General features: G+C 48.8%; 45 protein-coding genes and 1 riboswitch (2 of these 46 running past the window's edge). Of the genes, 31 read left to right on the top strand and 14 right to left on the bottom strand.

Annotated features, from left to right (window positions below):
- From MHB80_RS20980 to MHB80_RS20920, 13 genes are all read left to right on the top strand, one after another.
- Positions 1–131, top strand: the 3' portion of a protein-coding gene (locus MHB80_RS20980; protein ID WP_341278794.1) for a hypothetical protein. It extends 145 nt beyond the left edge of the window; 131 of the gene's 276 nt are visible here — the last part of the coding sequence; its start codon lies off the left edge, out of view; the stop codon is at positions 129–131.
- Between the two features lie 14 nt (positions 132–145).
- On the top strand, positions 146–1315 hold the full coding sequence (locus MHB80_RS20975; protein ID WP_341278793.1) for a beta-ketoacyl-[acyl-carrier-protein] synthase family protein: 1170 nt from the start codon (positions 146–148) through the stop codon (positions 1313–1315).
- A gap of 3 nt (positions 1316–1318) precedes the next feature.
- Positions 1319–2143 (top strand): hypothetical protein, encoded by an 825-nt coding sequence (locus MHB80_RS20970; RefSeq protein ID WP_341278792.1) that lies wholly within the window; start codon positions 1319–1321, stop codon positions 2141–2143.
- Positions 2121–4895 carry an AMP-binding protein gene (locus tag MHB80_RS20965; protein ID WP_341278791.1) on the top strand — a complete coding sequence of 925 codons (2775 nt, stop codon included), beginning with the start codon at positions 2121–2123 and terminating at the stop codon, positions 4893–4895. Before MHB80_RS20970 ends, MHB80_RS20965 begins: the two co-directional genes overlap by 23 nt.
- A 20-nt stretch (positions 4896–4915) precedes the next feature.
- Complete coding sequence (locus MHB80_RS20960) at positions 4916–7252, top strand: PEP/pyruvate-binding domain-containing protein (protein ID WP_341278790.1); 2337 nt, start codon at positions 4916–4918, stop codon at positions 7250–7252.
- On the top strand, positions 7249–7851 hold the full coding sequence (locus MHB80_RS20955; protein ID WP_341278789.1) for a gamma-glutamyl-gamma-aminobutyrate hydrolase family protein: 603 nt from the start codon (positions 7249–7251) through the stop codon (positions 7849–7851). Before MHB80_RS20960 ends, MHB80_RS20955 begins: the two co-directional genes overlap by 4 nt.
- A 2-nt stretch (positions 7852–7853) precedes the next feature.
- Complete coding sequence (locus MHB80_RS20950; protein ID WP_341278788.1) at positions 7854–8627, top strand: class I SAM-dependent methyltransferase; 774 nt, start codon at positions 7854–7856, stop codon at positions 8625–8627.
- Positions 8628–8644: 17 nt separating this feature from the next.
- Complete coding sequence (locus MHB80_RS20945; RefSeq protein ID WP_341278787.1) at positions 8645–9382, top strand: phosphocholine cytidylyltransferase family protein; 738 nt, start codon at positions 8645–8647, stop codon at positions 9380–9382.
- A gap of 20 nt (positions 9383–9402) precedes the next feature.
- Positions 9403–10458, top strand: coding sequence for a hypothetical protein (locus MHB80_RS20940; protein WP_341278786.1), 1056 nt, complete (start codon positions 9403–9405; stop codon positions 10456–10458).
- Positions 10455–10970 (top strand): adenylyl-sulfate kinase, encoded by a 516-nt coding sequence (locus MHB80_RS20935; protein ID WP_341278785.1) that lies wholly within the window; start codon positions 10455–10457, stop codon positions 10968–10970. Before MHB80_RS20940 ends, MHB80_RS20935 begins: the two co-directional genes overlap by 4 nt.
- Positions 10971–11004: 34 nt before the next feature.
- Positions 11005–11814, top strand: a complete 810-nt coding sequence (locus MHB80_RS20930; RefSeq protein ID WP_341278784.1) for an AraC family transcriptional regulator — start codon at positions 11005–11007, stop codon at positions 11812–11814.
- Between the two features lie 237 nt (positions 11815–12051).
- Positions 12052–13869 (top strand): AraC family transcriptional regulator, encoded by a 1818-nt coding sequence (locus MHB80_RS20925; RefSeq protein ID WP_341278783.1) that lies wholly within the window; start codon positions 12052–12054, stop codon positions 13867–13869.
- Between the two features lie 131 nt (positions 13870–14000).
- Positions 14001–15410: a phosphodiester glycosidase family protein gene (locus MHB80_RS20920; RefSeq protein WP_341278782.1), complete on the top strand. Its 1410-nt coding sequence runs from the start codon at positions 14001–14003 to the stop codon at positions 15408–15410.
- A gap of 198 nt (positions 15411–15608) precedes the next feature.
- Here the strand turns inward: MHB80_RS20920 and MHB80_RS20915 are convergent, their stop codons facing one another.
- Positions 15609–15893, bottom strand: coding sequence for a hypothetical protein (locus MHB80_RS20915; protein ID WP_341278781.1), 285 nt, complete (start codon positions 15891–15893; stop codon positions 15609–15611).
- 264 nt (positions 15894–16157) lie between these two features.
- Between MHB80_RS20915 and MHB80_RS20910 the strand changes: the two genes are divergently transcribed.
- Together MHB80_RS20910 and MHB80_RS20905 are read left to right on the top strand one after the other, a co-directional pair.
- Positions 16158–17159 (top strand): HRDC domain-containing protein, encoded by a 1002-nt coding sequence (locus MHB80_RS20910; protein ID WP_341278780.1) that lies wholly within the window; start codon positions 16158–16160, stop codon positions 17157–17159.
- A 235-nt stretch (positions 17160–17394) separates the two neighbouring features.
- The gene (locus tag MHB80_RS20905; protein ID WP_341278779.1) at positions 17395–17856 is read left to right on the top strand and encodes a chemotaxis protein CheX; all 462 of its coding nucleotides are present in this window, start codon (positions 17395–17397) and stop codon (positions 17854–17856) included.
- Between the two features lie 99 nt (positions 17857–17955).
- Here MHB80_RS20905 and MHB80_RS20900 read toward each other — a convergent pair whose 3' ends face one another.
- The gene (locus MHB80_RS20900) at positions 17956–18594 is read right to left on the bottom strand and encodes a DUF2625 family protein (protein WP_341278778.1); all 639 of its coding nucleotides are present in this window, start codon (positions 18592–18594) and stop codon (positions 17956–17958) included.
- 140 nt (positions 18595–18734) lie between these two features.
- On the opposite strand from MHB80_RS20900, the gene MHB80_RS20895 reads away from it, so the two are divergent.
- The 4 genes from MHB80_RS20895 (at position 18735) to MHB80_RS20880 (ending at position 23462) form a co-directional block, all read left to right on the top strand.
- Positions 18735–19508 (top strand): SDR family oxidoreductase, encoded by a 774-nt coding sequence (locus tag MHB80_RS20895; RefSeq protein ID WP_341278777.1) that lies wholly within the window; start codon positions 18735–18737, stop codon positions 19506–19508.
- Positions 19509–19534: 26 nt separating this feature from the next.
- Positions 19535–21076: a DEAD/DEAH box helicase gene (locus MHB80_RS20890; RefSeq protein ID WP_341278776.1), complete on the top strand. Its 1542-nt coding sequence runs from the start codon at positions 19535–19537 to the stop codon at positions 21074–21076.
- A 344-nt stretch (positions 21077–21420) separates the two neighbouring features.
- Positions 21421–22176: an ABC transporter ATP-binding protein gene (locus MHB80_RS20885; RefSeq protein WP_341283042.1), complete on the top strand. Its 756-nt coding sequence runs from the start codon at positions 21421–21423 to the stop codon at positions 22174–22176.
- Complete coding sequence (locus MHB80_RS20880; RefSeq protein WP_341278775.1) at positions 22173–23462, top strand: ABC transporter permease; 1290 nt, start codon at positions 22173–22175, stop codon at positions 23460–23462. Before MHB80_RS20885 ends, MHB80_RS20880 begins: the two co-directional genes overlap by 4 nt.
- A 153-nt stretch (positions 23463–23615) precedes the next feature.
- On the opposite strand, the gene MHB80_RS20875 is transcribed toward MHB80_RS20880, so the two are convergent.
- The 4 genes from MHB80_RS20875 to MHB80_RS20860 all read right to left on the bottom strand — a co-directional run bounded on the left by MHB80_RS20875 (position 23616) and on the right by MHB80_RS20860 (position 27643).
- Complete coding sequence (locus MHB80_RS20875; RefSeq protein WP_341278774.1) at positions 23616–23792, bottom strand: hypothetical protein; 177 nt, start codon at positions 23790–23792, stop codon at positions 23616–23618.
- A gap of 94 nt (positions 23793–23886) precedes the next feature.
- Positions 23887–24822: an AEC family transporter gene (locus MHB80_RS20870; protein ID WP_341278773.1), complete on the bottom strand. Its 936-nt coding sequence runs from the start codon at positions 24820–24822 to the stop codon at positions 23887–23889.
- 135 nt (positions 24823–24957) lie between these two features.
- Positions 24958–26898, bottom strand: a complete 1941-nt coding sequence (locus MHB80_RS20865) for an ABC transporter permease (protein ID WP_341278772.1) — start codon at positions 26896–26898, stop codon at positions 24958–24960.
- Complete coding sequence (locus tag MHB80_RS20860; protein WP_341283041.1) at positions 26873–27643, bottom strand: ABC transporter ATP-binding protein; 771 nt, start codon at positions 27641–27643, stop codon at positions 26873–26875. Before MHB80_RS20860 ends, MHB80_RS20865 begins: the two co-directional genes overlap by 26 nt.
- Before the next feature lie 222 nt (positions 27644–27865).
- Here MHB80_RS20860 and MHB80_RS20855 point away from each other — a divergent pair, with 222 nt between their 5' ends.
- A complete protein-coding gene (locus tag MHB80_RS20855; RefSeq protein ID WP_341278771.1) occupies positions 27866–28153 on the top strand; it encodes a DUF1330 domain-containing protein in 288 nt (95 codons plus the stop codon).
- A 78-nt stretch (positions 28154–28231) separates the two neighbouring features.
- On the opposite strand, the gene MHB80_RS20850 is transcribed toward MHB80_RS20855, so the two are convergent.
- The 3 genes from MHB80_RS20850 to MHB80_RS20840 form a co-directional block, all read right to left on the bottom strand.
- Positions 28232–29248 (bottom strand): sensor histidine kinase, encoded by a 1017-nt coding sequence (locus tag MHB80_RS20850; protein WP_341278770.1) that lies wholly within the window; start codon positions 29246–29248, stop codon positions 28232–28234.
- Entirely contained in the window at positions 29245–29964 is a 720-nt protein-coding gene (locus MHB80_RS20845) for a response regulator transcription factor (protein ID WP_341278769.1), read from the bottom strand. Before MHB80_RS20845 ends, MHB80_RS20850 begins: the two co-directional genes overlap by 4 nt.
- 137 nt (positions 29965–30101) lie before the next feature.
- Positions 30102–31397 (bottom strand): aminotransferase class I/II-fold pyridoxal phosphate-dependent enzyme, encoded by a 1296-nt coding sequence (locus tag MHB80_RS20840; RefSeq protein WP_341278768.1) that lies wholly within the window; start codon positions 31395–31397, stop codon positions 30102–30104.
- 199 nt (positions 31398–31596) lie between these two features.
- On the opposite strand from MHB80_RS20840, the gene MHB80_RS20835 reads away from it, so the two are divergent.
- On the top strand, positions 31597–32391 hold the full coding sequence (locus MHB80_RS20835; RefSeq protein ID WP_338552302.1) for an AraC family transcriptional regulator: 795 nt from the start codon (positions 31597–31599) through the stop codon (positions 32389–32391).
- Between the two features lie 193 nt (positions 32392–32584).
- Here the strand turns inward: MHB80_RS20835 and MHB80_RS20830 are convergent, their stop codons facing one another.
- A complete protein-coding gene (locus MHB80_RS20830; RefSeq protein WP_341278767.1) occupies positions 32585–33226 on the bottom strand; it encodes a pyridoxamine 5'-phosphate oxidase family protein in 642 nt (213 codons plus the stop codon).
- A gap of 195 nt (positions 33227–33421) precedes the next feature.
- Here MHB80_RS20830 and MHB80_RS20825 point away from each other — a divergent pair, with 195 nt between their 5' ends.
- Positions 33422–34912, top strand: a complete 1491-nt coding sequence (locus MHB80_RS20825; protein WP_341278766.1) for a PLP-dependent aminotransferase family protein — start codon at positions 33422–33424, stop codon at positions 34910–34912.
- 168 nt (positions 34913–35080) lie between these two features.
- On the opposite strand, the gene asd is transcribed toward MHB80_RS20825, so the two are convergent.
- Positions 35081–35869 (bottom strand): archaetidylserine decarboxylase, encoded by a 789-nt coding sequence (gene asd / locus MHB80_RS20820; RefSeq protein WP_341278765.1) that lies wholly within the window; start codon positions 35867–35869, stop codon positions 35081–35083.
- A gap of 965 nt (positions 35870–36834) precedes the next feature.
- Here asd and MHB80_RS20815 point away from each other — a divergent pair.
- The 3 genes from MHB80_RS20815 (at position 36835) to MHB80_RS20805 (ending at position 42745) form a co-directional block, all read left to right on the top strand.
- The gene (locus MHB80_RS20815) at positions 36835–41475 is read left to right on the top strand and encodes a hypothetical protein (RefSeq protein WP_341278764.1); all 4641 of its coding nucleotides are present in this window, start codon (positions 36835–36837) and stop codon (positions 41473–41475) included.
- Between the two features lie 18 nt (positions 41476–41493).
- A complete protein-coding gene (locus tag MHB80_RS20810) occupies positions 41494–42000 on the top strand; it encodes a hypothetical protein (RefSeq protein ID WP_341278763.1) in 507 nt (168 codons plus the stop codon).
- A gap of 145 nt (positions 42001–42145) precedes the next feature.
- Positions 42146–42745 (top strand): ATP-grasp domain-containing protein, encoded by a 600-nt coding sequence (locus MHB80_RS20805; RefSeq protein ID WP_341278762.1) that lies wholly within the window; start codon positions 42146–42148, stop codon positions 42743–42745.
- 237 nt (positions 42746–42982) lie between these two features.
- Here the strand turns inward: MHB80_RS20805 and MHB80_RS20800 are convergent, their stop codons facing one another.
- Positions 42983–43744 carry a tryptophan-rich sensory protein gene (locus tag MHB80_RS20800; RefSeq protein ID WP_341278761.1) on the bottom strand — a complete coding sequence of 254 codons (762 nt, stop codon included), beginning with the start codon at positions 43742–43744 and terminating at the stop codon, positions 42983–42985.
- A gap of 143 nt (positions 43745–43887) precedes the next feature.
- On the opposite strand from MHB80_RS20800, the gene MHB80_RS20795 reads away from it, so the two are divergent.
- From MHB80_RS20795 to thiC, 3 genes are all read left to right on the top strand, one after another.
- Entirely contained in the window at positions 43888–44184 is a 297-nt protein-coding gene (locus MHB80_RS20795; RefSeq protein WP_341278760.1) for a hypothetical protein, read from the top strand.
- An 88-nt stretch (positions 44185–44272) separates the two neighbouring features.
- Complete coding sequence (locus MHB80_RS20790; protein WP_341278759.1) at positions 44273–45442, top strand: glycosyltransferase family 4 protein; 1170 nt, start codon at positions 44273–44275, stop codon at positions 45440–45442.
- 34 nt (positions 45443–45476) lie between these two features.
- Positions 45477–45582, top strand: a riboswitch (TPP riboswitch).
- A 283-nt stretch (positions 45583–45865) separates the two neighbouring features.
- On the top strand, positions 45866–47635 hold the full coding sequence (gene thiC / locus MHB80_RS20785) for a phosphomethylpyrimidine synthase ThiC (protein WP_341278758.1): 1770 nt from the start codon (positions 45866–45868) through the stop codon (positions 47633–47635).
- Between the two features lie 12 nt (positions 47636–47647).
- Here thiC and MHB80_RS20780 read toward each other — a convergent pair whose 3' ends face one another.
- On the bottom strand, positions 47648–48220 hold the full coding sequence (locus MHB80_RS20780) for an NAD(P)H-dependent oxidoreductase (RefSeq protein ID WP_341278757.1): 573 nt from the start codon (positions 48218–48220) through the stop codon (positions 47648–47650).
- Between the two features lie 63 nt (positions 48221–48283).
- Positions 48284–48865 (bottom strand): TetR/AcrR family transcriptional regulator, encoded by a 582-nt coding sequence (locus MHB80_RS20775; protein ID WP_341278756.1) that lies wholly within the window; start codon positions 48863–48865, stop codon positions 48284–48286.
- Between the two features lie 227 nt (positions 48866–49092).
- Here MHB80_RS20775 and MHB80_RS20770 point away from each other — a divergent pair, with 227 nt between their 5' ends.
- From MHB80_RS20770 to MHB80_RS20760, 3 genes are all read left to right on the top strand, one after another.
- Positions 49093–50139: an iron ABC transporter permease gene (locus MHB80_RS20770; RefSeq protein WP_341278755.1), complete on the top strand. Its 1047-nt coding sequence runs from the start codon at positions 49093–49095 to the stop codon at positions 50137–50139.
- Between the two features lie 2 nt (positions 50140–50141).
- A complete protein-coding gene (locus tag MHB80_RS20765) occupies positions 50142–51176 on the top strand; it encodes an iron ABC transporter permease (RefSeq protein WP_341278754.1) in 1035 nt (344 codons plus the stop codon).
- 272 nt (positions 51177–51448) lie between these two features.
- Positions 51449–57671, top strand: the 5' portion of a protein-coding gene (locus MHB80_RS20760) for a WIAG-tail domain (protein WP_341278753.1). The gene runs 293 nt beyond the window's last position; the window shows 6223 of its 6516 coding nt (coding positions 1–6223); the start codon lies at positions 51449–51451; the stop codon falls past the right edge of the window.

The following is a 57671-nucleotide window of genomic DNA, read 5'->3' as shown; positions in this document are numbered from 1 at the left end:
TTGAGCATCGCAATCAAATCTGTTTGCAGCTTGAAGACGAGGACTACGAGCGCTTCGACTCTATCACATCCATTTACCGGCTCATTCAGGAGAAGGGAGTAATGATTGAGAGGCATACAAACATGATGTGAGAAAGGGGTGCGCGATGAGAAATCGGGTAGTGGTAACGGGAATCGGTATAATGGTTCCAAACGGATTTGGAGAAGAAGCTGTTAAGAGGAGCGTACTGGCGGGAGAGCATCTTTTTAGGCCGGTTACACGCTTCGATAGCACACCTTTCCGGTCTGCTTTCGCAGCCGAATCCGATTTCAAGGGAAGCCTGCTCGAACTGGGGTTACGCTTGGCCGAGGAGGCCGTTGCTTCCTCCGGCATAAATGATTTATCGGAATCGTCCATCGTACTCGGCCTGCAAGGCGATTACAATGCGCTTCAACAGTACTGGAGGTTGAAGTCCTCCGGTCAACAATCAGTTATACCGATATCGGAATTTCTGCCATCCTACCATTTGAAGGTATTAGCTGACCTGTACCGAGTTAAGGGCCACAGAAAAAAAATAAGTTTAAACAATGCTTGTATTGCATCCAGCAACGCAATAGGCGTCGCTTACGAGATTATTAATAGAGGACAATCGGAAACAGCACTTTGCGGCGGATATTCTCTTGTAACGGAGGAGATGTTTGCGAAGTTTAATTCAGGCCGCACCTTTGCTTCGGACGGTCGCGTAAGGGCATTTTCGTCCAATCGATCAGGCATGCTGCTCGGGGATGGCGGCGCTATGCTTCTGCTCGAAAGTCTGGAGCATGCCCAGAAGCGCGGAGCTACGATTTTGGCCGAAATACTTGGCTGGGGGTTATCCTGCGATGCCTTCCATGTGTGCCAGCCTCACCCTGATGGAACCGGCATGGCACTTGCCATTGAGAGGGCATTGGCCGCAGCCTCTATTCAAAAGGAAGAAATAGATTATATTCATGCTCATGGAACGGGGACTCCTCTTAATGACCGTGCAGAAACGGCGGCGATCAAGCAAGCATTTGGTGCAAAGGCTTATGATACACCGATCTCATCGACGAAGACGATGACGGGACATATTCTGGAAGGCACTGGAGCGGTTGAGACGGCTCTTTCTATCTTGGCGATGAAGCACAATACGATTCCGCCCACAGTGGGCTATGAACAGCAGGATCCCCATTGTGACTTGGACTATGTACCGAATTCTCCAAGGAAGAATCAACTGAACAAGATTATTAATTTAAATGCATCCTTCGGAGGCAACAATACGGCGATTGTTCTACAAAAATGGGTGGAGGGGGGATAATTTATGCTGAAGGTGACAGCGACTGAATGCTTAGGTCCATGGGGGCATTCCATCGAAGGTCTTGCTGATTACTCGGATATGCTTAGAGCGGCGGAAGAACCAAGCCGGTCGATTGACATAGAACCCGTCCCCGGATTTATTGAATCCGCCTTCAATCCCATGGTGTATCAGATTTTGAAAAAACATGTGGATTCGGGGATGATTCGCTCGCATCAGAAGCTGGCGATTCTACTCGGCAGTGCATTTGGCGATACGGCTACTGCAGATCGGGCAAGTCAGAATTTGCTGCAAGGCAAAGTCCATAATCCTTTATTGTTCTATCAATCTGTTCCTAATTCTATTCTTGGCTACGCTTCCAAACCATTTGGCTTTACCGGTATGATATCAGCGATCAGCCACTTCGGGAATGGACTTGTCTCCTTGCTCGATCTAGCTGCTATCTACATGGATCAACCAGATGTTGAGCAGGTACTGGTCATTGGTGTGGAGCTGCAAAGCAGCCGCTCTGACGAACTGCTTGCGGAGCTTGCTCCTTCAGAGCCGTCTTTGCGATCATGCGATCATGCCATCTCTCTCTTACTAGAGAGCGTCGAGGGAGATGTTTTTTCAGATACTGACGAGGAGCCTTATATCTATATTGAAGCAGTCGAAAGCTTGACTGAGCCTTTAGGTACCGAGCTGCCTGTACGACCGTTTGCCGGCAATCAAGGGCTAGTGGATTTGGTTATAGCCGTCGATCAATTGAAAAAAAGAGAAGTAGCCACCCCGGTTATTATCTACGATTATGAATTCGGAGGAGGCTGCCATGCTATTAAGCTCAGTCAATAAGCAAGCATTCTATCAGGCGTTGATTTCAAACACAGCAGAGCCCTCTCGATTGGCCATGAAATTTTCTTCTTCCGTAACGTATGGACAGCTTTTCGAGGAAATCGAAAGTGGACGGCTGCGGCTGTCGGAAGCAGGCGTTAAGGAAGGGGATCTCATTGCACTGCAAGTCAAAAGCTCCCTGACCTTTGTTTATTTATTATTTGCCATATGGAAGCAAGGGGCTCAGGCGATGCTGCTGGACAGCCGTTTGAAACGGACGGAAACCGAGGCGCTGCTCCAGGAATATGGTCCACACTATCATATTTGCTCAGCCGATCAGAGTCATCCGCTAGCAAGCTTTACTGAAGAAGTTTCCTTCGAAATCGTGAAGCTCCAGCATAGTAAGGACTGCGAGCCCGAAAACGTGCTTCAATTGTTCACATCAGGCTCTACGGGCAAGCCGAAAGCAATCGGTAGAACAGCAGAAGCGATTCTTGGCGATTTGCATAAATTGACAGCTGAACCTTTACTATCACGCGATGATCGTGTGTTGGCCTTGTCTCCGCTTACGCATACATTTGGTTTGCTTAATGGATTGCTGCTGACGTTATTCACAGGGGCTTGCTTATATTTTCCGCGAAGTCACCAAAGCCAATCCATCCTTCAGACACTTCGGGAGGAAAAAATTTCGGTGATGTATGGCGTGCCATTCCACTATAAATTATTAGGACAGGTGCCCGGGACGGAGTCGCTCCCTGAGCTTAAGCATGCTATTTCCGCAGGGGAAGCGCTCTCTCTAGAGGTGTATCAAGCTTTTCACGATAGATTTGGAGTCAGGATCGGCCAGCAATACGGGACGAGCGAGACTGGCGTGCTAACCATGGACTGGGATGGCAAAAATCCGGAGAGTGTTGGTCGCCTACTGCCGGGAGTAAGCTTGCGGATTAAGAACAATGAAGTGCTGGCGGCATTGCCGGAATCTCCCTATCTGCCTCGCATCGTGAACGAAAGATGGAGCGAGGGATGGTTCAATACATCGGATACGGGCTCCATAAACGAGGAGCAGCTTTTATATTTAGCTGGGCGAACTGACAGTATTAAGATTATCGGCGGACTTAAAGTGAACCTCCAGGAGATCGAGCTTAAGCTGAAGCATCACCCCAAAATCCGAGATGCGCTGGTCTGTTTGTCAGAGGACAACGAGATTATTGAAGCTCATGTCGAGCTGCAGGAGTCATTACAGGAATCCAGCTTGCTGGAATGGTGCCGAGAGCAGATGGCCGATTATAAAGTGCCGAGAAGGTTTTTTTGGACAAGCAAGCTTCCAAGAACTTCGACGGGCAAGTTGATTCGGATAAACCCCCATTTGCTTAAGCATGAGGAGGAGCGGCTGCAAAAGCAGCTGTACCAGGAGCCTCAGAAGGTATCCCTACTGCTGGAGCTTGGAGCTTTATACGAAAAACAAGGCCGTCTGCTGGAAGCGGGTGATCTCTATAGGAGAGCGAAACGTTCTACAGTCTCTAGTGAAACTAGGCTGAGGATTGAGGAAGATCTTACGCGTATTCACATCCTCATGGAGCGCGCTGCATTCACGAAGAGAGACTATGCGGCTTCATTAAACAAAGTGGTCAGTATTTATTGCTATGGCAGAAGCGGCACGCATTTGATGAAAAGTCTATTGGACGGTCATCCGAATATTATTTTAACGATGTTGAACGGTATGGAAATTTTTAAGCTGTGGCAATCAACGATCAAACCGAGTGAAGGGAGCATGGACAAGGAGGAAATCGTTGAGGCGATATTCCAGACGTTCCCTGACGAATTCAACGAGGGCTGCATTCTTGAAGAACCGAAGCAGAACGGGATGTGCGCCTTAGGGGAAGGCAGAGATCAGATTTTCACGATTGAACGAATTCGATTTAAGAAGGAATTTTTGGAAATCACGGAGACGTCTGATCTGATGGATAGAACCTTTTTCTACCAAGCCGTACAGCTTGCGGCATCCTGCGCGCTGGGAAGAGCCTATGACTTCACCTCGGAGCTTCCGGTCATTATTGAAGGGGGCATTCACTTCGCAACGAGTGTCGCGGAGACGGAGCAGCTTATTGAGCTTTTTCCCTATGCTAAATTATTTCATATGATTCGCAATCCCGTTATAGCGTTTGCATCTGCGTTGAACTACCAATTGCATGCCGGCAAAGCGAGTATCTACAACCTATGCTTTCAGCTGCAAGCGCTGTTCCACGGCATCCCTGTAGCAGCACGCTGGGCAGATCGGACGTATTTGGTGAAGCTAGAGGATTTGCATGTAAAGCCGGAGGCTACTCTTGAGCTGATATGCAAGCATCTGGGCATTGAATGGAACGAAAGCTTGCTTCACAGCACGTTTGGCGGCATGAAATGGTGGAACTCCTTATCATCGGAGGTTGTTTCCGGATTTAATACTCGTACCATCTCGAAATCTTATGATGAGCTATTGTCTTCATTCGACAAATTCAGGCTTGAGAGCATGCTTCGGATTAAATACCAGGCATGGGGATATTCCGGACACGACTATTACAACTACGATAATCTGAGGGAGCTCTTGGCATTCCCGTTTAAGTTCGAGAAGCAATATGGAGAGTTCTTAGAGAACCCTGCCATTATTCGTACGATGGTGCATCGTCTATGCATGAAATTACTCGCAGAAGAGCATGAGCTTGGCGACACCGACAGATTGGAATATCAAGTCCAATTATTGTCTGAGCGTCAAGTGGAAAATGCCGTGCGCTAGGGGAGCTGGGTGAGAGTGGATTGATCCTATTTGGTACAAAATCAGAAACGTTGGAGAGGCTTGAGAGACTAGTCAAGTGTGCAATCGTTCTACCCCAGCTTCAATTTACTGCATATGAGTGGCGTTATCAGCAATCTGAGGTTTTAGAAAGTCTGAAGCAGCTTTCATGGTCGGGGGCGCCACTAATTGTACGAAGCAGTGCGGCCTGGGAGGATGGGACTACCGCTTCCTATGCAGGATGCTATGATTCGGTTCTTAACGTAAATGGAGAGAGCGAAGTCATACAGGCAGTTAACAGGGTGCTGGCATCCTATCAAGATGAAGATCCGGTCCATCATGTATTCATACAACCGATGCTTCCAGATGTCGCAATCAGCGGGGTTGCTTTTGGAGTAAATCCTAATAATGGCGGCAATTATATCGTGATCAACTATGATGACGTGAGCGGTGCGACCGATGCTGTCACCTCGGGTACGACCAATCATCTCAAAACCTATCATTATTTCAGAGGGTCGCCGCTGCCTGCGGGGAGGACACTGGGTCAAGTTATAGATTTGATGGATGAACTAGAGCAAATATTCGGGACACCTAGGCTCGATATTGAGTTTGCAGTGGACAAGGCAGGCAAGCTGTATCTCTTTCAGGTTCGGCCTTTGTTATTAACCTGCGAATTAGCAAGCCTTGATCAACAATTTGCGATACTAAAACGGATCTATGACAAAGTAGGACAAGGTCAAGCGAGGCAGCCCTACCTTTATGGACACAAAACGGTCTATGGTGTCATGCCGGACTGGAATCCAGCCGAAATAATCGGCATTCGTCCCCGGCCGCTCGCGCTATCGCTGTACAAAGAATTAGTGACTGACAGCATCTGGGCCTATCAGCGGAGTCAATATGGCTATAAGAATGTCAGGAGCTTTCCTTTACTCATTGATCTTGGTGGTTTTCCATATATCGATGTAAGAGTCAGCTTCAACTCCTTTTTGCCAAAGGAGCTAGATGCCGAATTAAGCGAGAAGCTCTTGAATTATTATATGCAAAGCTTAATTGATAACCCGCAAAATCATGACAAGGTCGAGTTTGAGATCATATTTTCTTGTTTTACCTTCGATCTGGACACGAGACTAGAAATTCTTTATGAGCACGGATTCACTAAGCCGGAATTGAAGCAGCTTAGTCTTTGTCTGAAGGATCTTACGAACCATATCGTATGTACTGAAAATGGTTTATTGCAAAATGATCTGAGTAAAATCAACGAGCTGGAAGCAAGGCGTTCGGAGCTTCTCGCCAGTTCAATCGACAAGGTGTCGAAAATTTATTGGCTGCTAGAGGATTGCAAGCGCTATGGTACGCTGCCATTCGCCGGGCTGGCAAGAGGGGGCTTCGTAGCCGTACAAATGCTTCGATCCCTCGTCTCCATCGGGATATTATCGGAAAGCGACTACCATCGTTATATGAGCAGTCTAGAGACAGTCAGTACTCAAATTAGTATTGATTACGCTCAGCTAGCTATGGACGATTTTCTAGCTAAATATGGTCATTTACGACCTGGAACCTACGAGATCTGTTCACTTCGTTATGATGAAGCACCGGAGCAGTATTTTGAATTTTCCTCGTCGCGTGAGCTTGACCGTGATCGTGTCATAGAGAAGCCTTCCTTCACTCTTTCGCTTGCTCAATATAAACGAATTCAAGCTTTGCTGATAGAGCACGGTCTCTTAGATGGAAATGTGCTTGGACTATTCGACTTTTTTAAGACTGCGATTGAGGGAAGGGAATATTCCAAGTTTGTATTTACAAAAAGCTTGAGCGAGGCGATTCGGCTATTCGGCCAATTGGCGGAGGAATACGGCATTTCGAAGGAGGAGGCTTCCTTTGCCAATATCGAGGTAATCAAGCGGGCTTATGAGTCAGATTGCGATATACAGGGCTTGCTGCTGGATAGTGTTAGGGCTGGCAGACAAAGATATGAGGCAACCTTGCAGTTGGAGCTGCCGCCATTGATCACCGAGCCCTCTAATGTATGGTTATTCAGTCAACCGGAGCTTGAGCCGAATTTTATTACAATGAATCAGGTCACCAGCAAGATTGCATTCTCAAATGAGGATCATGAAAGCTTGCGGGGAAGCATTTTATTTCTTCCGAGTGCCGATCCCGGTTATGACTGGATTTTTTCCAAAGGAATTGCTGGCCTAGTAACCATGTACGGAGGCGTCAATTCACATATGGCGATTCGTGCTGGAGAGCTTTCGATTCCCGCCGTAATCGGAGTAGGAGAAAATTTGTATAACCACTACGGCAATGCCAAGGTGCTTGCCATCGATTGCGCGGGGAAAAACATGAGGATCATTCAATGATTATGATTGGCATTACGATGCGTGTCGAAGAGGTAGCGAGCCGCGGTGAGCGAAGAGACGCTATTGACCAAAGCTGGATCAACCTTTTAGCCAACTGCGGCTATATGCCGATTCTGTTGCCCAATCATTTGCCAACGGTGCAGGAGATGATACGAAGTCTGCCGATCCGAGGCGTGATTATGACGGGAGGCAACGATCTGCTAACGTATGGCGGGAGTTCACCGGAGAGGGATGAGGTAGAGCGATTTCTCATTCAATATGCATGTGACAGCGGCAAACCCTTGCTGGGCGTATGTAGAGGTATGCAAATGCTTCAGGATTTTTGGGGCATCGAACTGGAGAGGATCGAGGGCCATGTTGCGGTGCATCATGCTGTGCACACAAATGAAGGCAGCTTGAGCAAGAACAGCTATCACTGCTACGGATCTCGAAAGACTGTGGAGAAGCTCGTTGTAACCGCAAGGGCTGCCGACGGGATCATTGAGGCGGTCATGCACAAGCATGCCAGCATCAAAGGAATTATGTGGCATCCAGAACGGGAAATGCCGTTTGAACCAAGCGATATGAGCATGATAAAACATTTATTTGGAGGAGAATGAATATGAATAAGATGATGCACGGTGATTTTACTTTGCTGGCCAAACAATATGTCAACAGACCAGGTTATTCGGAAGATATTCTACATGCGCTGATGTCGCATACGGGAGCAGCTAGCGAGGGTTTTGTGACTGCAGACGTAGGTGCGGGAACGGGGAAGCTAACCGAAATACTGGCCAAGCTCGGGATGAGGGGGGTAGCTGTCGAGCCTAACGATGCAATGCGGGAAGAAGGTATTCGTCTGGATACTTGCAATAAGCAGTTTGCTTGGCAAAAAGGTTTTGCGGAGGAAACGGGCTTGGCGAATGATTCGGTAAACTGGGTGTTTATGGCATCTTCCTTTCATTGGACAGATCAAAAGCAAGCGTTAAGCGAGTTTCATCGTATCCTGAAAGAAGGGGGGCATTTTACTGCTTTATGGAATCCGCGGGATATTGAGCGAAATGAACTGCAGCAGCAGATTGAAAGCATAGTAAGACACTATGTCCCTGATTTAAAACGTGTTTCATCAGGCTCGCAGAGCCACATGAGCGGCGTCGAGGAGGCGCTTTTATCTACGGGGCATTTCGGACGCTTAATATTTATGGAGGCTCCGCATACCGTTGTTATGACAAAGGAACGTTATTTGAACGCTTGGCGTTCGGTAAATGATATTCAAGTGCAAGCGGGGCAGATTCTGTTCGAGAAGATTATGGACGAGATCAGCCTATGCTTAAGCCAGATTGATGAAATTGAGGTGCCTTACAAGACAAGAGCTTGGACAGTCCAAGCGATATAGGAAGCGGGTTGCATGAGATGAAAGCTATTCTATTGGCGGCAGGACGTGGAAGCAGGTTAGGCTCCCATACCCTGCATGAGCCGAAATGCCGCACTATGCTGCTAGGCAAACGATTAATTGATCGACAGCTTGAAGCGCTTCGCGAGGCTTCCATCCGCGATATCGCGATCGTCCGCGGATATATGGCTGGTAGGATACAAGTGGCTGGAGCAACATACTTCGAGAATAGGGAATGGGAACAAACGAATATGCTTACCAGTCTGTGCTGTGCTTCCGATTGGCTGGAGCGAGAGCCTTGCATCGTTAGCTATACCGATATCGTCTATACGTCTGATGTTATTGAGCTTATGCTGCGCGCAGATGAAGATGACGATATTGTCATTCCTTACAATATTAACTGGCTTCCCTTGTGGGAAGACCGATTCCTTAATCCGTTAAGCGATGCCGAAACGTTCAGACTGGGAAGCGACAGCCGAGTTATTGAAATCGGCGGCAGGCCAACATCTCTTCAGGAGGTGGAAGGGCAATTCATGGGGTTGCTCCGTATTTCGCCAAAGGGGTGGCTGATGATTCAACAATTTCTCTCCTTGCAGGATCAAAGTCTAGTGGAGCGCATGGATTTGACGGCTTTGCTAGCCGGATTAATCGAACAGGGGATTGCCATTAAGGCAATTCCTTATCGCGGACTATGGTTAGAAGTTGATCACGAATCAGACCTGTTGCTCTATGAGAACAAGTATGGAGACAGGCTATAAACCGGAAGGAGGGAATGACGGTGTTCAAACTGGATTTAGAACCCTATAACACGAACCGAATTGATTGCTACTGGAATAATGTTATCGCCATTCTAATGACGAGGGATTCGGCATTCGAAAGCTTGGTCCCTCTCATTACATCGCAATACGAAATAGAGATTCCGAGGCGTGAAGTAATTACCGACGTAGTTTACAAGTATAAACAAGAGAATGGCATACTGCTCCCATATGTTACAAGGAACTTGTCAAACGCGCTATTAGATGAATATATTCAGCAGGTTGATTTGCCACTCTACAGAGATACCGATGCTGTCGAGCTCGTCAAAGGTTATTTGAATGAGGGGACGTATTGTATTCTGCGATTGAATCGTTTCCATTTTCCCTTCTGCCCCGAATGCCGTAAAGCCGAATTGATTCATCCCGTTTTGGTCTATGGGTATAGCGACGAGTTATCCACTTTCTATATGGTGGAGGACTGCGTTCCGCCAGGAAAGATCGTTAAGCATGAATTAAGCTACCAGGATTTCCGGCTTTCCTATGACTCCATTCCCACAGATCAGTTGTTTGGATTGGGGTTGCGCATCATTAAGGAACAACTGGATACGCAGTCGCCTTACAGGATCATCCAGTCGAATATTGGTAAACAGCTCTACGGTGAATCTGTAGCTTCGGAGGAAACGACAACAATGAGAGGTCTAGGTGTATTGGAGTACTTTCGCGATCATTTTAGCGAGATTACCCTCTCTGCCAATGATCTGCACTCCAATATGAGTCACCGACTGTCATACTCGTTATTTTACCAGAAGCGCAATCTGATGCTTGTTGACTATTTGCAAAATCAAGGTGTATTTGGTCGTAATGATTATGAGGAATTGCAAAAGGGTTTTACTGATCTGTATGATAATTGGGCGTTAATTCGATCGAAAGTCATTCAATACTATATCAAGCCGGATCGGCCGGATGCACAAGCCTATGCATTGACTATGCGGCCATATTTGGATGCTTGCTTGAAAGAAAGTGAGCTTCTAATGCAGCTGCTAGATTGCTTGAATAGAGCCGTGGGGGAAACAAGTTGAACGAATCAGGCCGTGTTTTTTGGATTACAGGACTGGCGGGATCAGGAAAAACCACAATAGGTAAACAGGTATATACTCGGTTGAAGGCACAAAGCGATGCGGTTGTTTTTCTTGACGGCGATATGTTAAGAGAGGCTTTCGGCCATGATCTTGGCTACTCTATTGCTGACCGACATGCAAGTGCCATGCGTAATGCAAGGATGTGCAGGATGCTGGCTTTGCAAGGATTGGATGTGGTGTGCGCGACGATCTCTATGTTCCATTCCTGCCGGGCATGGAATAAGGAAAATATTTCACATTACTATGAAATCTACCTGCAAGTATCCAAAGATACGCTAATAGCTCGTAATCAGAAGGAGCTGTATACGGGGGCTTTGAACGGACAGGTACAGGAGGTTGTTGGTATGGATATGGATTTTGAAGAACCATCGCAACCTGATCTAATTGTCGTTAATGAGGCATCTGCTTCTTTAGATGCAATTGTTACACAAATCTTGAAGCTGCCTGAATAATCGGGATTTGGCGGAGAGACGGGGGAATGAGGTTATGTTAAAGATTCAATTCTATTCCTTAATATCTCAGCAGTCGATTACGATGAACAGAAAGTCGCAACGACCCTTACAGCTGATCCATGGGGATCAAATCATGCTGCTGCTTGCGCTCAATCCAATGGAGCTTATGCAGGAGCAGCAATCCATTTCTTTAGGTAAGGAGGAGCTTCTGCTTGCCTCAGGGCCACTGTGCATTGTGCCGCAGCACGAACCTACGATTAGCTATAAAGGGATTGTCTGCAATATTGAAGGTGAACGCACAGACGAGGAAGCCGAGTGGACCATATCAATCATTAAACCCGCTGATCGGGAATTAGCACAGCAGCTATTGAAAAATCCTGTTCAGACTGAACAGGATATCCATGTATTAGAGCGGTATCTACAATTATTCATCCAGTCGAATCCGAAAAGAAAAGTATGCGCAATGGAATCAGCCCGAAGGTCTTCTGAACAGATCGACAAACGAATAAGTTTCGTATATCGCTATATGCTGCTTCATTATGAGAAGCCGCTTACGCTTCACGACCTTTCGAAATTAGTAGGCTGCCATCCCGTTTATTTGAGCAGCGTATATACGAGAGTGTATCAAGTATCCCCGATGCAGCATTTGCAGCAGATTCGTATGAGAAAGGCTAGTGTGTTTGTTCGAAGCACGAATATGAAAATGAAAGAAATCGCTCACTCCATAGGCTATGTATCCAGTTCCCAATTCGGCTCCATTTATAAACGTTATTATGGCGTTTCACCAAATCGGGATCGCGCAGCTACCATGATGAATACAAGTTGGATAGAACCCTATTATTGAGCCTTGCCTAACGTCCCATTTTATGGGGCGTTTTTTGTTGGCACCTTATCCGTTATCCGACACATGCGAACGACAATACTCTTCATAGGAACGCCATTATGTTACATCTAATAACTGAAAATCATCTATAGTTTACTAAGCGTAAACTATAGATGCCCATCTTATCTTTTTTTTTCATATTATGTATAATTGGTAAAGAGATTATATTAGACGGTCCGCATAATGGAGGTGTTTGCTATGATGAGGATAAATGATTATTACCAATTGATATTATTATATATTTTCATTGTATCTATAGTGATTATTTCCTTTTTATTCATGTTTATCGGAGTGTCACATCAAAATTCCAATAATAAAAATATTGAGATTAATCAAGCCATTGAAGCTGAACAACGAATGATTCCCGATTTAGGCGCATACTCCCTTCAATCATCCAAAGATAGCGATTCAAACTCATTGGGATTAATAGGTAATATAAATTTTGATCATGCAAATTCGAATAATGCTGACTCTATGACTATCGTTAATTCCAAGTATACAAACTGGAAGCTCTATTCAAGTAGGGCGGTTGACATAAATGACACAACGCTTTCTGTATTTTCAGGCAGATGGATGTTAATAGTGTTCATTAGTATCTTAATGATTCTTGTTGGATTTACTCTTGTAAAACATATTCGCTATAAACCGACTCAATCCATCCTTAATAAGCTGGGGCAATACTCCATCAGACAAAGTGAGGAAGTAGGCATTAAAAATACGAATAATGAATTTACGTTCATTGAGATGGCATTGGATCAGCTTCTTAAGAAGTCCCTAGATTATGAAAGCTTGTTTAAGGAATACAGTCTGCTTCGCCAGCAACGTCTATTTTATGATTTGCTGTCAGGGCAGCAGGTCTTGACTGACAAGCAGTTCGAGACCCAAATGAAAGCTCTTAATATGCCGTATCTATTCGATCGCCTCAGTGTCATCATAGTTGAAATAGATTACTACACACGTTTCACGGAAAAGTATAATCCCAAAGATCAGCATCTACTCAAATTTATAATAGAAAACGCATTTCACGATTTAGGAGAGCAGTGTAAGATTTTTGTTTGGCATGCTTGGATGGAGCCAAATCGTATCGCGTTTGTTGTTCATCAATGCAAATCAGAATTATCAGTTGCGAAACCAGCAATAGAGCTTGCGAGTGAATTTCAATCCTGGATTTTGCACAATCTGGAGTTGACGGTAACGATAGGGATTGGAGCTGATTCAGATAGCATTGAGACAATCGCGGAATCGTATCGCAATGCGAAGGAGAATGTTTCTTTAAAGCCTGTTTTTGGAACGAATACGTTGATAGATAATCGGGTAAGCTCAGGAAAAATCAGTCTGGACAATTATGCCTATTTGCAAGCTATAGAAAATATTGTACACTCGTTCCGCAAAAATGAATGCGATTGTAATAAAAAACTGACACAACTGTTCAAGCAGCTAAGAGAGATGAGATTTGATAAACATGAGATGTTGGCGTTCGTTAAAAGCTTTGTGATGCAGATGGAGAAAGAAATCAACGTATTGAATCCGGGAATTCAACAGCTATGGAGGAATGAATTCCTTTATAAGTTTACAGAGCTTTGGGCTCAGTCAGAAACTTTGGATGAGCTTGAGAAAGAGCTTATGAGTACGATGCTGGCATTCGAAGCTAGTGCAGATCAAGATCGTCAGGCTAGAAGACATCATGTTATCGCTTTCCAAGCCAAAAGCTACATCGATATGAATTTCGCCGATCCCCTTCTTTCTCTTACGGGTGTTAGCGCCTATCTTAAACTTCAGCCCAGTTCATTAAGCCAGCTTTTTAAGGAAGAACTGGGCGAAAAATTCATTGATTACGTTCTGAGAGTCAGGCTTGAATATGCGAAACGATTATTATCGGAGACGGATGAACCGATTCAATCCATTGCGGAGCAAATTGGTTATCAGAACGTCATTTCATTCTACAGAGCATTCAAAAAGATACAAGAAATTCCTCCCGGAGAATATCGGAACATACATCGAGTCCATTCGAAATGATGAGGAAAGCGATCTATTTTAAAAAAAGGCATAAACAAAGTTGGACCAAATGGTTCAATTGTTCCCTAGTTCTGCCGATATAGGTATAAGAGCCTAATTTTGGACATAGCTAGGGAGGACTAGAAACAACAATGAAATCATTAAACCAGTCATCATGGAAAAAAAGTATGCATCGCACAGTCTTAGTCGGAGGCGCGTCGCTTCTGCTGCTAAGCTCAGCAGGCGGAGAAATGGCCTACAATTTTGGAGGTTCGGCGTATGCAGCTGAAGCACAATCAACTGTCAAAAATGTGACGATTACGTACCCAGCATCAGCCGTAACGGTTGCTCTTAATGAAAGGCTGCCGCTGCTCGCAAAGCTGAAGCTGTCAGAGCAGGTGACGCTGCGATATGAATCAGGCAATGGCGCGGTAGCGCGCGTGAACAGCGATGGCGTTATTATCCCTGTCTCCGCAGGGAAAACTAAAATTCGCGTTCATGTGACCTCCGCTTCCTATAAGGGCAAGCTTGAGCTGCCAGTAACGATCCGTGCAGCATCAACTTCTTACAAGGCTGTGGCGGCTTCGAAGCGCGTGTCCGCAGGGGGACGTTCCTTCACCGTTCAAACCGTGGCGATTCCTAAAGGGATGCCCGTTACAGCAGGCCTGCCTAGCAGGACAGTCGGGTTGACGCAGGGCTTATCTGGAATTGCTTCCCTGTACAATGCAGCAGCAGCCATTAATGGCACGTATTTTGAATCGTATGGCGGAATTCCTGAGCCTTATGGCAACATCATTAGCGATGGCGTTGTCGAGCATATTGGAAATACAGGAACGAGTATTGGCTTTCAATGGGACGGCTCGGCTCTTATGGATACGCTGCAGGTGAAGATGAGCGGCAAAGTAAGCAGCCCCGGGAAATCCTCACAAAGCTGGTATGTGTATTTCGTTAATCGGACACCTACTCCAGGCAGAACAGCTGCCATTATGTATACGCCGAAACGCGGCAGCAAAATCGGAATGACCACAGGCTCAGCCGTAACGGTCAGCAAGGGTATCGTAACGAAGGTTAGCAAAAATACGAATGTCGATATTCCAAAGGACGGGTATGTTCTCTTCTTTACAGGGGAGGAGGAGCATTTGGCGAGCCGTTTCCAAAAAGGCAGCTACGTTGACTATACCGTCAGCTATAACGATGTTTCCGGCAAAGCGATTGACTGGAGCGAGGTGCATACCGCAATTGGTGCGGGCCCGCGCCTAGTGAAGGATGGCAAGCTGGCCGTTGATCCAGCGAACGAAGGTTTTGTCAGCCCGAAAATTTTAACTGACTCTGGCGCACGAAGCGGAATTGCGATAATGAACGATGGCTCGATTTTGCTGGTTACGGTTCCGGCTGCGACCATAAAGCAATGGGGACAAATTATGGTCAGCCTGGGTGCTAAGCAGGCAATGAATTTGGATGGCGGCGCATCTTCCGGCTTGTATGCGAATGGCAAGCAAATTACGCCTGCCGGACGCGAGCTCAGCAATGCGCTTGTATTCAGCTCCTTGCCGAAATGGTAAAGGTTGCTTGAAAGCTGTTTAATTGACAGAAAGAGAGCACAACATGGCAGCATGACATAAAAAATACGGCCTGCCTTGAAGCGGCAACAGCCAAAAAGGTTCAGCGAGACGAGGTCTCGCTGAACCTTTTTTTCATACCTGGCGAGCAGGCGTTTGTGCGGCAAATTCGTTGAATGGGCTTGAGCAAAATTTGCCTTTCTAGTTCTGTTCCTCTTCTTCTGTCTCAGTGGAGAGCACAAATTCGTCATCTGCTCCAGGATAGTCGCGTTTCAAATCTGCATGCAGAGCGCGGTTTTCATAGCTGAAACGGTTGTTAGGGCGCTGATCTTTGCGCCATGGCGAGCTTTTACCAAGCGGCAGACCGGGTCTCTCCGCTGCGTAAGGCCCTTCTGGAAACTCCTCCGGCACCAGGTCATTTCGCTGTGATTCTACGGTTGAGACATCGGTTGAGCGCTTGCGGTCCTCTTCGGTAAAACCGTCCATGTGGATCATCCTTTCTCCTTCCATTTTGCATTTGCAATACCTGCGCTTTCATTGTTCCCTGTTCGAAGGGCATCATGCAGTTTATAAAGCAACTGCTGTATCCGTATATAAAAGCTTGTCAGATTGAAAAGCATATGATAATATACTGCTAATCGAATATTTGAACGTGAGGAAGCACCTCTCTATGGCTCTGGATGAGCTATGGGGAGGTGCTTTTTTTATGTCCTTTTATTTGAAATTGGAGCAGCCAGGGAGAGATGAAAGATGCAAATTTTCTTTTTGAACACATTTGAAAAATCCTCGATGGAGGAGGGCGTACATACCGCCCAATTGTCGATTTGCGAACAGGAGGGCATTTGGTCAGTACTATGGGTCGATGGCGAGCATACGGCAGCTGCGCCTGATGTCTGGTATGAAGGCGTTTCCTGGGAGGACATGCTGCTCGCCTTTCGCCATGGCGTGGCGGTACGAATGGGAGAGGGCTTTACGCCGGTCGTTGAATCTATGCTGGAAGGCCGGCGCCATTCGGGAATGGGCAGCTTGCAGGCAATGGTGCAGTGTTATGGCGAACTGAACGCGGATCAAGACTTGTTTGAACAATTAAGAGATTGGCGCAGGGTGAAAGCAGGAGGAGAGAAGAGGTCGGCTTACCTCATTGCAACGAATCGGATGCTGTGGATGTTCAGCACGTTTGTACCGCATACGGCCGAAGAACTGCTGCAAATTCCCGGGTGGGGAGAGAGCAAGCAAAATCGATATGGAGCTGAAATTTTGGCGATTACAGATAAGCATGCCCGTGAAACAAGCTTTCCGCTTGACTGGGTAGAGCAGCTGCTGGACAAGTCTGATTTTACAAGGTGGCTGTATAAGCAGAAGGAAGTAAAATTCAAAAACGAGATGGACAAGCAGCTGCAGAAAAAGCGGATTCTCAGCTGTTTGAACAGCGAGGAGACGCTGGAGCAGCTAGGCGCCAGCCTCGAGCTGTCACGCAGGGAAATAATGGACAGAATCGAGCAGCTTGAAGCTGAAGGATATGATGTTGAGCCGCTTGTTGCACGCGAGCTGCTGCATATGCCGGAATCCGAGCAGCAGCTTGTCTGGGAAACGTTCGAGCAGTCGGGCGACCGCTACTTGAAGCCCGTGCTTCAGCAAGTATATGGAGCAGAGGGCTTGAAGCATGAACAGGTGGATATGCTGTATGAACGGCTGCGGCTGCTTAGAATCCGTTACCGCAAGGCTCATGCAAATCAGGCACAAGCTATATAAGCCTTGATTGTGTATCGCTGTGTTCATCTAGTACTTTATATCCGAAAATTAACTAGGTCCATAAATTTGGTGCGAAAATCCTCGAAATTCCCTTATAAAGCATTTGAAAATGAACACAAACTCATAGGTCTTAAGGTTCAAAAATGATAAAAATAGTATACTTGTCCTATTTTTAAAAGTATAATGAGGAATATAAAAAATCGCGATCTTTGTCGAAAAGGAGCGTATTCCCGTTATGAAGGCTGAGTATATTAATCCGTTTCTTGAAGCGGCAAAAAGTGTAATTGAGCAGGTCATCCAGATAAAGCCGTCGACAGGGCAATTAGGCTTGAAAGATGTAAAATTTGTTGAAAATTACATTTGGATACAAATCGGCCTGAACGGACAAATGAACGCTGATATCGTTTTTGGACTAAGCGAATCGGTAGCGATGAAGATGATATCGGCTATGATGGGCGGCTTCTCGATTTCTGAAATTGACGAAATGGGCAGAAGCGCCATTTCTGAGCTTGGCAACATGATTAGCGGGAATGCGAGCACGATGTTATCGAATCAGGGCGTCCATGTAGATATTACACCGCCGAAGGTCATTCAGTCTGCAACTGCTGCTGGCTTTAAAGCGCAGCAAGCATTAACCATTCCGCTCATTATGGAGGGAATTGGTGAACTGGATATTCAGGTTCTGGTAGCATCGTAATCGTAACGGCGAAAAACTCCTTAGGGAGTTTTTTTGCATTTATAAGAGCTGATATTATATTTCCATCTTTTTGGAGGAAAAGGCTTTCTACGGCTGGGATTAAGTGTTTAATGATTTGCCCATTTCCTGATGCAGCTCATACAGCTCAAGTACGCTTACGGGCCTTTTGGATGCTTGCTCAATATTTTGCCCTTCGGCAGTCCATAGGTAGGGGACAATGGAAAAGGCTTGATCTCCTTTTAGCGTTTGGGAGTCCGCCATCCAGCTTTCCCAGCGCATTGTCTTATAAAATAATTGCAGATCGCCATTCAGCGCCCAGCCTATAAACTCGGAATAGGTACACTCGGTATCCTCCCATTCAAGCGTGTCAGGCGCCAAATAAAATACGGTTTTATTATTGGAATGAATGGCAAAGAAGCCGCCAATTATATCATAAGCTACGACCAAAATGTTTTGGATGGGACTGTTCCAAGTTGCTAAAGAGCCTGAAAGCCGCTCATTTCCTGCCCCTAATATTTTTAACCAGCCATAATCGACAAGCAGTCCTCCGCATTCCAAGGCAATAGCCCCCAAATAGGAGCGATTCGTAACTTGCAAATGCTCCAGCGTTTTCCTGCCAGCCTCAATGGAACAGCTGACAATGGTAACGGGATTGGCAGCTTCGGATACAAGGCTTTGAATTTCTTCCCATGCATCCTCAGGCACCATTAATTCCTTATAGGATTTCATTTTGCTCATCCTTCCTTTCCTTAATATTGTACTGAGACAGAAGCGTATTGTCCAAAATCATAAAGTGGCGGAAGCCTAAGCAATGTTTTACAAAGGTTTCTTTGCTTAAAATGCCCTGATCAAGTAGAATTAGCTTTAGGTGATGACGGATGTTAAATGGCAAAGTTGTGCTTATTTCCGGCGCTTCCAGCGGGATAGGAGCACTTGCTGCAAAGCAGCTTGCGATGCGCGGCGCCATTGTGGTGCTGACCGGACGAAATGTGGAGAAGCTGAAGGCGCATGTGGCAGAAATCGGCAGCAATAGCTCCTATTTTCAGATGGATGTAACGAGCATGGAAGATGTTCAGCAGGTCATTCAGGCAGTGCTGCAAAAGCATGGGCGTCTCGATATATTGATTAATAATGCTGGTTACGGGCAGTTTGAATATTTTGAGACGATGCCGGTCGAAGAATTTGACCAGATGATGGATACGAATTATATGGGTATCGTTCGCTGCACGAAGGCTGTGCTGCCATATATGCTTTCCCAAGGCAGCGGTCATATCGTAAATATTGCCTCACTCGCAGGCAAGATCGGCTCAGCCAAGTCAACGGCCTACACGGCAACGAAGCATGCGGTGCTCGGCTTTACCAATTCGCTGCGGATGGAGCTGCGGGGCAAAGGGATTGTCGTATCGGCGGTAAATCCCGGACCGATTGACACGCCGTTTTTTTCGCTGGCAGATCCGTCAGGCAATTATGTGAAAAATGTCAGCTTCTTTATGATGAAGCCTGACTATGTAGTCAAGGCCATTGTGCGGCTTATTGAGCGCAGGAAGGCAGAAATTAATTTGCCGAGATCGGCGGCGTTCGGCATTAAGCTTTATCAGCTTTTTCCGCGTCTGATTGACCGATTGTTCGGCGGCATGCTGGATCGAAAATAGTGTTTTGAACAAGAGAGGACTCGAACATGAGTAAGCAAAATTGGTTGGATTTAGGTTTAAATGAACAGCTGGCGGAAGCGCTGGTTGAAGAGGGTATTCAGGAGCCTACTGCGGTGCAAGCAGAGGCCATTCCGGTACTGCTCGGAGGGCAGGACGTTTCCGCACGTTCGCAGACGGGAACAGGCAAGACGCTGGCCTATTTGCTGCCTTTGCTGCAAAAGCTGAATGCATCGTCGAAAGAAATTCAGGGTGTCGTCATTGCTCCTACGCAGGAGCTGGCTATGCAGATTGTACGGGTAGCTGAATTTTATGCGAAGCCGCTGGGCCTCCGTGTGCAGCAGCTAATTGGCGGCGCAGCGCTCAAGCGCCAAGTAGAGAAGCTTAAGCTGCATCCGCAAATTGTCATCGGTACGCCGGGACGTATTCACGAGCTGCTTAAGCTGCGCAAAATCAAGCTGCATGCCGTCAATCAGGTCGTCGTTGATGAAGTGGACCAAGTGTTCCAGCTGAGCTCGACTCGCGAAGTGGAGACGATTCTTTTTGCTATGGGACAAAATCGCCAAATCGCTTTTTTCTCGGCGACTTATCCAGAGCAGATGGCACGCTTTGAAAGCCGCTGGATGAATGAGCCGCATCGAATTCAGGTTGCCCCTGAGCATCGCGTGTCGGAGACAATTACGAATTATTATTTCGTATGCGACAAACGGGACAAGCCGGATATCGCCCGTCGCATCATTCGCATGCTGAAGCCAAAATCGGCGTTGCTGTTTTTGAATGAGACGGACACGATTTCAAACTGGGAAGCGAAGCTCAGCTATGAGGGCTTTACGGTAGAGGCGCTATATGGCGATGCTGACAAGCAGCGTCGTGCTGCTACGCTTGCACGCTTTCGCGAAGGTGCGTGCCAGCTACTGCTTGCGACTGACGTTGCCGCGAGGGGACTCGATATTGAAGGCTTGCCGCTCGTTATCAATCTGGAGCCAGCGCTTGATGCCGATCATTATGTGCATCGGGCGGGCCGGACGGGCCGCATGGGCCGCACGGGAACCGTTATTTCCATTGTTACGCCGCAGGAGCATTTTATTATGGACAAGTTCCGCAAGCAGCTCGGCATTGATCTTCCGGAGAAGGCGATGCTTAGAGGCAAGCTGGTTACACCGGAGGAAGCGCGGAACGATAAATCCTCGTTCAAACGTCCGGATTATACGGGAGCGCCGAAGAGTCGTCAGGCGTCAGGCGGCGACTTAGCGCAAGGTGATGGAGCGCGAGGCGAGAGGCAGCGCGGAGAGTTCAGACAAGGTGCAGGTGGGCAAGCTCCGCAAGGCGAGAGGCGCCGGGGCGAAGTTCAGCCGGGCAGCCGCAGGAATGATGCACAAGCAGATGGGGCAGTGCGGGCGAGAACAGCGGGAATCGCTGCCTCCGCAGCTAATGAGCCACAGAAAGCGGCTGTTCCAGCGAAACCGAAGGCGAAGGTGCTCTCCAAGCAGGAGCGCCAGAAGAAGAGCAAGGATAAAGGCGCTCCGAAATGGCTGAAAGCAAAGCGCGAGTCGGGCGATACGAAGGAGTAAGCTTTTAAGCAAGAACAAGATTATAATTCAAGCCCCTTTTCCAGCAAATTGGTATGAAGAGGCAAGCTGGCGCCCAGCTATTTTTCCTTGGCGCCACGCTAGCCGTTTTAGCTTCATCCATTGCGGAACGGGGGCTTTTTGAAATATAGGAAAGTAAATCATTTCGTTATCCTTTCTCTATATTTCTCGGAATGAAACGCGCCGCCAATGGATGGCAACAGCCGTTTCGCCTGGATTACAAGCAAGGGTCTGAATAGATACTAAGGATGGGAAATTTTGAACTTTGCTCTCGAATTCGGTATGCTGAAGAAGCGATATTAATTTTATAGTATGAAGGTGAATGGATAATGATAGAGCCTGTATTGGAAGTTGCCGATTTGACAGGAGGATATAGTCCGCGCCGTCCTGTCCTGCATCATGTATCGTTTCAGCTGCGTCCGGGCGAAATGGTCGGCTTAATTGGCCTCAATGGGGCAGGCAAAAGTACGACAATTAAGCATATTCTCGGCTTGATGAAGCCGCAGCAGGGTGAGGTTAAGGTTGGGGGCGTCAAGCTGGAGGAAGATCCGGATCGCTACCGCTCCGCTTTTGCCTATGTGCCCGAAACCCCGGTGCTATTCGACGAGCTTACGGTTGAGGAGCATTTGCGTCTGACGGGAATGGCCTACGGGGTTTCTGTTCAGGAATATGAAAAGAAGCGAATGGATTTGTTGAACGAGTTCCAGATGAATGCGAAAAAAGGAGCTTTTGCCGCCCATCTATCTAAAGGGATGAAGCAGAAGGTCATGATAATGAACGCGCTGCTGTCAGAGCCGCCATTATACATCATTGACGAGCCGTTTCTTGGGCTGGACCCGCTGGGCATTCGCTCCTTGCTGGAACGGCTTGTGGAAGTTAAGCAGAACGGCTCGGCTATTTTGATGAGCTCGCATATTTTAGCTACGGTAGAAGCTTATTGCGACAAGTTTATTGTGATGCATCATGGACGCATCGTTGCCAGCGGAACGCTTGCGGATGTATGCGAAGCGGCGGGCATGGCGATGCGCGGCGGAACGCTGGAGGATGCGTTCTATAAGCTCGTTGCTGGAGACAAGCCATGATGGCTAAATCGCAAGAAGCTAATCAAGAGCAGAAGCAATTGAAGGAACAGGCGATGCAAAAGCTATGGAAAAAGCGTGCCCGAAGCTTCCGCGAGGAAACGCTGCCGTATTTGCGCTATATGGGACAAAGTGGATTCCCGCTGTTTCTTTCGCTTTTTGTCATTACCGGGGTGTTTAGTTATATTAAGCTGATTCGTGACGTGCCGGCTGATTTTCCGACCGCGCTGGTTGGCATAGTGGCACTGGTTCCCGTGCTTTGCTGGAGCCCGTTTCGCACCTTTCTGCAGGCGGCAGATGTCGTCTTCCATATGCCGCAGGAATCAGCGATGCGCCGTTATTGGGGATCTTCCTTTAAGCGAAGCATTATAGCTCTGGTCGCTTTATGCGCCTTCCTGCTGCTTGCTTATTGGCCTATTTACACGCAGGGCACCGGCCCAGCGGATATGTGGCTGCTGGTTTTGGCTGCGGCTGTGCTTCGTATAGCAAATACAGCTGCTGCATGGCGGGAACGGCAGCTGGCCTGGGGCGGCATGAGAATGCTGTTTCGAGTGGCTCGCTGGGCAGCGACGGCGCTTGCTTGGGCGGGTATGCTGACCCGTGCACCGCTGTATGCGGGAGGCTTTATAATATTGCTCCTCCTGCTATTCGCCCTGCTGTACAGGCTCCCTAGCCGATTCGTCATCCCATGGGAGCGGCTAATTGAAGAAGAGGCAGCGACGAGAAGAAGGTATTATGTCTTTTTCGGTTTGTTTATCGATGTGCCTACGATGCCATCACGAACAGCTGGCCGCAAATATCTTTCCTGGGTCATGAACTTTATACCCTATCGCCGCCTTCTGACTTACGATTATTTATATGCGGCTTCCATGCTGCGAATGGAAATGGGAGGCATTTTGCTAAGGCTGCTCGCCTTGTTCGCGTTTATTGCCTATTGGATGGCGGATGCGGTCTGGTTGTCCGGCTGGGGTGCTGCCTGTGCTTATGCAGTATTTATGCTCATTGTTGGGGCCCAGCTTGGCGGGCTTCGCCATACGCATCGTTATACGGTATGGCGGCATGTTTATCCGCTTCCTGATGCGCAAAGGATGGAAAGCCTCATCCGGCTGGACCGATGGACGATGCTCATTATTGCCCTGCTTATGTGGCTTCCTGCGTGCATTATGCTGCTGCGTGCCAACTGCCTGCTTGCTGCAGCAGCAGCACCGATTGCAGCGATCGTCTATTTGCTTACAATTCGCCCGCTCAGACTGCGCCGCGCTTTTGCTGCTGATGCGGAAGAAGATTAGATCGCCTCACCTGCCAGGGTGGCAGCCTATTATAGATAAGGGCCCGGGTATTGCGGTGAAAAAACTGAAAAAACGTTCAAATCCACTGAAACAGGTGGGTTTGGACGTTTTTTTATTAAGACGGTTAATTAAACTAACGTCTCCCGAGGAAGCTCAAACATATCGCAGAATCCACTCTTTTATTTGTGATGCAACGATGCTTACATCCGTTTCCGTTGTATCAATAGTAGACATTGGTGGATTATACTCTTTATCGGCAATTTCAAGCAATTTCTCTGCAAAGTTTATGTGTTCTTGAATCATTTCATCTGACCAATTTCTTTCACGCAAACGTTTCTCACGAGTTTCTTCATTATAATTGGTAGAGACACCATTAGTTTTCCGTCAGACTTTGAATTAAAGCACATTAGAGCTGGAAAATTAGTCAAGTCGGCTGCACCAGGACAATCAGCAGAGGCAGCACGATAAAGGAGGCGAGCGTCGTCCATAAAATACAGCGGGAAACGAGCTTCGGCGATGCTTCAAATTGCTCCGCCATAATAACGGCGTTGACTGCCGTCGGCATCGAGGCGAGTATAAGCAGGACGGCGAATAGCATCCCTTTTACCTGCAGCAGCCAGAGCAGAAGGGCTGCGATGACTGGAGAAAGCAGCAGCCGGATCGCGATAGCCGTCCAGAGCGGCTTGCTCAGGACCGAATCGGTCGCTTTATTGCTGCTGCGCGCTCCGGCCATCTGTGCGCCTAGCAAAATCAGCACGACAGGCGCATAGGCGTAGGACAGCATTGATAGGCCTTCCTCTACAGCCGCGGGCATAACCATACCTGTGTACCGGATAATGACCGCGAGCACAACGGCGTATAAAGCGGGAAGCTTGCATACCGATTGGACCGCTTTTTTTACTGAGAAATGGGAGCGGGCTGCGAAATACACGCCAACGGTATTGACAAGAATCATTTGCGAGATGACGTAGACCGATGCTTTGGCAAGCCCAAGCTGGCCGAAGGCGAGCAGCACGAGCGGCAGTCCATAGTTGACACAGTTCGTAAATACAGATACAAGCGTGAGGCCAGCTTGGTCTGCTGGAGAAAGCCGCAGCAGCCGGGAGGCGAGAACGGCGACGAGCCAGAGAGCGACCAAATTAATAATGCTGAATGCGCTCGTCTGAATAATATCTGTCATCGACAGCTTGGCGCTGATCAGCGTCTCCAGAATAAGAGCCGGGCTGAGCAAATAAAGGGCAATGGTTGATAGGGGCTTCGTCTCCAGTCCCCGCCAGCGCTTCAAGGCAGCTCCTCCAAGGACAGGCAGCGAAATCGGCAGAAACACGCCATATACGATAAGCAAAAATGAATGCAGCATACGAATCAGTCCTTTGCCTAAATCAATATGCCTTATTTTTGCATAAAGCGTCTGTTAGCGTCCAAGACCCTTTTCCTATATATTCATAAGCTTTGGCTATATACAGCTCTGCGAGCCTTCAACGCATTACCCTCATTATGCAAGCTTGAGATGCATATGGCGCAAATACCGCCAGCGAATCATGAGGAAATAGGCGAGTTGGAGGAGGAAGAAGCTAATATAGATCATTAACGCTGCGTTCAGCATCGAGATATCGAGCAGCAGCGCAATATTTATAAAGGCGACGATGCCATGCACAAGCGCAATCGCAAAGGGCAGGAAAAACATAATGAGCAGTTGCCTTGTAACCAGCCGGTTCAGCTCCTTGCCGCTGAGGCCGATTTTGCTAATCATCTGGTATTGCTTTTCGTCCCGCTCTAAATCGGCATACAGCCTAAAGTAAATAAAGCTGACAGCATAGGTGAAAAAGACCCCGCCCACAAGCACGCTTATAATAAGCAATAGCCCGTTAAGCTGCTTGAATTCATACCATTCAATTACGAGTGACCGTATATTATAATAGCCCTGCGTGTCCTGTGGGATTTCCTTCATAACGCTTTGCGCCACGCCGATCGTGTCGATCCAATTGGGAATGACATAATAATAGGTGACCTGGTTCGTGTCGTCTTTCATTCGGTTCATCGCTTGGAAATAATCATCTGAAACGACATAAACATCATTGTAATTATTTAATACGAAAGAAGGAAGTCTCTTTACTACAGTAAGCTTCCGCTGCTTTTCGCCTGGCGCGACGTTTCCTAAATCCAAAATGGGCTCAAAGGCCGTCACGTTCTGGGCGCGCGAGACTTTGCCTGAGGCGATAAAAGCTTCGCTGGGCACATTTAGCGTCTCGGCGGCGAACCCGAGTGCAGTGGCAAGCTGATTGTATTCGGACAGACTCATGACCGACTGCCATTCTTCCGTGTTTTTAATGTGTGAAGCGCCTTTTGTAAAAGTAAAGCCGCCCTCTGATAGTCTATGCTCCAATAACGCCAGGTGCTGCTTCGTTTGTAATTCACTTTGCGCCAGAGATTCGCTATCACCGCCAAAGGATTCATAAATAAAAGCGTAAGGGTTGTCTTTTTCCGACAGATTCGGATCACCGATCGCAAGGCAAGTGCCCATGCCGCACAAGGCAACCGCCGTTACCGTTGCCACCATGAAAAACATATTGGCATTGTCTCTCATTCGGTAAGCGAGATCGGAGAGCGTCAACAAATTGATTTTACGCAGCAATAAGCTTTCTCGTCCGCGCAGTGCACGAATCACATACACGCTGAGCTGTGTAAACAGAAAATAAGTCCCTAATATGACACTGCCAATGGCGGCTGCGAGAAGTGTCAGTGAGAAGGCGCGACCCAGTACAAAATAAAATACCATTCCGTAGCCTGCAAGCAAAAGAACGGCAGCGAGCAGCGATAACAGCACGGAAGCTTTCGGCTCCTTCTTGGGCTTCTCATCTGAACGAATCAGCTCAAGCAGCTGAGATTTCCGCCCAAGGCGCGACGCGAGTATGGACAGAAGCAGAAATACGATTAAAAAAGCGCCTGCCGTAATCATCACGCTCTGGATAGGGACGAGGAATTCGAGTCCTTGCTGCAGGACCAGCAGCCGTTCGGTTATAAGCAAAAACAGCTTGGTGAACAAAATGCCAAAGCCGATTCCAAAAACAGTGGAAATGAGGCCAATGATTATATTTTCTACAAAAATCAATCTGCGATACTGCTTGTCTGACATGCCGAGCAGCATCAAAATGCCGAATTCACGTTTACGCGCCTTCAGGAAGGCACCGGCGGAATACATCAAAAACAGAAATGAAAAAATAACGATTAAATATTGCGAAATTTTCAGTCCCATCGTGCCAAGCATAGAGGCAGTTGGACTGCTAGCAGCGATTTCCCCCTGCAAATCCGGATGATACAGCAGCACCGAATAGATGAAAAAAATCATGACCGCGAACGAGCTGCTCATAAAATGCGCGGCATACGTCCGCTTGCGGCGCAGCACATTATTAAACGCGAACTGTCGGAAATTCATTTTCAGTCCCCCCAAGCAGAGCAAGCACATTAATAATTTTCTGATAAAAAGCTGCACGGTTGTCGCCGCAATTCACTTCACTGTAAAACTGGCCATCTTTAATAAAAATAACCCGGTGACAATAGCTCGCCGCCATAGCGTCATGTGTAACGAGCATCATCGTCGTGTTATCCTCGCGATTGAGCCTGCTCATCAGCTCCATGACATCGCGTGCTGATTTGGAATCGAGGTTGCCTGTCGGCTCGTCGGCCAGCAGCAGCTTCGGGTTATGGATGAGTGCTCGGGCAATGGCCGTACGCTGCGCCTGGCCGCCGGATATTTCATACGTTCGTTTGTCCGAAAGCTCAGCAATACCGAGTTTTTCCATGATGGAGGCGGCTCGCAGCTTCATTTGGACGATATTTGTGCCATCGAGCGTGAGCGGCAGCATAATATTTTCGCTGACCGTCAGCGTATCAAGCAAATTAAACGATTGAAAGACGAAGCCAAGCTCCCGCCGGCGGAAAAAAGCAAGCTTTTCCCGTGACAGCTCATACGGGTCTTGGCCAGCAATGCGCAGCTCGCCAGAAGTGGGCTTGTCGATCGTCGATACCATGTTCAGCAGCGTTGTTTTGCCGCTGCCCGAAGGGCCCATAATACCGACGAATTCCCCTTGCTGGATCGTTAAATCAATGTTGGTCAGCGCTTTATAGGTTACTTTGCCGGGATAAATTTTGTTCAGGTTTCGTGCATATAGCAATTCCAATTTGATCTCCCCTTGCTTGATTGTCGATAAACCCAGTATACCCCCCATCCGCGCCTGCTCCTATGAACGCAGCTTTCATTTACCTTACAGCTTTGTAAGATAACAACGCTGCCCGCTTTTGTATCAATAGGGGAAGCAAGATCAATTCTCCACTCTAGTTCGTATACTGAACGCAAGGAAGGGGAAGCTGCACTTCCTCATCAACGAAAGGAGCTGTTGGATTTGAGCGCATATCTCGTGATCGATATTGCTATTTCTAACCCGGAAAACTTCAAGGAATACGAAAATAAGATTTTTGATGTCATGGCACATTTTGGGGGCCGCCCGATCGTTCATGATAGCAGCGTAACGACGATGGAAGGAGATTGGCAGCCGAAAAGACTTGTCATTTTGGAGTTTCCTAACAAACCGAGTATCGAGGCCTTTTACAACTCGAAAATGTACGAACCGTTGAAAAAAATAAGATGGGCAAACTCTACTGGAAAAGCGATCGTCGTGGAAGGCTTATAATTACGAAAAACAAGCAGATTGCCATCCTAAGACAGTCTGCTTGTTCGGTTCTTGTACGTTTAAAACTTTAAAGCACGATTACTTAGTATGTGGATTAAAGGACTGAACAGCGGCAAAGGGGAAAATAATTCGCATCGTCGTGCCGCTGCCTTCTCCTACTTTAGATTCAACCTCGATCTCATGATTCATTTTATCGAGCACGGTTCGGACAATGTAGAGGCCCATGCCCGTCGATTCCTTGAACGCCCGCCCATTTTCCCCAGTGAAAAAGGCGTTGAAAATGCGGCTCAAATCAGAGGCGGGAATGCCGACGCCATAATCCTTCACCTCAAGGATAACCGAACGCTCGCTTTGGCAGCCGCTAATTGTTATTTTCGCGCCGCTGCCTGCTGAATAATTGACCGCATTGGCAATCAGCTGCTGCATAATAAAACGCAGCCATTTGCCGTCTGTCTCCACGACTAAATTTTCCTCGATTTGCATATCCGGGTACACGAAGCTGCGAATAAACAGCCGCCTGTTTTCCAAAATCACCTCGTTGGCAAGCTCCCGCAACTGAATTTTCTCCACCTGAAAGTCCTGCTCGAACGTTTCCAACCGGGCGACGTACAGAACCATATCGAGCCCTTTGCGAATGCGATCTGTTTCTTCCCTCATGCTGTTGTTACGCTCATCGGCTTCTTCCGACAGCATAAGCTCCAGCACGGAAAGCGGCGTTTTCATCTGATGCACCCACTGGTTCATAAAGGTCAGATGATTTTGCTGCTTGCGCTCGCCTTCAATAATCTGTTTCTGGTAGTGGCGATATTGAAGCTGCAGCAGCTCGGCAAGCGACGCAGGGAGTGGAGCGGACTCAAGCTGCTGGATTGACTCCTCAAGACCTGTCTGTGTGCTGCTGAGCAGCGTATAAAATCGGCGGTGGGTCACATAACGGTAAGCCAGAAAAGCAATAAATACGCAGAGGCCAAGCAGCAGAGCATACGAGGCGATAACCATATCTTTATAGCCATCCAGCCAGAACACGGTGGTCACTACGACGAGCTGGATAAGCATAAATAATACAAGTGCAAGCTGGTCCCGTAAAAAAAGCTTCATCGGCGATCGCTCTGCTGATCGCCATTTGTCCAGCTGTCGTTCAGGCGGTAGCCTGTGCCGCGTACCGTTTCGAGCGCTCCTTCAATCCCGAGCTCAGCCAGCTTCTTGCGAACTCGCGTTATATTGACGCTAAGCGCATTGTCATCGACATACGTATAATCATCCCACAGTTTCTCCAAAATCGTTTCCCGGCTTACAAGCCTTTGGCAGCGCTGGAGCAGCGTCTCCACAAGTACGGTTTCCTTTTTCGTCAAAGCTACAAATTGTCCTGATAGATGAAGCTCCATTCGCTCGGGATACAAAATCAATCCGGCATGCTCGACCATCCGCTCCCCAGCAGCTTGGGCATAGTCGCCATAAACACGCCTTAGCTGGCTGCGGATTTTCGCCATTACGACCTCATAATGGAAGGGCTTGGTCAAATAGTCGTCGCCGCCATTTTCGATGGCGCGCACCGTATCCATTTCACCGCTGCGGGCGGAAATGAAAATAATTGGGCAGGTGGAAACGGTGCGGATTTGCCGGCACCAATAAAACCCGTCAAAGCTTGGCAGGTTGATATCCATCAGCACAATATGCGGCTTTACCTGCTCGAATTGCTCCAAGACGCCAGCAAAATCAGTCGTCACAACCGCTGTGTTGCCATATTTCTCAATATGCGCCCGCAGAAGCTCAGCGATCTTCGCATCGTCCTCGACAATCATGATCGTATACATCGTTATTCAGCTCCTTACGCAGCATATGCTCTATTTCAGTTGTTCTCATTTTATTATAAAACAAAATAAACCCCTTGGCCGTAACCGTATTATACACGGCTACTATCCAAGGGGAAAGGAATGAAATGCTGAAATGGTTAAGCGAGCAGTTCGGTTACTGCTTTATAAATCGTATCGTAAAGCGACTCCAAGTCCGCTTCCTCAATGCAGGAGAAAGCGACGCGAAGATCGGTCTCGCCAAGGGCAATGGTACCGATGCCGTATTCCTCAAGCAGGCGCACACGAACGGCCTCGGCCGACACGCCGCTAAGCTTGAGACACATGAAATAACCGGAGTTGAACGGGTAATAGGCTAGCGTATCGCCATAACGGCCGCTATCAAGCAGCGCTTTGACGCGGTTGGCACGCCCCTTCATAATGTCGTATTTCTCCGCTTTCTGCACGTCAAAATCAGGCGATTGCAAAGCCTTCAGCACAAACGTCTGCGAAGGGTGCGGTCCGCTGGAAATTGTAGCCCGAATAATGCCGAGCGTCTTCTGCTCCAGCGCATTCGATACTTTGTCCGAAGCTGCAGCGTACGTAATGAAACCGACGCGGAAGCCCCACACATAATCCTCTTTCGTCGCGCCGTCGATTTTGATAGCTAGAACGCGAGGGTGCAGGTCGGCAAATCTGCCGAACAGCGACTCGTGAACCGAATCCTCGAAAAATAAGCCGAAGTAAGCGTCATCGGTTACAACAACGACATTAATGCCTGCATCTGCAGCGTCCTTGACAGCGGCTACAATCTCTTCGCTTTCTTGGAGGCCTGGCGTATAGCCAGTCGGGTTGTTCGGGAAGTTAAGCAGGACGATGGCTTTTCCTTTATCCTTCTGTGCAAGCAGCGCTTCACGCAAGCCCTCACTGTTAAACGTGTTGCTATCATTAAGTAGAGGATATTCCACGATTTCCGCGCCGCGGCGGATGCCGAAGGTCAACTCGTAGTTTTCCCAGTTTTTATTTGGAATAATAACGGTATCGCCCGCATCTGCGAACAGGTCGGCGACAATGCTCAGCCCATGCGTTAAAGCGTTCGTGACGATAGGATTGCTGAGACGCTTGCCTTCCAGCGAAGGATTTTCTTTCAGCATTTTCTCAAGCCAAGCTGCGCGCAGCTCAGGTTTGCCCGCAGGGGGCGCATATTCATATAGATCTTTAGGATTGTAAGCAGTCAACGTATCCTGAATTACCTTAAGGTGCATCGGCTGTCCGCCTTCGATCGCAATGCCGATTGTGGCATTAAACGTCTTGGCTTTCGCCTTTGCTTCTGCGGATTGGCTAAGTATGCCTTCCTTCGGGAAATAAATGGCTTTTCCTAAAGCTGACAACATGGCATGGACGTTCGGACTTTCTGCGGAGAGCGTCTCATTCAACTGCTGAGCAAGTGGGTTCATGAACTTCATTCCATCCTTCCGAAAAATCAATTCATTTTCTGATCATACTTATCGGGAGCTATTATATCATTTTTTAACGTGTCAGAACCATTTCAAATTCAAATTTTTTTGGAAAATGTGACGACTGCCAGCCGGGGTTGCGCTAAAGTTTGGCGCTGGTGTATGATGACGGCATAGGCTTACGTATCAGGAGGGTTTTATGCTGCATTTATCACCCGATGCATATTTATTGCTGCCGCCTTTCGCGAAGATCGTTTGCGAGCCGGGCTGGAAATGGCAGCGTCGTGAAAAGCCGATGGCTAATTTTGATTTATTTTATGTATGGAGCGGTGAAGGGGAAGTCGAAGTGGGCGGCGTTCATTATCCGGTGGGTAAAGGAAGCTGTTTCTTGTTCCGTCCAGGCGACTATACGAGTGCGACCCATAATCCGCAGAAGCCTCTGGTTCTAACTTACATACACTTTGATACGGCAGAAGAGCCGGTGCTGGTGCCGGAACGGTACCGCCAGCTGCTTGATACGGTAGATTTTGAATATATGCTGTCGCGTTATGTGCGGTTGTTTTTGGTCAAAACCTATGCGGCGGAAATTGAAGCGCGCCTTGTGCTGAAGCAGCTGATGATCCATCTGCTGCGGGAGGACCGAGTGACGAAGCAAACGCCCGTGGAGAAAAAAGCGAGCAATCAGCTGACCGAGGCGATTCACGAGGTCGCCAATTATGTCCGGCAAAATCCCGGCATTGCCCACCGGGTCGAGGATCTTGCAATGCGCGCCCAGCTGTCGCCGCGTTATTTTTCAATGAAATTCAAGGAGCTGATCGGCATGTCGGTCCAGACGTATATGATCAGCACCCGCATTGACCGCGCCCAGCACCTGCTGATGCACGCAGGCATGAATGTGACGGAGGTGGCGGACGCTCTCGGCTACCGCGATATTTTTTTCTTCAGCCGCCAATTCAAGCAATATACCGGACGGAGCCCGTCGGAAATCCGTTAGCCGTCAGAAATTCGTTAGGATAAGTTGTTCGTTAGGATAAGCAGTTCGTAAGAATATGCGGATCGAAATAATAAGCAGTTCGTAAAAAAAGCCGGTGCGGCCTTCATTCCCGACAACAAAGGGGAGAAGGGCGCTCGGCTTTTTTTGATATAAGCATTTATAAGTTTCACACTTGCAAATGGATGGGGTATGGTTAGTCGCCGGGATGAGCTTGTTCCTTATGTTGCGGGCAGTAACGGCGCATGAGGTCGACCGTCTCCGCATCGAGCTCCCGTCCGCGTGCCAGCAGGCCCGTTGTAATAGCTTCGCGTTTGTGCTCATCGGCATTTTGGCCGAATTTGAACTTCGCGTTGATTTGCTGCGGCTCGATTTTCACGACGGCAACTCCCTTGAGCCTGCCCCTGTAGGCGGGATCATCCCCGGCAATCGGCAAATGCCCGCCTTCTGGCTGGAGCTTGATCATCAGCGCTTGCAGCGCCTCGCCTTTTTCCATCAAATCCTCGACAACCGATGCCGTGCCCTCAATAATGACTGATTTGAAAAAGGCGGAGGCCGGACAGGCCATCAGCGGATCGGTAAAATGGGAAGGAATGATCGCATATTCCTTGGCCACACAGAAGGTGACGCGCGGATCTGCTCCGAGCAGTGCCATTTTATCCCCTGCGCGGCTGCCGTGAAAATAAACGTTTCCATTCAAATAAATGTAATTCAGCGGGGTAATGGAAGGGGCACCATCCGCTCTGGCTGTTCCTAGAAAGCCATAGCTCATTTCCTCCAAAAAGGCGTTAACCTCTTGTACATCTTCACTTCCGATTGCAAATTCTTTTCTGCGCATAGCGGACTGCTCCTTTCGTAACCATAGCGATAACTTGAGTAGGGGATGTGCCAAGCGTTCAGCTCGTTATTTGCAAGTTTAAACGGAATATTGACATATAAAAAGATCCACTTTACATTGATTTTATTGAACCACTTTTGAAATGGATGGAAATAGACGGAAGAAGCAGGCAACAGGAGAGTCATAGGAGGTTGAATGATGGATGATCGCTGCCGTGCGGCATATGAGCGGTATTATGAGGAGCTAGGGCGCAAGGCGGATGCGCTTTTTCTGGCGTTGCGCGAAGGTATTGTCGCTGGGATGCTTGAGGATGGGCAGCAGCTCGCCTCCAGCAGAAGGCTTGCCGAAAGCTATGGCATGTCTCGCGGTTCGGTCAATGCCGCTTACGATATGCTTTATGCGGAAGGTTTTGTCAGGCCCGGAAGGGGAAGCGGCACCTACGTTTCCTACAGCAAGCCGGCAGCTACCAAAACAAGGAATGGGCAAGAAGGCAAGGCGAGTGAACTTGCGTTATCCTCTTGGGCGCTGCGGCTGCCGCAGATTAAAGGGAATACGAAGCGGACTGTGCATGAGGAGCCAGATTTCATTGCGTTTGATGTAGGTTATGCGGATGCCCTGCTGTTCCCGCAGAATGAATGGAAGACGACGATGTTTGCAGAGGTCAGAGGGCTGCTGGAGCGTCAGTATGAGGATTACGGGGCGATAGAAGGTCATCTGCCGCTGCGCGAGGCGATTGCCAGCGAGCTGCGCCGCGAGCGCAGCATGATTACAAGTGTAGATCATTTATTTATTACGAGCGGCTCCATGTACGGCATTGCCCTGCTCGCCCAGCTGTTGATTGACCCTGGTGACCAGGTTGTGGTTGAAGACCCGTGCTACCCTGGCATTAGGCGGGCGATAGCAGCTGCGGGCGGCGTTATTATAGATGCGGAAGTCGACGATTATGGCATCGTTCCGCAGGACTGGGATGCGAAGCTGCTATTTGTAACGCCGACGCGCCAGTATCCAACTGGCGCCCAGCTTGCGCCTGAGCGCAAGCTGGAGCTGCTGCAATGGGCTTCCCGGCGCGACGCTGTCATCATCGAGGATGATTATGACAGCGAATTCCGCTGGGGCGGGCGCCCGGCGGAGCCGCTCAAGACGCTCGACCACGAGGGACGGGTCGTGTACGTCGGCACTTTCTCCAAGACGATGTACGCCGACCTGAGGCTGGGCTATGTCATTACGCCGGATGCGCTGCGGGAGCCGCTGAGGAGGGCGAAGTTTTTGCTTGAGCCAAGCCCAAGCTCCATCGCGGAGCAAAGGGCGCTCGCCGTGTTTATGGCGAGCGGGCAGTATGTTCGGCATTTGCGGCGGATGAGGCGCAGCTGCGGACGGCGCCTCAAGCTCTTTAAGGAACAAGCCGCGGAGCAGCTCGCGGGCTTGTTCCGGTTTACGCCGTCGGATGCAGGCTTGCATCAGTACGGCGTGTGGCTTGGGGCAGCCGCGGATTATGAGCGGCTGATTGAACGCTGCCAGCGGGAAGGCGTCAGCTGGAACCGCGGCGAGCGGCTGTGGCGCAAGCCGGAGGAGCGACGCGCTCCGGCAGCGCTGTTCGGCTTCGCGCATTTGGCCGAAGCCGATATTAAGGAGGGCATGCGGCGAATTGCGGCATGCTGGGAGGACGTTCAGCGGCAGCGCGGCTGAACGCGATTGCAGAGCAAAGCAGCAGAATTGCTGTGGCTCGCTGCTGCGGAAACAGAAAAAAGCTCGCTGCCAGGCGGAGATTTCTCCACACAGGCAGCGAGCTTTTTTGAATATAGAAATGTAGGATACGCCTCTTTTGCAACTATGCTCGAATGGCGAGCCACTGGCTTAACGCGGTTGCAAGAGGCCGAGCGGTTCGCCCATTTTCACCTTTTGACCGAGCATTAAGCTAGGAAGCGGGGTGAAGGTTTTATTTTCAGTCAGCAGCACGACTGTAGATCCGAACTCAAAATAAGCAAGATCGCCACCCTTTACGGTGTGCGGCGGCAGCGGCTCAACATATCGAATGCTGCTGACGTTCATGGCGCCGACTTTCACGACAGCCGTTTCGCCGCCCTCATGTTTAATATAAGTAATAAGCCGTTCATTGCGGCTGAGCACCCGGCGCATTTTGGTTAAGCCGAAATCATTGACCGGATAGACCTTGCCGGGAATGTGCTCGCTCTCAACAATAGTGCCATCCACAGGAGCATGAATCCGGTGATAATCGGTCGGGCTCAAATAAAGGACAAAATAATGGCCGTTCCGATAGTTTTCCGCCCTCGGTGAACGGTTCAGCAGCTCTTCAATCGTGTAATCCTGCCCTTTCACATTGACAATTGTGCCGTCTTCGATCGGGCCAATTCCTGTAATAAGAGCGTCAACCGGACTCACAAGGCTGTCTGCAGCATTGTCTATTTTTCGCATGCCTGGCTTTAATCGACGGGTGAAAAATTCATTTAGCGTAGCGTATTCATTTAGCGGTTTCTCGGCTTCCTCGACCTTAATTCCATACATGGAAGCAAAGCGCGGAATAAAACGGCGGCTCGCCCTAGATTGTGCAAAACGCCCAGTCAACCTCGAAATCGACTTGCGTGAGCTTAATTCCGTCATGGCACGAAGTAATCCATCTAGCATGCTCGTACCGTCACGTCCTTTCTTGCTTCGAATAGTGATGCTTGTCCCAAACAGTGTGCCACAACCCGGATCACAAAGCAATAGGTTCGCTTCGCGACCTTTTATAGGTTGAGAAGAACACGAAGGGGCGATTAGCCAATTTTTTTCTTTATTATGCTCTATCCAGCACATGGACATTTGGTGAATAAGTCATAGCTCCAGATAATCCTTCCATTTTTTGGCGGACACAGATTCCACTAATTAGGCTTTTTCTCTGGTTTCATGCTTTAAGCGGACAGGAGGTCCGTTATCGCCTTCAATATCTTGTCAAAAGGGCTTCTGGCTGCGCACTAACGGCTCCTGAGTCCGTAGCCTGTCCTAAACCCGCGATTCTGCTGAAATAGCTGCTGCTGTGTCCTCCAAGTCTATCTTTGCGCAGAGAGTAAACCTCTGAGGGTGAAGAGTCTAAAGCTGCCTTTCAGTACGCAGGTACACTTCCATGAGGGCTGACATTCCCGGAAGCAGCGCTAATACGTTTGATGCTAATTTGAGCAACATTTGGCTCGCTTACGTTTGCATACACGACCTAGCCTGAAGTTTAAAGATTTGGTTGGAAAATAATGTTGATTGTCCGTATTTCCTTACCTTTATTCAAGGTGGTCTAAGTGTTAATTCTATAATACTCCAAAGTTATATAATATTCGTTTTGAATAAATAATGTAGTAGTAGTTTAGGTGGGAAGTCAGCTATATATCATATAAAGTTTATTCAACAAATCTAATGAAATTGTTAAAAGTAAACAGGTTGACATTAACCTAGAGCTGGATGTTTATCTAAAGCGTGAGGGGAAGAGGTACCTGCTAAAAAGTTAGGGGAAAGGAGTTTCAGAAATGATTCAGAAAAATACTATGGAAAAATTTGAATTAAAATTATATCATAAATTATCAATTTTAATTGCTTAATTTGTAAATAGGGGAGTCAACCAGATGGCAATAAATTCAGTCAGACCAGCAGCAGTGTCGGCGATTGGCCCAATTATTAAATCGGCAGTAAGCAGCAGTCCAGTTGCCAAATCCACCTCTAGCAGTTCGAGCGCGCAATCCTCAGCTAAAAGCACGCCAGCACCGGCAGCGCAGTCGCCAGCTAAAAGCACGCCAGCGCCGGCAGCGCAGTCGCCAGCTAAAAGCACGCCAGCACCGGCAGCGCAGTCGCCAGCTAAAAGCACGCCAGCACCGGCAGCGCAGTCGCCAGCTAAAAGCACGCCAGCGCCGGCAGCGCAGTCGCCAGCTAAAAGCACGCCAGCACCGGCAGCGCAGTCGCCAGCTAAAAGCACGCCAGCACCGGCAGCGCAGTCGCCAGCTAAAAGTACGCCAACGCCCACAGCGCAGTCGCCAGCTAAAAGCACGCCAGCGCCTACAACACAGACCGCTGCACACGCGACTGCTAATCAGCAAATTATAAAAGCGAAAGCGGATTATGACGCAGCAGCAGCTCGTGGAGATAAGGCGGGTATGCAGGCCGCGCATCAGCAGGCTGAGACGGCCCGGGCTAATGGGGGAACCATTGGAGCGGACAAGACACTTGAACAAGCGCGTGCAACGCAGCCTGCTGCATCAGCTTCTCCAACTCCACCAAAGGGTACAGCCTCCTCGTCGCCAAATGCTTCAACTTCTTCTTCATCAACTACTAAAGGAACAACTGCACCAAATACGGCTGTTAGTCAGCAAAGCTTGAATGCAGAATTAGAGAAAAATAAGCAAATGTGGTGGGAGGCCAAATTTAAAGGCGACTCGGCGGGGATGGATAAGGCAGCCCAAGCCGGTGAAGAACTGCGAAAAAAAGGTGCGGTAGAGACAGAGAACAGCAAGCAGCTGGATACTAAAAACACCGCCATTTTAAAAGAACAGAAGCAAGCGGGATTAAACAATGAATTAGAAAAGACGAAGATAGATTGGTGGAATGCTTCTGTTACAGGCGATCAGGCAGGAATGGATGCAGCAAAAAAGAAAGGCGAACAATTACGCGCCGATGGGGCCATGGAAACAGAGGCTGCAAAGAAGAGAGACCAAGATGAACTGAATCGACAGCTTCTTCAAACAAAGAAGAACTGGTGGGAAGCACGTTTAATCGATAATAAAGATGGGATGCAGGCGGCGGAGGACCGTGGCTCTGTATTAAGGAAAATGGGTGCAGTCGACACTGCAGAAACGCAAAAGCTTGATACGGAATATTTGTTAAAGCTGCAACAAAAGCAGGACGTTAATAGGCTGGCTGAGCAAAATCAGAACAATGCCCAGTTGAAAATGTGGAAAGAAAAATGGTGGTTGGGAAGATTAAATGACAATCAGGCAGAAATGGACGAGGCTTCCAAGCAAGGTGAGCGGCTGCGAGCTAAAGGCGCAGTAGAGACGGATGAATCGCGAGCCATAGATGCGAAATATAGCCCTTTGCTAGCGAAAAAACTGGAAAATGAAAGTCTTCTGCTTCAAGCCAAGAAGGATTGGTGGGCGGGTACCCTAAATCTGGATAATACGAAGGTAGATAATGCAGCCAAAACGGCAAGCAGCTTGCGTAGTCAGGCATATGTTAACGATCAAACGCCGGAAATGCAAAAGCTTGATACGCAGAACAGGCTATTTTTGAATGCTAAAATCAGTTATTACAACCAAGTTGTAAATATGAATGAAGTGGGAAAAAGCTCCGAGCTGGCGGCTATGAAACAGGCGAGACTGAACGGTGCAAGCTTAAACGAATCGGCAGTCTATGGTTTGGACAAGATCAATGAACAGTTAATTGGCAATAAAAAAGAATATTGGCAGAAGCGGGCGCAATATGATGCTGAAGGAGCTAGTATTGTAAAAGGCCAGGAGGCAAATATTCGGAAAGAGCATAAAGATTTCGCTACGATGCTCGTAACGAACGGTCAAACCGAATTTGACACGCTGGCAAATGCTATTATATATAACAAGAAGCTGCGCTGGGATGTTTATGCGACGTTGAATCAGAACGAGGTTTCTCAAATCCAATCGCGAGATGCAGCTATTGGTAACGACATACGCCGTATGAATGTAGCAATGGGCACCGTTTTTACAAAAACGAAATTGGATGAAGTGAATGAGCAATTAATAGGGCTTCGCAAGGAGTACTGGACTAATGTCGATCAATATCAATTATCTGCTGCCGACACCAAGGCTAAAGAATGGTCAAAGCTGGTAGCCAGCCATTCCGGCATGGAGGGGCTGTTGAAGTCTAGTAAACAGGACGCTAACAATTGGACCTTTAACGAAACGCGGAATCAGATGAACGCAGCGCTTAAGAACGGAGAGCATGAGGATGCCATCCACTATATCCGTTCCATGCAGCAGCAGATAGAGGCAACAGGAACAGACTTGTCCATTCGCCGATCTGGTACCGTATCCCAGCAGTCGGCGAATAACCTAATGGTTTACATTAAGGAGCAGGAATGGAGCAACTTGCTGGAGCTTCGCAGCGATGAAGGTGGAAGGCTGCAAAAAGCGAAGGCAGCAGTCAAATACAATCTGGGCATTGATGTCGATGATCCAAAAATAACGCAGCTGGATCAAAAGAACTTTTTGATTTTGTCGGCGAAAAGAGATTATTGGCAAGGTGTTGCAAAGCTATCCTCTCAGGATATGCAGCAGGCGATCGGCGCAATGAACAGTGCAGCAGCGAGTCCCTATGCTTCCTTGAAAGCGGGAGTGGATACACCGTATGACCGATTATATCGGGATGGAATCGAGCTGGACCTGCTCAAGTGGAGCGGCAAAGGGAATGTTGCGCTGGAAGCACGCGTTGAGCAGAAGAGTAAGCAGTTGCAGTCGGCACTTAATCAGGCTAACAGCTATACGAAAACATTTATGGCGGCGACAGGGCAAGCTTTTACCGTGCAGCGGCTTGATTCGGGTACGACACTTGATCAAGAGCTGGAGCAGCTATATGATTTGAAAAAGAAGAAATGGGAATTTATCGCTGCAGGAAATATCCCTAATGTGCAGTCTTCTATTGACGCGGAGCAGAAGAAAATAAAGGCGATTGAGTCGGTTTTGCAGGCGACGGATGATCGAATTGCCAAGGATTTAAAGCTACCTGTATTCGCCCTAGATGCAGCTAATCAGCGTGTGTTAGATCAACGCAATGCGATTATGCAGGCCATTAAAGATGGTGACCGGGATCGAGCTGGGAAATTGTTAACGATGGGGCAAGATTGGGGTAAAGAAGGGGCAACACTGGATATTGCGAAGCTTGTACCTGATCTCGGCAGCATCGATTGGGATGGGCCCTCGGAGGCCGACCATTTTAATGAGCAAGTAGCGTCTATTATAGCCTCGACGAATGCGAAGTTCAGCTCAGAGGATATTAAATCCCTTCAGCAGTCGCTGACGAAAATGAACATCTATGACGGTGCGGCGACAGGGGTGTACGACAAAAAAACCTTTGTGTCGGTATATGCCTATCAGAAGCTGCTGGAAAGTGACGCGCGTGCGGCGATGTGGGAGAAGCAAGGAACTTTGTTAGGCCGAGATGGGGTCGTCACAGAGGGGCTTATTAAATTCGCGATGACTGATGTAAGCCTAGGCAGATTCAATTCACCTAATGCCAATCAGCAAGCCATGAAAAATACGGTGATGCTGATAGGGATAGGAGATGGAGTGGTATCTCAGCTTGCCAGTGATGGTATGGACATGCTGAATGCCGCGGCAGCTTTTAATCCATTAACCTCTACCTTTTGGAGAGAAACGGTACCGAATTTCACTGCGCTTGTTACAGGAATAGGCAACGGTAAAATTACGGCGAGCAGTTTATTTGAAGGATTAAAAGAGAGTGTCAAGCAGGAGTTCGTTGAGCCATTTCAGTATATAAAGAACAACTACAATAGAGTAGTGAATTTGCAAGCGAGCTATGAAGAGAACCGAGAATTCGGTAAAAATGTGGCGAAGGCGATTATGGTCGTGGGTGCAGCGATCTCGCTCGGAGCAGGAGTCGCTAAGCTGGCATCAAAGCTTCCTCCGAAGCTGGTAGAGGGTATTGAAGGAGCGGTTGGGAAATCTGTAGCAGATGCGGAGAAGCTGGAGAGTAAGGTTGTTGAGGGGACGGGAAAAAAGCTTCCTCATCCTATTGGTCCACGTGGACCTGCTATTATATGGACACCGTCATTTAAACAGGAGGAAATTGCACTAAAAACATATGAAAAATTAAGGGGAACGGGTCTTGATCCAAAGGAACTTGAAACATTCTCTAAAAACACGGGCTTAACTTTAGAAGAATCAAGACTTTTAAAAGATCATATATTCATGACTGAACACGTTAATTTGGCAGATTGGAAAAATGGTGAGTACTATTATAAAGGTTACTTTGATCCAGACATAGATATAGCTTATGGCTGGGAGAAGGCTCTTGAAGGGGAGCTTAATATAGAGCAAAAAGTCTGGTTTAAAGCATTAAAGGAGCATGAACTTGAAGAAAGTGTACTTATGTCTAAAGGTCTTCCATATCGTGATATAGCATCTTTTAATAAAGAGAAGGGTCTATCAGGTTATCCTCCGGGTGCACATGATTTAGCATCACCGCCACCAGGTGAGTTCCCAGAATTTAATCCGAAAATTTGATAAGAGGTGACAAGTATATTGAGTAACTTTAACGAGGCTAAGGCACGGATTCTAAATATTGAATGGGAGAAAAAAAATCCTAATCAACCTTCTCATCGGGAACTGGTAGCTGAATTTATTCGTAGGGGCAATTTATTTTTAGATTATATGAATCAAGATCAAGAAAACAGGCGTGCTGTCTTTAATGCGCCCGAATTAGTCAATGCCCACATACCTGTAAGTATAAAGGATAACTATAATGATACAATCGAGAAAATTCCTGGAGGTTGGGTATCAAAATACATGTGTACTTTTTATTTAGAATGGGCATTTTTAATCGATCAAAAAAATCCGGTTGCCCAACTGTTTACAGATATTTACGATCCAGTTATAAAACTATATGAGCGAGGGGGAGTCATTAGTTATCATCATAATGAACTTATATGCGGTCAGTATGGATGGTCGCGCAACTCTGCATTTATGTTAAGAGAGCATGACCCGATTGATATTAATGATGAAACATTAAACAAACTAGACAATTCATAACCCTATGTTAAGCTCCACGCTATGCGTGTGAGAACGGAATAGGGAGAGTCGATTCAATGATGTAAAGCCTTCATTTTAGACCTGATATTCTCGATCCCAAATAAAACGGATTTTAAATATACCATAAAGAAAAGATGGGGCAACGTTGGAAAGATTTGAAAAAGCAGTACAAAGAATTATAAATACTGACTGGAGCATCAGTAAGCAAGACCTACCTTCACATACATTACTTGTAACTGAATTTATTAATAGGGGAAACGTTTTTAGGGATGCTTATTGTCCTGAAAATAAAATACGTAAACCCATATATAGTGCAGCACTAGAAAAGGTTTTAGATGCTGTTGAAGTATTTGGACAGGGACCAATTATTCTGAAAGACTATGTAAAATCACGTAAACATGATTGGAACGAAGCTTGTTATATCCCCGATGCTTCAAATACAAAAAAATTATTAAAAGTAGTAAAGAAATTTGTAGAATTGCAAGGTGACGAGTTGAATGAAGGGCTTGTGTTTAAGGAATTCGTAAATTTGGAATTTTTATCCTATCATCCGCAGAGTGGAGCACCATTGTCAAAGGAATTTAGAATTTTCTTTTTGGAAGGTAAGCCTTTAATAACGATGGAATATTGGGACGAGGGAATATATGATGAAAATAAACCAGATCTAGCTCCCTTCATAGAAATTGCGAAGAAAATAAACAGTCACTTTTTCACAATGGATATAGCAAAAGTTGAGAATGGCTAATGGGTCATTCTTGAATTGGGAGATGGGCAAGTATCAGGCCTGCCCGATAACGCAGACCTTATAAGTTTCTATAATAAAATTAATGTAGCAACCATTCATTAAACCTAATTTGTGATTTGTTTTTCAAATGTAGAGGTGCGAATGATCCGGTGCAACCAAGAAAGCGACGTATTCGCACCTCAAACAGACAAGCAAGCTTCCTCTTCCAAATAGACTTTTTCCCCGTTCACTCCACCACTACCCACGAAGCCTCCGCATCTTCAACACCAGCAAAAGCACAATAAACAACGCGAGCACAATCGTAACAGCGAGCGTGCTGAATACGATGGCTTCCTGCGCCTGCTGCTTGACGATGATGGCGATGAACGCCCAGACGAATACGGCGACGAAAGCGGCATCGCGGTAGCTCCAGCCAATGATTAAGGCGAGCAAGGTAGCGACTGCCAGCAAAATAATCGTCCATGCCGTCTCGGACAGCCCAAAGCCCTGCCAGCCCGACTTGTAGAGCGCGGATGTAATATTGACGATGGTCGCCACGCTAATCCAGCCGAGATAGAGACTGAAGGGCAGCCCTACAAAAAAGCGTTCGCCAGTCGTTGCCGTCTGCCAGCCAGGCGTTCTGGCGCGCGTATAGATGGCGATCAGCGTGATGAGCAGTGCGAGCATAATAAATACGCTGGCGTACACCTTCTCGTATTGCCAAGCAAAAATCCAAGCCGCATTAAACAGGCAGCTAACGAAAAACAAGATGCCTATCTGTGCGGGCAGCCTGCTTGCTCTGCCTGAGGGCAGAAAGGAATAAATAACAAATCCAGCAAGCAGCAAATAAATCAGGCTCCAGATGGAGAAGGCATAGCCAGCGGGCATGAACAGAATCGGGTATTGCGCCGCAAGCTGGGCAGTCGTTTTGCCTCCAAGCGGCAGGGTAACGGCGAGTGCATTGACGACAATGACGATCAACAGTCCAAAAGCGTTTAGCCAGCGATAGGCAGCGTTCATCTTATTTTTCTCCTCTCCTCGTGTATCTCTATTGTCTTATTCACCATGTCAGGCTTTTATTTCACTCCATCTCGTTTAATTCTTGCACAAAAAGCTCAAGCTTCATGTAGGAAAGCGCAAAAGAGAAGGGGGTATTTGCTTAAATGACTATCACTGTCTCCATCACACTTATACTTGCGGCCTGTTGTTTGGCAGCAGGCTGGATTGGCTGCCGCAGCCGGAAGGCGCAGCTTGTAATGGATGCGCTGGCAGCCATTTTGCTTTTTACGACGTTTATTTCCATTGCTGCGGCGATAGCGAGAACGATGCTGAGGGACACCGTGTTTATGACCGAAATTCATGCGGTGCTGCTTAATCCTGTTTTTATGATAGGAGGGGCTTATTTGGCTATCTATACCCCAGCGCGAATGGCTTTGAATGTGCTTCGGCCGTCCAGCTAGCAGCAAACTAGTGGCAATGTGCGAGAGAAGCGCGTATGCTATCGCAAACATATTGCCATTTTAATGCGCAAGGAGGCAGTTGCACGAAATGACGCATGCCAAAGTGGCGTTTGTTACACCAGGGTCATTTCCGATCCCATCCGCGAAAAGCAGCTCAGTCGAGCGGGTAGTCGAAAAATTCGTTCCACTTCTAAAAAATCGGATTCATCCCCGCATTTACGGCAGGACAACAAAAGGACTGAAGGGCAACGGGGTAGTTGGCGGCGTCGACTGCGTCAGATTCCCAGCGGTGAACAAAGCAAGCTATATTGCCGCTGTTGGACGTTCCCTAGCTGCTTACAAGCCGCATGTTATTCAGGTGGAGAATCGTCCCCATAACGTGCTTACCCTTAAGAAGAAGCTGCCGGCCGCCCGAATTTGGCTGAGCCTGCATTCCTCTACTTTCCTAAGTCCCGGGCATATCTCGCCAGCCAGGCTGCACCAAAGCCTGCAAGCGGCCGATCGCATTATTGTAAATAGCGAGTTTCTGCGCCGCGTCGTTGCGACGAGGGCGCCTGAATCGGCAGCGAAAATACGAGTCGTCTATCCCGGCGTAGAGACGGAGCTTTTTCCGTCGCGGTTTACCGAGGAAGGGCGACAGAAGCGGGAGCGGCAGCGGCAGGCGAAAAAGCTGGTGGGCCGCGAGGTCGTTATTTTTCTCGGCAGGCTCATTCCGCTGAAAGGCGCTCACCATCTGCTGCATATTATGCCTGAGCTGGTAAAAAAACATCCTAATATGCTCGCTGTCATCGTTGGCAGTCCGTTCTATGGGTCACATCGCTCCACCGCTTATTCCCGCAAGCTCCAGCAGCTCGGCCGCGCTTACCCCAATCATGTACGCTTCGTTCCTTATGTGCCTTATACCGAAGTGCCGGGCTGGTTTTTAGCCGCAGATATGGCGATCGTACCTTCCGGACAGCGAGAAGCTTTCGGGCTTGTTAATGTCGAAGCGATGGCGACGGGCCTTCCAGTAGTGGCCACACGGGCAGGAGGCATGAAGGAAATTGTACGGGACGGCGTCACTGGTTATTTGATATCGCAGCAAAATCTGGAAAGTGAGCTGAAAGCCAAGCTGCATGCTTTACTCGAAAGCTCCGAGCTTAGGGCGAGTATGGGGAAGAAGAGCCGCGAGCGGGTGGAGCGGAATTTTACTTGGCAGCATACGGGCCGCAGCTGGATGAATGTGCTGAATGAACGAAAACTGTTTGATTTGATTTGACAACCAGTATATGGGGGCGGTATAGTCTAACAAGGAAATCCACTAGGGGCGCCTTCATGGCTGAGATAAAGCGAATGAGCTTTGGTCCCTTTGAACCTGATCTGGGTTATGCCAGCGTAGGAAAGTGGGAAAGTGAGTTCATCGCGAGCAGCTTCTTTTTGCTTTTTTAGCATGGGGGAAGCTCTGCCTTTCGCGTATGTTTGCACATTCTGCCGCTTCTTCGCCGGAGCGGTTTTTTGTTGCCCTCTGGTTGAAAAAGCAGGCAAGCGGAGCGCCTTTGGCGTCTTCGTTTGTGGGGCGTCGTCATCCCGCCTAATGGAATGAAAGCAAAGGAACAGGCGCCGAGCGCTGCATTTTCCAACTGAATATACGTTTAAAGGCCTCCTGGTGGAATTTCATAATGCCATGGGAGGTTTTTTGCATATGACGATCTTTATGAATCCGCTGCCGGGTAGCAGCAAAGTGTACGAATCGGGAGCAAGACTGGATATTTGGGTGCCGATGCGCGAAATTGAGCTGGAGGCAAGCACAGGCAGAAACGGAGAAAAAGTACCGAATGCGCCGATCCGTGTGTATGACGCGAGTGGGCCGTATACCGATACCGCTTATGAGGCGGATGTTTATAAAGGGCTGCGACATGTAAGGGGAGACTGGATTGAAGGGCGAGGAGATGTGGAGCAGTATGACGGACGCACGATAAGGCCAGAGGATAATGGCTTCATGACGGCGGAGAAGGCGAGCGAGCGCGGAGCGGAGCTTTTTCCAATAACGACGCGGCCGCTGCGGGCGACAAAAGGACATAACGTTACCCAGCTTCATTATGCGCGCCGAGGAATCATCACGCATGAAATGGAATTTATTGCGATAAGAGAAGGGATGGACCCTGAATTTGTCCGCTCGGAGATTGCGCTTGGGCGTGCAATTATCCCAGCCAATATTAATCATCCCGAGATTGAGCCCATGATTATTGGACGGCAATTTCATGTGAAAATTAATGCCAATATTGGAAATTCCGCAGTAGCTTCTTCTATTGAGGAGGAGGTGGAGAAGATGACATGGGCGACGCGCTGGGGCGCGGATACGATTATGGATTTGTCCACAGGGAAAAATATTCATACAACGCGCGAATGGATTATTCGCAATTCCCCGGTTCCGGTCGGCACGGTGCCGATATATCAGGCGCTGGAGAAGGTTAATGGCAAAGCGGAGGATCTGTGCTGGGACGTATTTCGCGATACGCTTATAGAGCAGGCAGAGCAGGGGGTTGATTATTTTACGATCCATGCAGGCGTATTGCTTCGCTACATTCCGCTCACAGCCAAGCGGGTGACGGGCATTGTATCGCGTGGCGGCTCCATTATGGCGGCATGGTGCCTGGCCCATCATCAGGAAAATTTTTTATATACGCATTTTGAGGAAATTTGCGAAATTATGAAGGCTTACGATGTGTCATTCTCGCTAGGAGATGGCCTGCGTCCGGGCTCGATAGCCGATGCCAACGATGCCGCGCAGTTTGCCGAGCTGGATACGCTGGGCGAGCTGACGAAAATCGCCTGGAAGCATGATGTCCAGGTGATGATCGAAGGGCCGGGGCATGTCCCCATGCATCTGATTAAGGAAAATATGGACCGCCAGCTCGAGGTGTGCGAGGAAGCGCCTTTCTATACGCTGGGGCCACTGACAACCGATATTGCACCAGGCTATGACCATATAACATCCGCTATTGGCGCTGCCATGATCGGCTGGTTTGGCACCGCGATGCTCTGTTATGTGACGCCGAAGGAGCATCTGGGGCTTCCAAATAAGGAGGATGTGAAGGAGGGGGTTATTACGTATAAAATAGCTGCCCACGCTGCCGACTTGGCGAAGGGCCATCCAAGAGCCCACCTGCGCGACGATGCGCTGTCGAAAGCTCGCTTCGAGTTCCGTTGGCGCGACCAGTTCCATTTGTCGCTAGATCCTGAGCGCGCCATGTCGTACCACGATGAGACGCTGCCGGCGGAGGCCGCCAAGTCCGCCCATTTCTGCTCGATGTGTGGACCAAAATTTTGCAGCATGCGCATTACGCAAGATATTAGAGAATACGCGGAGCGGAATGGGCTGGAGACGACAGAGGCCATTGAAGCGGGAATGAAGGAGAAGTCCGAGGCGTTCAAGGAATCGGGAAGCAATATTTATGTTAGCGGGACATAAAATGATATTTGCTTAGGCAGACCGTTCCCCGAGCTGCTTTACCTTGGAAAGCCAGCCTTGTCTTTTCGCAAGCGACGATTTTCTGACCTCATACAGCGTAGTGAAACGGACGGATTTGACGCCGCAAAATTGCAGGATATTGATTTTCATCATTTTGTGGCCAGCCATGCCTTGGAAAAAGCGGTAGTACCAGCCCGGCGCGTCCATCGTGACGATGATCCGGGCTGTTTTTCCTTTAAGCAGCTGCTCGGGAAGCGCCTTTCCTTTCACATATTTATAAGCAAAGCCGGGCAGGAAGACGCGGTCAATGAATCCTTTAAGCAAAGCAGGAGGCCCGCCCCACCAGGTTGGATATACAAAAACAAGATGATCGGCCCATTTGATATGCGCCTGCGCGTCCTGCAAATCCTGCTCCAGTGGTTCCTTATTGCTGTAGCCACCGGTCAGGACGGGGTTGAAGTCGAGCTGGGACAAATGAATAGTACGGACCTCGGCGCCAGCGGCACCCTCAGCATAAGCGGCAGCCAGCGCCTCGCTGTAGCTTCCTTCAGCGGGATTGCTTTGAATAATTAAAATTTTGTTCATCGTTTTGAAACACTCCTTTAATTTTAGTTAACAAACACTAACCAATAAATAAAAAAGAAAAGGTCACGAATGACCGATTAAAGCTAATAGATGCAGTTTAATCTGTTCTGCGTCCGGCACAAGCTGGGAGGGAAGATCGCCATGCATGCTGGATACCGCAAGCTGGGTTATAATGCCGATCACCATGACAGCCGACAGGCGGGCATTTTGCTCTGGAAGCTCGCCGCGCTCAATGCCTTGCTCTATAAAATCAATTAATGCATCAAGTGGCTGTCTAAGCTGCCCTTCCATCCTTGCTGTATAAAACAGTTCATGCTGCTGGGCAAGAAGCAGCAATCCGTACTGGTCCTCATCGTGCATTTGCAGTACCTCATCGATTAATTGCCTAAACCGGCTGGCGCTGCTTCCGTTCTTCTGCACATAATAATCGATTAAAGCGGTGTAGCTGGCACAATCCTGCTCAAAGATTTCCAAGGCAACGGCGTCCTTGCTTTTAAAATGCTTGTAAATCGCCGCATCGGTAACTCCGGCAGCATGCCCGATTTCTTTGACGGAAACACCGTCAACACCCTTCGTGGCAAATAGCAGCATCGCCGCCTGCAAAATATCCTTTTTTTTACTATCGGCATGTGATTTTTTATTCATGTTTGTATTGTAAGTGAACACTAACTAAAATGCAAGAGGCAATAAAAGCAGTCATGATGGATTTTTAAACGGATATGATTATTTCATCGCGAAACGATAGCTTTGCCGCCAGAGGATGGCGGTAGCCGTTTACGCTTGAATAAACAAACAAACTTTGGTATATTTGAAAACGAGAATCGTTATCATGATACCATTTTGTTTGGTGTGAAGGGAAAGGTAGCTGCAGCATGTCGTTGAAACAGGAGCAAAAACAGGAATTAAAGCAGATGAGGCAGCGTTCAAGGCCGCTAGTAGCGACCATCATTCTTATCGTTGGCACAGCCGCTGTATTATTTGGCCTTGCTTTATCTATTTCAGTCGGAGCGGCTAAAATTAGCTTATCCACGGTCTGGACTGCCGTTTTTAATTTTAATCCAGATATTACCCAGCATCAGATTATTCAAGAGCTGAGAATGCCAAGGGCGCTTGCAGCTGCACTTATAGGGGCTGCCTTCGCGGTATCGGGCTCCGTTATGCAGGGAATGACCCGAAATCCACTGGCCGATCCGAGCTTGCTCGGGCTTAATGCGGGCGCAGGCTTTGCGCTGGCGCTTTGCTTTGCTTTTTTCCGCGGCATGTCGCATTTGGAAATTATGATTATTTGTTTCTTTGGAGCGGCGCTTGCCGCAGGTATCGTCTACGGTATCGGCTCGCTCGCCAAGGGCGGCTTGACGCCTGTCCGGCTGACGCTTGCGGGCGCAGCTATCAGTACATTGTTCATGAGCCTGTCGGAAGGGATTCAAATTCACTTTCAAATTGGACAGGATATTGCATTTTGGTATGCAGGCGGCATTGCCGGTACAAAATGGTCGCAAATTGGCATTGTTGCCCCTTGGATTATCGGCGGCATCTTGGTAGCCATTGCGATTTCACGCTCCATATCCTTGCTCAGTCTAGGCGATGATGTGGCGGTGTCCCTCGGTCAGCGTACGAAGCTGACGAAGACGATCGGCATTATTGTTACGCTCATTTTGGCGGGCGCATCGGTATCCGTTGTCGGAGCGGTCGGCTTTATAGGATTAATTATTCCCCATTTAGCACGCTATTTGGTAGGTGTGGATTACCGCTGGATTATACCTTGCTCCGCCGTGCTTGGTGCGCTTTTGCTCATCGTAGCAGATATTGTAGCGCGTACGATTAATAGCCCTTATGAGACCCCGGTCGGTGCTCTTATTGCGATTATTGGGGTACCCTTCTTCCTTTATCTTGCGGTTCAGCAAAGGGGGAATTTATAGCTATGAGCACTGCTACTTTAATTCCAAAAAGCGAACAGCTTAGAACAAGGCGAGCGATAATCGTCATGTCCATCATGGGCGTTCTTATTATTACAGCTTTTGTCATTAGTATGAATACAGGCTTTATTAAGCTTACTCCATTTGATGTATTTAAAACATTATTCGGATACGGAACGGCGAAGCAGGAGCTCATTTTATTTGATTTCCGGCTGCCTCGAATCGTTATTGCCGTATTAATTGGTGCGGGCTTTGCCGTTTCCGGCTGTGTCATGCAGGGGTTGTTCCGCAATCCGCTGGCTGATCCGGGCTTGCTCGGCATTAATGCTGGGGCAGGACTAATGGTTATTTTGTATATTTCCTTTTTCCGTGACAATCAGATGGCATCGCCATTCTTTATGCCGATGCTGGCATTCGGCGGGGCTGCGCTAACTGCCTTGCTAATTTATACATTGTCTTATAAACGTTATCACGGACTGCTGCCTACGCGGATGATTTTGGTCGGTGTTGCGGTGCAAGCCGGAATTAGTGCGCTTATGATTGTACTTAGCCTTGCGCTTGATCCGAATGACTACCAACTCGTTCAAGTTTGGCTTGCAGGAAATATTTATGGAACTAACTGGAAGTTTGTGCTTGCAGCCCTCCCATGGATATTAATTTTGATTCCATACGTGATGTACAAATCTCGTACAATGAACGTTTTGAACCTTGGCGAACAAATGGCAACGGGACTCGGGTCGCCAGTTGAGAAGGACCGGATGAAGCTGCTTGCAGCAGCGGTAGGTCTGGCTGCAACGTGCGTGGCCGTTGGCGGCGGTATTTCCTTTGTTGGGCTGATTGGTCCGCATTTGGCTCGTCGTCTTGTTGGACCGACGCATCAAATACTCGTTCCAGCTTCCGCGATGGCAGGAGCATTGCTCGTCATTGTGTCCGATACGCTGGCCCGCTGGGCGTTCCAGCCTTCGGAAATTCCGACAGGTATCGTAATCGCCGTCATTGGCGCTCCGTATTTCCTTTATTTGCTGTCCCGTTCCAAATAGGCTGTGGCAGCTCCATTTATTATTGTTTTATGAGGTCTTTCGAAGCGCTTTGCGCTTTCGGAAGGCCTTTTTTCTGTATGGAAGTGAAATGGATGTTATTGCGTTAAAGTGGAGCGTCTTATTGTGTTTTTGGGCTCTTGCCCCAGTCTTTTACTTTACGAGGATTGTCAGTCCGTTAAGCTTTTGCCTGTCAGCCCACAAGATCAAGTAACGAGCCCATAGGTTTGTGCATATATTGCCTAAGACAAATCAGGTGGAAGAAGGAGAGGGCAATGGCGAAAAGCAGAAAAACAGGAAGCTCGAGAAGAAAAAGGCCGCTTTTTTACGTTGATAATCCGAATGCTTCTGAATTGAAATGGCTCGATGATTTAAATAGCAGAAAGGTGCAATCCCAAGCAGCCCAGAAACTGGAAGAATCAAAGCCAGCAAATGCAGGGCAGGCGAAGACGGTTAGCATTAATGCGATTGCGGCGCCGGAAGCTTCATTCAGCATTGACCAGCTGCAATCTGAAGAAGGAGAGCTACTGCCAAGCGAGGCTGATGCAGAACTGCAAAGTATTCAATTGGTTGGGAAGCAAGGATCGTCGCCATTTTTTAAGCAAGAGGCGCCATCAGTGGATGTGCAGGAGGAACTGCTGCTGGATGTAGGCCAGCCAGTTGAGCTTGCATTTGCCAGCGACCATGAAGAGATTGCTGAGTTGAGTCATGAAGAGAATACTGAACTGAGCCATGAAGAGAATACTGTACTGAGTCATGAAGAGAAGCTGGCGTTGGTAGCAGAGAAGCAAAATCCAGAGCTTGGCGGGCCAAATCCATTTATTTATACCGACGATTTAGTGGATGGTTCGGTTACCGGCGACAAAATTGCGCCAGCTTCTATTGATTCCACAAAGCTATGTGCGGGAAGCGTCGATGGAACAGCTGTGCAGGATTATGCGATTGAAGCTATTCACATTGCTAGGGGAGCAGTATCCGGCAGCAAAATCGCACCAGAAGCGATAATATCGGAACATCTGGCCAACAATGCTATCGCAGGAACAAAGCTGGCAGATGGCTCTGTAACAGGAGAGAAGCTGCAAAATAACAGCATTTCTTCCGAGAAGCTCGCAGATCGTACGATCGGTTCCGACAAATTTGCCGATGGCTCGATTGAAGCGAGGCATTTGAAACGGATGTTAGTAACGGAAGAATTGCTTGGACAACAGTCCGTCACCGCTAGCAAAATCAAAAGCGGAGCTGTCCGTCCCGAGCACCTTTCGAATGATGCAGTAAACAATTCCAAGCTCGCCGATGGAGCTGTAACCCGCTCCAAGCTGCGCGATGGGTCTGTGCATACGGAGAAGCTAGCTCCAGAGTCCGTCGATTCCGTGCATATTAAACCTGGGGTGTTGCTCGCCGATCATGTTGCCGTCGGAGTAATATCGGGAAAGCATTTGGCCCCAGGCGAAATAAGCGCCCAGCATCTGGAAGTAGGCGCGGTCGGAGCAAGGGAATTGCAGCCGAACGCAGTAGACGCCGAGCGTCTAGCAAGCGGAGCGGTATCCAGCGCTCATTTGCAGGCGGGGGCCGTTCTGGGGCCAAATATCTCACCGCGCCAAATCGAAAGCGGTCATCTCGTTGATCAAGCAGTAACAGCTTCCAAGCTGATGGATCAGTCCGTATCAACAATTAAGCTGGTTGATCATGCGGTTACCGTTTCCAAGCTTTCGGAGCAAAGTGTAACCGCGGCAAAGCTCGCCGATGATGCGGTGCAATCCAGACATTTGAGCCGTCTAAGCATAACATCTGAGAAAGTAGCGGACGGACAAATACACAATCGTCATTTGGCGGTAAATACCGTATCTGGCGTCCAACTGCGGGAAGAGGCGGTTGGTACGGAGCATTTGCGCAGCAGCTCCGTTACAGATGAGAAAATTGCGCCGGGAGCGATTCGGGTGCAGCATTTGACAGATGCGGCTGTTGGCAGCAGACAGCTTGCGGAACAAAGCGTCACTTCAGCAAAGCTGGCTGCCGGAGCTGTATCTGCTGCGCATCTAGCAGATAATTCGGTAGATACGAAGCAATTGCGCGATGAAGCGATTACGTTTCACAAAATCGCGCCGGAAGCACTGCGGGCGTACCATTTTGCAAATGGAGCTGTTACGGGAGAGGCCGTGTCGCCTGAAGCGATAAATTCCAATCATTTACAGCCGCATATTATTCATGAGAAGCATGTTGTAGATGATGCGATTACAACTCGAATGCTCCATGATGGCGCCGTGACGAGCGCAAAGCTTGCTTATGAAGCTGTGACAGAAAGATATATTGCACCTGGTGTTGTATCTTCTCATCATTTGGCAGATCACAGTGTCAATTCACTCAAGCTATCCCCGGAAGCGGTGACGTCGGATAAGCTCGCAGATTACAGTGTAACGGGAGCAAAGCTTGCTGAATCAAGTGTGACGGGAACTAAGCTTGCCCCAGGAACCATTCAAGGCGAGCACATCGCTCCAGCCGTTATTGAAGGCATTCACATTCAGCTAGGCTCGCTTAAGAAAGAGCATCTGCAAAGCGGGATTATTGTGGCCTCCCATTTGCAGCCTGGAGCGGTTGGAAGTGAGCAGGTTGCTGATTTGGCGATTCACTCTGCTAAATTAGCCCAGGATGCTATACAGCCGAAGCATATTGCGGGAGAAGCGATTCACAGTCGTCATTTATCCAATGGGTCGGTGTTGGGTATTCACGTACAGGAAGGCAGCATCCGCGATGTTCATTTAGCGGAAGGTGCTGTGACGGCGTCGAATCTGGCGGAAGCAAGCGTAGCAAGCGAGCATATTCAGAAGGAGGCAATTGGCAGTGCAGCGCTCCAGCCGCGTATTATCGGTACGGAGCATTTGCAAAGTCAAGCGGTAACATCTGAACAGCTGGCCCCGCTTTCTGTAGGAGAAAAGCATATTCAGCTGTATTGCATCGACGAGGGGCATTTAGCTATAAACAGCGTGTCCAGTGCTAATTTGCAGGATGGTAGTGTGACAGAGGTAAAGCTTGGAAAGGATTCCGTGTCTGGCGAGCATTTGCAACTGGAGACGATAGCCGGCAAGCATCTTCGGGCGGAAACGGTTCAGGGCTATCATATTCGTAAAAACTCGCTGTCTTTAGCGCATCTCACAGCCGATGTTATTACAGTTGACCGTGCTGAGGATGAGAGTATTTTTGGAAGTAAGCTGAAAAATGGCACAATCCGCACTGAGAAGCTGGCGGATGGCTGCATCACGACGGAAAAGCTGGGCGAGGCGAGCATAACGTCATCGAAGCTAGCCTTTGCGAGCGTAAGCAGTGAGAAGCTGGCGGAAGGAGCTGTGATCGCCGAACATCTGACGGCAGCGAGCGTAACGCGCGATAAGCTGGCGAATGGCAGTGTCACGACGGAAAAGCTCAGCGAGGCGAGCATAACAGCATCGAAGTTGGCCTTTGCGAGCGTAGGTAGTGAAGCGCTGGCGGAAGGAACCGTAATCGCCGAGCATCTGACGGCAATGAGCGTAACGAGCGATAAGCTGGCGGATGGCAGTGTCACGACAGAAAAGCTGAGCGAATCGAGCATAACGTCATCGAAGCTGGCCTTTGCGAGCGTAGGAAGTGAAGCGCTGGCGGAAGGAGCCGTGATTGCCGAGCATCTGACGGCAATGAGCGTAACGAGCGATAAGCTGGCGAATGGCAGTGTCACGACGGAAAAGCTCGGCGAGGCGAGCATAACGTCATCGAAGCTGGCCTTTGCGAGCGTAGGTAGTGAGGCGCTGGCGGAAGGAGCCGTGATAGCCGAGCATCTGACGGCAGAGAGCGTAACGAGCGATAAGCTGGCGAATGGCAGTGTCACGACGGAAAAGCTCGGCGAGGCGAGCATAACGTCATCAAAGCTGGCGTTTGCGAGTGTAAGTAGTGAAGCACTGGCGGAAGGAGCCGTGATAGCCGAGCATCTGACGGCAGAAAGCGTAACGAGCGATAAGCTGGCGGATGGCAGTGTCACGACAGAAAAGCTGAGCGAATCGAGCATAACGTCATCGAAGCTGGCATTTGCGAGCGTAGGCATTGAGGCACTGGCGGAAGGAGCCGTGATTGCTGAGCATCTGACGGCAGCGAGTGTGACGAGCGATAAGCTGGCGAATGGCGGTGTCACGACAGAAAAGCTGGGCGAATCGAGTGTAACGTCGTCGAAGCTGGCCTTTGCAAGTGTAGGCAGTGAAGCGCTGGCGGAAGGAGCCGTGATCACTGAGCATCTGACGGCAGAGAGCGTGACGAGCGATAAGCTGGCGAATAACAGTGTCACAGCGGAAAAGCTAGGCGAATCGAGTGTAACGTCATCGAAGCTGGCATTTGCGAGCGTAGATGGTGAGGCGCTGGCGGGAGGAGCCGTGAAGGCGGAGCATTTAGCGACGGATAGCGTGACGAGCGATAAGCTGACGAATAACAGTGTCACGACGGAAAAGCTTGGTGAATCGAGCATAACGTCGTCGAAGTTGGCTTTTGCGAGCGTAAGAAGTGAGGCGCTGGCGGAAGGAGCCGTGATTGCTGAACATCTGACGGCAGAGAGCGTGACGAGCGATAAGCTGGCGAATAACAGTGTCACGACGGAAAAGCTTGGTGAATTGAGCATAACGTCATCGAAGCTGGCTTTTGCGAGCGTAGGTAGTGAAGCGCTGGCGGAAGGAGCCGTGAAGTCGGAGCATCTGTCAACGAACAGCATATCTAGCGACAAAATCACGTATGGCGCTGTTGCCGCAGAGCATTTGGCGACGGATAGCGTGACGAGTGATAAGCTGGCGAATAGCAGTGTCACGACGGAAAAGCTTGGTGAATCGAGCATAACGTCATCGAAGCTGGCTTTTGCGAGCGTAAGAAGTGAGGCGCTGGCGGAAGGAGTCGTGAAGGCGGAGCATTTGTCGGCAGCGAGCGTAACGAGCGATAAGCTAGCGGATGGCTGCTTCACAACAGAAAAGCTGGGCGAATCGAGCATAACGACGTCGAAGTTGGCCTTTGCGAGCGTAGGCAGTGAAGCGCTGGCGGAAGGAGCCGTGAAAGCGGAGCATTTGTCGGCAGCGAGCGTAACGAGCGATAAGCTAGCGGATGGCTGCTTCACAACAGAAAAGCTTGGTGAATCGAGCATAACGTCATCAAAGTTGGCTTTTGCGAGCGTAAGCAGTGAAGCGCTGGCGGAAGGAGCCGTGAAGGCGGAGCATTTGTCGGCAGCGAGCGTAACGAGCGATAAGCTAGCGGATGGCTGCTTCACAACAGAAAAGCTTGGTGAATCGAGCATAACGTCATCGAAGCTGGCCTTTGCGAGCGTAGGCAGTGAAGCGCTGGCGGAAGGAGCCGTGAAGGCGGAGCATTTGTCGGCAGCGAGCGTGACGAGTGATAAGCTGGCGAATAGCAGTGTCACGGCGGAAAAGCTGGGCGAATCGAGCGTAACGTCGACGAAGCTGGCCTTTGCGAGCGTAAGTAGTGAAGCGCTGGCGGAAGGAGCCGTGAAGGCGGGGCATCTATCGGCAGCGAGCATAACGAGCGATAAGCTGGCGAATGCCAGTGTCACGGCGGAAAAGCTGGGCGAAGCGAGCGTAACGTCATCGAAGCTGGCCTTTGCGAGCGTAAGCAGTGAGGCGCTGGCGGAAGGAGCCGTGAAGGCGGAGCATTTGTCGGCAGCGAGCGTAACGAGCGATAAACTAGCGGATGGCTGCTTCACAACAGAAAAGCTGGGTGATTCGAGCATAACGTCATCGAAGCTGGCCTTTGCGAGCGTAGGCAGTGAAGCGCTGGCGGAAGGAGCCGTGAAGGCGGAGCATTTGTCGGCAGCGAGCGTGACGAGTGATAAGCTGGCGAATAGCAGTGTCACGGCGGAAAAGCTGGGCGAATCGAGCGTAACGTCGACGAAGCTGGCCTTTGCGAGCGTAAGTAGTGAAGCGCTGGCGGAAGGAGCCGTGAAGGCGGAGCATCTATCGGCAGCGAGCGTAACGAGCGACAAGCTAGCGGATGGCTGCTTCACAACAGAAAAGCTGGGTGAATCGAGCATAACGACGTCGAAGTTGGCCTTTGCGAGCGTAGGCAGTGAAGCGCTGGCGGAAGGAGCCGTGAAGGCGGAGCATTTGTCGGCAGCGAGCGTAACGAGCGACAAGCTAGCGGATGGCTGCTTCACAACAGAAAAGCTGGGTGAATCGAGCATAACGACGTCGAAGTTGGCCTTTGCGAGCGTAGGCAGTGAAGCGCTGGCGGAAGGAGCCGTGAAGGCGGAGCATTTGTCGGCAGCGAGCGTGACGAGTGATAAGCTGGCGAATAGCAGTGTCACGGCGGAAAAGCTGGGCGAATCGAGCGTAACGTCGACGAAGCTGGCCTTTGCGAGCGTAAGCAGTGAGGCGCTGGCAGAAGGAGCTGTGAAGGCGGAGCATCTGTCCACCGACAGCATAACGAGTGACAAAATTAAGAATGGTGCTGTCACCGCCGAGCATCTCGCACCTGCCAGCGTAAAGC

The organism is Paenibacillus sp. FSL H8-0537 (assembly GCF_038051995.1).
In the GTDB taxonomy this organism is placed as follows: domain Bacteria; phylum Bacillota; class Bacilli; order Paenibacillales; family Paenibacillaceae; genus Pristimantibacillus.
The sequence above is the reverse complement of the archived record's forward strand: the minus strand, read 5'-3'. Positions and strand labels throughout refer to the sequence as shown.

Bases quoted from the DNA above. Each gene is read 5' to 3' on its own strand.
- MHB80_RS20900 (WP_341278778.1), bottom strand. From the start codon at position 18,594: ATGAGCAAAATGAAATCCTATAAGGAATTAATGGTGCCTGAGGATGCA.
- MHB80_RS20895 (WP_341278777.1), top strand. From the start codon at position 18,735: ATGTTAAATGGCAAAGTTGTGCTTATTTCCGGCGCTTCCAGCGGGATA.
- asd (WP_341278765.1), bottom strand. From the start codon at position 35,869: ATGCTAGATGGATTACTTCGTGCCATGACGGAATTAAGCTCACGCAAG.
- MHB80_RS20880 (WP_341278775.1), top strand. From the start codon at position 22,173: ATGATGGCTAAATCGCAAGAAGCTAATCAAGAGCAGAAGCAATTGAAG.
- MHB80_RS20850 (WP_341278770.1), bottom strand. From the start codon at position 29,248: ATGAAGCTTTTTTTACGGGACCAGCTTGCACTTGTATTATTTATGCTT.
- MHB80_RS20970 (WP_341278792.1), top strand. From the start codon at position 1,319: ATGCTGAAGGTGACAGCGACTGAATGCTTAGGTCCATGGGGGCATTCC.
- MHB80_RS20800 (WP_341278761.1), bottom strand. From the start codon at position 43,744: ATGAACGCTGCCTATCGCTGGCTAAACGCTTTTGGACTGTTGATCGTC.
- MHB80_RS20830 (WP_341278767.1), bottom strand. From the start codon at position 33,226: ATGCGCAGAAAAGAATTTGCAATCGGAAGTGAAGATGTACAAGAGGTT.
- thiC (WP_341278758.1), top strand. From the start codon at position 45,866: ATGACGATCTTTATGAATCCGCTGCCGGGTAGCAGCAAAGTGTACGAA.
- MHB80_RS20890 (WP_341278776.1), top strand. From the start codon at position 19,535: ATGAGTAAGCAAAATTGGTTGGATTTAGGTTTAAATGAACAGCTGGCG.
- MHB80_RS20780 (WP_341278757.1), bottom strand. From the start codon at position 48,220: ATGAACAAAATTTTAATTATTCAAAGCAATCCCGCTGAAGGAAGCTAC.
- MHB80_RS20975 (WP_341278793.1), top strand. From the start codon at position 146: ATGAGAAATCGGGTAGTGGTAACGGGAATCGGTATAATGGTTCCAAAC.
- MHB80_RS20955 (WP_341278789.1), top strand. From the start codon at position 7,249: ATGATTATGATTGGCATTACGATGCGTGTCGAAGAGGTAGCGAGCCGC.
- MHB80_RS20925 (WP_341278783.1), top strand. From the start codon at position 12,052: ATGATGAGGATAAATGATTATTACCAATTGATATTATTATATATTTTC.
- MHB80_RS20910 (WP_341278780.1), top strand. From the start codon at position 16,158: ATGCAAATTTTCTTTTTGAACACATTTGAAAAATCCTCGATGGAGGAG.
- MHB80_RS20950 (WP_341278788.1), top strand. From the start codon at position 7,854: ATGAATAAGATGATGCACGGTGATTTTACTTTGCTGGCCAAACAATAT.
- MHB80_RS20920 (WP_341278782.1), top strand. From the start codon at position 14,001: ATGAAATCATTAAACCAGTCATCATGGAAAAAAAGTATGCATCGCACA.
- MHB80_RS20770 (WP_341278755.1), top strand. From the start codon at position 49,093: ATGTCGTTGAAACAGGAGCAAAAACAGGAATTAAAGCAGATGAGGCAG.
- MHB80_RS20870 (WP_341278773.1), bottom strand. From the start codon at position 24,822: ATGCTGCATTCATTTTTGCTTATCGTATATGGCGTGTTTCTGCCGATT.
- MHB80_RS20790 (WP_341278759.1), top strand. From the start codon at position 44,273: ATGACGCATGCCAAAGTGGCGTTTGTTACACCAGGGTCATTTCCGATC.
- MHB80_RS20815 (WP_341278764.1), top strand. From the start codon at position 36,835: ATGGCAATAAATTCAGTCAGACCAGCAGCAGTGTCGGCGATTGGCCCA.
- MHB80_RS20905 (WP_341278779.1), top strand. From the start codon at position 17,395: ATGAAGGCTGAGTATATTAATCCGTTTCTTGAAGCGGCAAAAAGTGTA.
- MHB80_RS20765 (WP_341278754.1), top strand. From the start codon at position 50,142: ATGAGCACTGCTACTTTAATTCCAAAAAGCGAACAGCTTAGAACAAGG.
- MHB80_RS20845 (WP_341278769.1), bottom strand. From the start codon at position 29,964: ATGTATACGATCATGATTGTCGAGGACGATGCGAAGATCGCTGAGCTT.
- MHB80_RS20915 (WP_341278781.1), bottom strand. From the start codon at position 15,893: ATGGACGGTTTTACCGAAGAGGACCGCAAGCGCTCAACCGATGTCTCA.
- MHB80_RS20775 (WP_341278756.1), bottom strand. From the start codon at position 48,865: ATGAATAAAAAATCACATGCCGATAGTAAAAAAAAGGATATTTTGCAG.
- MHB80_RS20795 (WP_341278760.1), top strand. From the start codon at position 43,888: ATGACTATCACTGTCTCCATCACACTTATACTTGCGGCCTGTTGTTTG.
- MHB80_RS20865 (WP_341278772.1), bottom strand. From the start codon at position 26,898: ATGAATTTCCGACAGTTCGCGTTTAATAATGTGCTGCGCCGCAAGCGG.
- MHB80_RS20930 (WP_341278784.1), top strand. From the start codon at position 11,005: ATGTTAAAGATTCAATTCTATTCCTTAATATCTCAGCAGTCGATTACG.
- MHB80_RS20835 (WP_338552302.1), top strand. From the start codon at position 31,597: ATGCTGCATTTATCACCCGATGCATATTTATTGCTGCCGCCTTTCGCG.
- MHB80_RS20945 (WP_341278787.1), top strand. From the start codon at position 8,645: ATGAAAGCTATTCTATTGGCGGCAGGACGTGGAAGCAGGTTAGGCTCC.
- MHB80_RS20840 (WP_341278768.1), bottom strand. From the start codon at position 31,397: ATGAACCCACTTGCTCAGCAGTTGAATGAGACGCTCTCCGCAGAAAGT.
- MHB80_RS20965 (WP_341278791.1), top strand. From the start codon at position 2,121: ATGCTATTAAGCTCAGTCAATAAGCAAGCATTCTATCAGGCGTTGATT.
- MHB80_RS20825 (WP_341278766.1), top strand. From the start codon at position 33,422: ATGATGGATGATCGCTGCCGTGCGGCATATGAGCGGTATTATGAGGAG.